Origin of the sequence: Isoptericola sp. F-RaC21, from assembly GCF_038593535.1 — a bacterium.
Taxonomy (GTDB): Bacteria; Actinomycetota; Actinomycetes; order Actinomycetales; family Cellulomonadaceae; genus Isoptericola.
Genome location: NZ_JBCFYX010000006.1, coordinates 1 through 52,898 on the forward strand (window position 1 = coordinate 1; position 52,898 = coordinate 52,898).

Consider the following 52,898-nt stretch of genomic DNA (forward strand, 5'->3'; position numbering starts at 1 on the left):
GAAGCGGCAGGCCGCCGGCGAAGGCGACAAGGTGCAACTCACCGCAGACGTCCTCGAGGACGTTCGAGGCCGAGCGCGCGCCGCCTTCCGCGCGGCCGCGTACTTCGAGCAGGTCCCCACGTTCTCCAAGTTCATCGAGAACGCGGTGATCGCCGAAGTACGCCGCGTCGAAGCGGCCTACAACGACGGCGAGCCGTTCCAGCCGATCACCGAGAACCTCCCCAGCGGCCGACCCGCCGGCAGCTGAACGACACGAAGGAGCACCGATGAGCCCTGTTGAGCAACTTCTGAGCGAGCAGGTCCTCGACATCGCGTGGGCCAGCCCGGTCGAGCTGTGCTGGAGCAGCGAGACCGACTGACGCCCCGCCTGACAGATGCCCCCGGAGCCTGGCCGCTTCGGGGGCATCGTCGTGTCTGGACGGGCGGTCCGGCTCGAGCGGTGGCCGCGGTTGGTTCGCCGGCCGGCGGGGGAGTGGAGCGAACCGATGCCGACCTTCGGCCGGCGCCGAACGGCGGCCGCTGCGCGGCCCTGTCGTTCCGCGCTGACGCGCGGAAGAGCGTTGTTGCCCTCTCCTGGCTTTCCATGATCGCCCGCGCGACCCTCCGTGCAAGCCCCGCGGCTGCGCCGCCGTCATTCCCCCGGAACTTCTCGGACGCGCTCGCAAGCTCGCTTGATTCGCCCGAGAACTTCCTCCTCCTGCCGGTCCCGGGGCTTGCACTCCAGGCCGCTATGCGGGCGTTCATTACGGCGCCAGGAGAGGGCGAAAAAACGGTCGGCGGCAGGCTGGCCACCCTCGGCTGGCGGAAGGGTCACCGATGTTCCCCACCTCTGAACTGCGAGCGAAGAACCTCGCGGACGTGCTGGCCGCAATCGCACTCACGATCGGCTTTCGGCCCGTGAACAGCGTCGTCGTCGCGGCACTGCGGCCCACAGGCTCGCTCGGCGTGATCGCGAGCCTCGACCTCGACAACATCACCCCGGAGACTGCCGACCTGATCGCGGTGCACACCGCGAACGACCGCGCGGACCGCGCCCTGGTCATCGTCTACAGCGAGGACCAGGCCCTCGCGGCCGACGTCGTCGGCGCGATGACGTGCGCGCTGCACGGTCAGGCCGTCGACGTCGCGCACGCCGGGCACGTCGACCAGACCACCTATCGGGACCTGCTGGTCGACGACGCCCCGGCCCGGCCCCTGACCGATATCGAGACGAGCGCGGTCGCGGCCCACGCCGTGATGATGGGCCGCAACCTCAACGCGACCCGGGCCGATCTGCTGCCCCGGCCCGCCGCGCGGGCCGCACGGGACGAGGCCAGCAACGCCTACGCGGACCAGACCGCAGAGGCGGACCAGACGGCCCACGCCGTCGCCACCTGGCGGCTCATCCTCGCGGGGATGCTCGACGGGCCGGAGATCTACGGCGAGATGGCCGCCCGCCTCACCGACATCCGCGTGCGTGACGCGGTGCTGCTGTCGATGATCCCGGAGGTCACGCCCGAGGTCGTGAACGCGACCGTCGAGGGCCGCGAGGACGGTACCGCCGTGGGCCGGGCCATCGCCGCGCTCGTGCACCCGGAGCAGGGCCGAGAGCCGGGCCACGCGGCCCACGACGCCGCCGACGCCCTGGCCCAGATCATCGCGCACGTCCCGGACAGCGCGCCCGCGTGGACTCTGTGGGCGCTGGTCGCCTGGTGGAACGGCAGCGGAACGGCCGCCCGTGACGCGCTGAGCCGCGCGGGCCAGGGCTACCGGCTCGCGGAACTGCTGCGGCAGGTCCTGGCCCAGGGCGTCCCGCCGGGCTGGGTGCTCAAGCACCGCGCCGGTCTCTGACCGGCAGGAGGTGGGCCGGGGCCGAACAGCACCGGCCCACCTCGCCCACCACCTGCGGCTCACGGTCGCGTGGTGGCCTGGTCCGGCCCATCGAGGGCCGGACCAGACCAACCGGGGGCATGCCGCCCCCGGACCCCCGCCACCGCTGCAGCTCGAGCGAACCGGCGACCGAGCCACGGCGTGCATCGGTGGGCAGTGAGGTCCGGCTGCGCCGGATCGGTGGCCCGCACTGGGCCAGGCCGGGTGAGCCGGCGGCGGGGGAGCGGCGCGAACCGATGCCGACCTGCGGCCGGCGCCGAACGGCGGCCGCTGCGCGGCCCTGTCGTTCCGCGCTGACGCGCGGGCCGGCTGTGCCCCCTCCTGGCTTTCCATGATCGCCCGCGCGACCCTCCGCGCAAGCCCCGCGGCTGCGCCGCCGCCCGCCGGCGGGGCTCGTGGGCCTGCGGTCGCTTCGCTCCCTGAGCTCGGCCCACGAGCCCCGCCGCCGGGCGGTGCCGGGGCTTGCACTCCGGGCCGCTTATGCGGGCGGTCATTCCAGCGCCAGGAGGGGGCGAAAAACGGTCCCGGACAGCGGGTGCCACCTACCTCCCGGCAGGAAGGTCGCTCACTCATGACGAGCACCACGAACACCGAGAACACCACCACCCGCGAGGACGCAGGCCAGGTGCTGGCCGAGGGCGTCGAGTTCGCCCACCTCGACCCGAGCACCCTGATCGTCGGCGCGAACGTGCGCGCCGACGCCGACCTGACGCCGGAGTTCATCGGTTCCATTAAGCAGCACGGCGTCATCCAGGCCATCCGCGTCCGCCGCGACAGTGACGGCACCCTGACCGTCCTGGAAGGCCAGCGGCGAACCCTTGCCGCGATCGAGGCCGGGCGCGCCACGATCCCCGCGCAGATCGTCACCAGCGACGACGACGAGAAGGCCCGCGAGGCACGCCGGATCATCGAGCAGTTGGCCGAGAACGACCACCGCACCGACATGCGCGACACCCACCGCACCGAAGCGTTCCGGCAGTTGTCCCTCGAGTTCGGGCTGACTGCCGGGCAGATCGCCAAGCGCACCGGCACCAAGAAGGACCAGGTGGCCGCGACGCTCAAGGTGGCCGAGTCGAAGGTCGCCGCCGCCGTGCAGGCCAAGTACGATCTGACCCTCGACCAGGCCGCCGTCCTGGCCGAGTTCGCCGACGACCCGGAAACGGTCAAGGCACTGACCGCCGTCGCGGTCGAGGAGCCCGGACGGTTCGCCCACCAGGCACAGCGCGCCCGCGACGAGCGCGAACGAGCCGAGCAGGTCGCCGCCGCCCGCGAAGCCCTCGCAGCCGAGGGCGTGACCGAAATCGAGGCCCCGTCCTACGACGACAAGAAGGTCCGCAGCCTGAGCCAGCTGCGCCCTACCACCGAGGCGGACTACGGCACGGACCTCACCCCGGAGGCCCACGCCGAGTGCCCCGGCCACGCCGCCTACGTCCGCTCGTCGTGGAGCAACGTCAGCGTGGCCTACGTCTGCACGAACTGGCGCACCCACGGGCACGCCGACAAGTACGCCACGACGGGCACGCCAAAGTCCGGCCCGATGACCGACGAGCAGAAGGCCGAGCGGCGTGAGGTGATCGAGAACAACAAGGCGTGGAAGTCCGCCGAGGTCGTGCGCCGCGAATGGCTGGCCGAGTTCGCCAAGCGCACGACCGCGCCGAAGGGTGCCGCCGAGTACGTCGCCCGCGCCATCGCCACCGACACGCACACGCTGAACCGTTCCGGCGGAGGCGGCCACCCCCTGGCCTGCCAGTGGCTCGCCATCGAGCGAGAGCCGGGGTACTACGGAGCCGAGAAGGCATTCACCGCGCTTCTTGCGAAGGTCACCCCGGCCCGCGCCCAGCACATCGCCCTCGTGCTGGTCCTTGCGGCCCGCGAGAAGGAGACCGGCACCCACACCTGGCGGAACCCCGGCGTGGAGCGCGACTACCTGACCGCCCTGGAGTCCTGGGGCTACACGCTCTCCGACGTCGAGCAGATCGCCCGAGGCGAGCAGGACAACGCCGAGCGGCCCAGCAAGTAGAACCACGGTGGCCCGGCCCGAACCAGGGCCGGGCCACCCCGGGGCCGCCCGGACCGCTGCTGGTCGGCAAGGTGTCACGGCCGGCCCATCGAGGGCCGACCGCGACAGCCGGGGGCATGCCGCCCCCGGACCCCCGCCGCCGCTGCAGCTCGAGCGAACCGCGACCGAGCCACAGCGTGAGCCACCGGTGGGCAGTGAGGTCCGGCTGCGCCGGATCGATGGCCCGCACGGGCCGGAGCATGTGGGCCGGCGGCGGGGGAACGGTGCGAACCGATGCCGACCTTCGGCCGGCGCCGAACGGCGGCCGCTGCGCGGCCCAGCTGCATCAACAAGCGGCGTCGTTCCTGACGCTCCATCATCCCCCGCCCGGCCCTACGCACAAGCGGCTGCGCCGCCGTCTCCTCCGGAAGTTCTCGGACGCGTCGCTGCGCTCCTTATTTCGCCCGAGAACTTCCTCCCCCGCCGCCCCTTCGGGGTTGCCGCTCCGGGCCGGGCGGGTGCTGCTCCGCTTATCAGGAACGACGCCCCACAGCGACCGTGCGCCAAGCGGTCACCCACGCGAGAGGAACCCACCATGACCGGTCAGACCCCCACCCAGAACCCCACCGATGCGGCCCTGCTGGACGCCCTCGACGCCGCCGTCAACACCGGCGCGTTCCGGGTCTTCGACCCCCAGACCACCACCCCCGACGACCTCGACGCCCCGGCCCGCGACAGCGACGACGCCGAGAAGGCGCTCACCCAGGCACTCGCCCACGTACGCGCCGCGCGGCGAATCCTGCACCGCTCGGGCATGCGCGACGACGACGTGCTCGCCGCCAGCGACAGCCTCCGCACCGCCACGAACCGCCTGTGGGCCGCGCACCCGAGCCTCAACCCCACCCGCTGACCCGCACCCGACCCACACCCACGAAGGAGACACCCACCATGAGCCACGACCTCACCGACCTGTTCGGCCCCGCGATCCACACCCACACCCGCGCCCAGGCCATCGAGGACGGCACGCTGCGCGAGGTCCCCGCCGACCTCGCCCGCGAAGCCGGATTCCGCTACCCGCTCGCGCTGACCGCCGCCGCATGGGCCGACGCGGTCGCCTGGAACGAGGCGAACGCCGGGCTTCAGGACGAGACCGGGCGACTGTGGGACGTGCTCACGATGGCCCGCCACGCGCTCACCAGGACGCCGCCGTGGGAGGACCGCGCGCTCTTCGACGTGCTGCGCGTGCCCAACACGCCCCGCGCCCACAGCCCGCGCCGCACGACGCTGCGTGTCCACCTCGGCCCCGGCGACACCCCCGCGCCCGTCCTGACCATCCTCATGCCCGACGAGGACTAACCCGCCCAGGGGTGGCCCGGCCCAGGCCGGGCCACCCCTGGGCCAGCGGCCCGCGGAGGCGAAGAAGCACGGCACGAAACCCAACGTTTGAGTATACAAATCAAAATTGATGATGTATATTAAAGGTGTTGGCAGGGCAAGCAACGGCCGGAGACCACCGGCCACCCGACGCCAGCAGAAGGAGGGCCATTCATGGCTCGCAACGCTCACATCCACACCGCCGGGCACGGCTACAACGGATCGGTGACGGTGGCCGCCGTGCGGCACGGATTCCAGGCCAGCATCGCGGCCGCGAAGCAGCGCGCGGCCCGCACTGGGGAGAAGCTGGCCGACCTCCTCGACCGCATGGACGCGGCCGACCCCCGCACCGCCACCGCGACCAACCCGGTCCTCAGTGGCGACGACGCGGCCCTCGGGCTGGACCGGGTCCGGGCCGGGCTGCACCTCAACCCGTACTCCGGGCTGCTGTGCACCCACGACGAGCCGGGCCGACCGTCCCCGCTGATCGCCTGACGCGCCCCGGTGGGCCGGAGGGGAGACCCCCGGCCCACCGGCTGGCCCAGGCAGAACCACCAGCGGACCACCGGAAGGACCACCCGACATGCTGACCATCACCCACACCCACGAGGCTGGAACCCTCATCGAGGGCACCGCCCGCGGCGACGGCACCGCGGACGTCCTCAAGGCCCAGCGCTGGCGCTGGAGCCGCAACCTCGGCGCCTGGTACATCCCGCGCTCGCGCGACCAGCACGCCAAGACCCGGCAGATCGACGCCACCGCGGCCGCGCTGCGCGCGGCCGGCCACGACGTCGAAGTGACCATCGACAACACCGCGCGCGCGACTGCCGAGGTCGAGGCCGACAAGATCGCCCGCCAGGCCGACCGGGTCGACGCTCTGGCCGCGAAGGCCGAGCGCCGCCGCGAGGACGAGTCCGCCGCGTGGGCGCGTCACCGCAGCGACGTCGAGCGGCTGCCGCCCGACGGCGAGCCGGTCAAGATCGGCCACCACTCCGAGGGACGCCACCGCCGGGACATCTCCCGCGCGTGGAACTCCCTGGGCCGCAGCGTCGAGGCGGGCCGCGCAGCCGAGGAGGCCGAGCGCCGCGCGACCGAGGCCGCGGCGACCACCGCCGCCCGGTACAACCCGGTCACCGTCGCTAACCGCATTGACAAGCTCGAGGCCGACCGTCGCAAGTTCGTCCGCCGCCGCGACGGGTACACCAGCGGCAGCGGCGTCTACGCCATGGAGCACCCGCCCGCGACCGGCGCGGGGCGCGAACGGCTCGAGCAGCTGATCGCGGAGACGGACGACGCGCTGACCTACTGGCGCGGCGTGCGCGCCGACCAGCAGGCCAACGGCACCGCCACCAACTACGGACCCCACAACGTCGCCAAGGGCGACGCCGTCCAGGTCCGCGGCACCTGGTACCGCGTGCTGCGCGCCAACCCCAAGAGCGTCACCGTCGAGGGCTACTTCGGCCCCGACCGCACGCCCTGGCAGGAGGTCGCCGACCACAGGCCCGCCAAGGCTGCCTGACCGCAGCAGCAGTACGGCCGCGGCCGCCCACGGGGGCGGCCGCGGCGCACCCACCCCGCGACACGACAGGAGCAGCCATGACCGCCACCACGCACAGCCGGACACGTAGGCTCGGGCCACGAAACGCCGTGGGGGGCATGCCGCCCCCCACACCCCCCGCCTCTGGCGGGGCGTGCCGCCGCCTGCACCCTCGAGGTACCCAGCCCATGACGACCCGCCGGCTCGACGAGCTCCCCGCAGAGCACGCCGCACCCATCCTCGAGCTGCTCGAACAGGTACGCGCGGCCGCTGCTGCGCCCGAAGGGGCCGAAGACGCCTGGGCCGCCGCAGAGGCCGGCCAGGTCCGCATTCGCACCGGGCACAAGGCCGCCCGCCGCACCCTGTCCGCCGGCCAGTGCGCCGCGCACGCGTTGCGGCTCACCGCGGCCCGCGACCTGGCCCGCACGGTGGACCAGGCCGGCCGTCCGGACCGCGGGGCAGAGACTGAGCCGTGGACCGTGGCACTGGCCCAGGCCGCCGGGCCGATCGGCTCGTGGGACTGGGACGAGCGCATGCAGGGCGCGCTCGACCTGCGCCGGACGTTCAAGGATCTGCCCGAGCCGCTGCCCGCTACCGTGCGTCCCGTGCGCGCCGTTGCTGCGTGGCTCACCCACGCCGGCGGCATCGGCATCATTGCGCCCACTGCACGACTGGCTGCGCTCGTGCTCGACCAGGACCCGCCGGCGGAGATCCTGGCCGCGAGCTGGTACGCCACCCACGGCGCACGGCTGCTCGCCGAGCTCGTCCGCGGCGGCGGGCTCACCCGCGGGGCCGCCGACGCCGGCGAGGTCCGCCGCCGTGACGTCCTACGGACCGCGGTCCGCGGCGTTCACGCCGCGCGCATCATGAGCAAGACCGACCTTGCCGCGGCTGCCGGCATCACCCGCCGCACGCTGGACGCCTGGCTTACCTCCAGCACTCCGACCCCCGCACTGAACGAGCAGGAGGATCCGAGATGATGAGCGGCCTCATTTTCGCCTTGGTCGGTGTCGTGCTCACCGGGCTTGCCGTCGTGGACAGGCGTGCCAGCCGGCGCGAGGGTGCGCGGCCAGGATGGACCGCTGACGGGTGGGGCAGCATTGCCGTCCCCGTAGGTATCGCGATGGTCGTCCTCGGCGCCTGGGCTGCCGCAGGATGGCCGGGCCTCGACTAACGCTTCCGGGCAAACGCCCGGTCCGGACGCTGTCTAACGCCTGTCGCTCATGCGCGGGCGGCCTGGACCTCGGCGCCGGTCCTCGATCCCTTCCAGGCTCGCTGCCGTCCACACCGGCCCGCCGTTGAGCTCCCCCACGGGATCCGGGAGCCAGTCCGCGCCCCGGAGGCGCGCGTTGCGCAACGACGTGCGGGCCAGTCCGAGCCGCTGAGCCAGGCGGGCCGCGTCGTACAGGCCGCCCGGACCCGGGCCAGGGTCCACACCCGCAGAGCTGGGCGAAGCGACGTCGTCTGACCTGGTCATCCACCCACAATAACAGTGCGCATGCGCCCTCATTCTGTTAAACTAGGCGCAGGCGCCCTAATTTTGGAGGTTCTCTCGTGAGCCAGACCGAATCCCCGGCCGGGAACCGTCGACTCCCGCTCGCCGCTGTCGTGACAGCTGCCGCCATCGCGACCGCGCTGGCCTACCGCGGCATGGTCCTGTTCGGGCTCGAGGTCGCCGGCATGGTGCCCGCCGAGGCGTACATGCTCGCCGGGTTCCTCGAGATCGCCCTGATCGCCGTCGCGATCATGGCTCGCAGCGCGGCCCTCGACGGCCGCCCCTACGGCGTCCTCCTGACGCTCACGTGGATCCTGTCGGGCACGTCAGGCACATTCGCCGCGCTGCACGAGGTCGCCATCATGAACGGCTCCACGCCCTACATGGTGGTGTTCCGGTTCGTGCCGCCCCTGGTCGCCGCGCTGATGTGGCACCTCGCCCTGGTGGGGGAGCGGCATCTGGTCACCGGGAACACCCTCGACGAGCGGCGTCGAGAGCGCCGCGTGCACCGCTTCATCGTCAGCGCCGAACGGTGGCGCGACGCCCGCCGCGACGACGCCGGCGGCCGCACGGACGCCCGTCGCGTGCGCGCCGCGCACCGGCGCCAGCAGACCGCGCGCGATCGCGCGCTGAAGCTGCTCACCGTCGAGGAGTTCGACGCCCGCACGCGCGCCTGGGTCGACCGGTTCGAGGCAGCCGCTCGGCACGGTGAACGACTCGACGCCCTCGGCGCATCGGCGGCCGCGCGCCGCGGCGTGCGCCGCGGCGGACACGACGTCGACGACGCGCCGGCGACGTCCCCGGCGCCAGTACAGACGGACCAGCCTGTGCGCGGGGCCGCGGAAGAACTGCGACGCGCGACCGCGTCGCCGGGTCCGCGACCGGATGAGGTCGTCCAGAGCGCCGTTCCGGCGCCCGACGTCGCCGCCCGGCAGATCGCACGCGCCGAGCGGGCGGCCATCATCCTCGAGCTCCATGCTGCGGGCCTGTCCGGACCCGGCATCGCCGCGCGCACCCCGTGGTCGAAGTCGACCGTCAATCGTGTCCTGAAAGAGCACGGTGCCCGGCGGCCCGACGTCCAGGCGCCGAGCTTGCTCGAGGCCGTGCAGGCATGAACCCCGGGCGGGCGCCCCTGCGGGGCGGCATGGATCCCGCGGGCTGCGCCCGCACCAGCGGGGCTCGTTCCTGCCGCTCCATCATGGCCGCCGCGCCCGGCGTGCAAGCGGGCCACCAACACCCCGTGGCCCACCGACTCCGCCAGAACTTCACGGCCGCGTCGCTGCGCTCCTTATCTCGACCGAGAACTTCTTCCCCCGCCGCCCTGCGGGTTGACACGCCGGCCGCTCACGGCGGCCCTGGCTCCGCTATCAGGAACGATCCCACCGAGTGAGCGAGGAGGGCGTCATGCTCAGCGTCACCGTCTACAGCACCGGGCCGGCATGCATCCGCTGCAAGATGACCAAGGAACAGTTCGAGGCCAAGGGCGTGCACGTCGACGTCGTCGAATTGGCCGAGAATCCTGCCGCGCGCGAGTACGTCACCGAAGAGCTCGGGTACTCCGAGGCCCCCGTGGTCGTCGTCGAGGACGGCACCGGGCAGGACCACTGGAGCGGCTTCCGCCCCGACCAGATCAACCGCGTCGCGGCCGCGGCCGCGTGCCCGATTCAGCAGGGGAGGAGGAGACCATGACCACCACCGCACAGCGCATCATCGCCGCGAACGCCGCCGCCTGGGACTACTGGCGCTGGCACGCCACCCAGCCGGGGGAGTGGGTCACCGGATACCTCGCCTCCCGCGGACTGCGCGGCACCGTCGCCAGCCTGGCGCCCGCCGGCTGGGCACGCCTCGTGCCCACGCTGCGCCGCCGCGGGTTCACCGACACCGAGCTCCTGGACGCCGGCCTCGCCCTCGAGGCCAAGAACGGGGGACTGGGCGACGCGTTCCGTGACCGACTGGTCCTGCCCATCCGCAACACCGCGGACGAGATCGTGGGCTTCACCGCACGCCGCAACCCGGCCTCCGACCACGACACCGATGCACCGCCGAAGTACCTCAACACCATCAGCACCGCCGCCTACGACAAGTCGCGTGCCCTGTACGGGCTCGACGCCGACGCCGCGGCCCGGATCGCACGAGGCGCAACGCCCGTGCTCGTCGAGGGCGCCCTCGACGCCGAAGCCGTGCGCCGCGCCGGGCACGACCTCGTGCCGCTTGCCGCGTGCGGAACGGCCATCACCGATCACCACCTCCAGCTGCTTCGCGACATTGACGCCGGCGCCGTGCGCCGGCTCGTCGGCGCCACCGACGCCGACGCCGGCGGACAGAGCGCCATCTGCCGTCTGTGGGCGCTCGTGACGCCGGACGAGGCCGCCACCGTGCGGATCGCGCAGCTCGAACCCGGCACCGACCCCGCCGACCTCGTTCGCACAGGACAGCGAACTCAGCTCCGCGTAGCCCTGGTCCAGGACTCTCGGCCGATCGTCCACGCCGCCATTGACGTCACGCTCGAGCGCTACGACCTCGAGCACATCGAAGGTTCCCTCGCCGGCCTCCGACACGTCGCCACCGCCATCAAGGGCCACGACCCCGCAGTCCTCGCCCAGGCCACCGGACACCTCACGAAGCGCCTCGAGAACACCACCGAGCACGACATCGTCGTTACCGAGATCATCAACGCGGCCGCGACCACCACGGAGGATGCGTGACCACCGCCGGACAGCCCGAACCGATCGCGCGCAACCGAAGGAAGCATCTCGGCGCCCGCCTGAGCACCTTCGGCCACGCAGCGACCCTCGAGTTCCTATTCCTGCTCGCCCTCGCCGCGGCCATGGCCGGAGTCGCGGGCACCCTGGCCGAACTGCTCACGGACGTGCGGTTCGACATCATGGGTCGTGCGTACCTGCTCCAGTGGACGTTGGGCGTCTTCACCGCGTTGTCTCTTGCGATCCTCCTCGAGGGCACGCTCTTCCCCTGGTCCGGCCGCCGCAGCCTCCGCGCTACTTTGCGCCGGGTGCGCCAGTGGGGCAGCGTCTTCGTGTCCCATCTCGGGCTGCTGCCGAGCCGGCGGCAATCGAGAAAGATCCTCGCAATAGGAGCGGTCGCCGCGACCGTCGCGTTCGTGGTCGCCTGCATGATCTCGCTGGTCCCAGGAATCGAGCAGATCGACCACGACCAGGACGCCCGCTACGTCGCGGTCGCGAACGCCCCCGGGCTGGCGGGCGCGCTCTACTTCGCGATCGCGGCACCGCCGCCGGAAGAGGCCATGTACCGCGGCCTCCTGCTACTCATCGCCGCGGCGGCCACATGGTGGTGCCGTACCCCGGCCGCGCGCCGACTCATCATCGGCGTGGCCCTCGTACTCACCTCCGCGCACTTCGGGTACATCCACCTGGAGTGGTCGCAGTCGAACGCGATCATGGCGGCCACCTCCGGCCTCGCCTACGGTGCCGCAGCCTTGTGGAGTCGGTCGCTCTGGGCCGCAGTGCTCGCACACGCCCTGTACAACTTCGCGGTCGGCGCCGTCACCATCTGACGGACCGCATGATGACTCCACGAGCAGCCCGGCCTCGTAGATGTGTCGCGCAAGGGTTGCCCGAGGCCACGAGCTCCCTACCGTGCCGAGCCGCCAGGACGAGGGCGGCGGGGGATAGTCCGGTACACATCCTCCTGTCGGAGCCAGCAGAGCAGTTCCGTGACGTTCGACGGGGCGTTGGGCGGCTTCACCGTCACCAGGACACGGCCGTCCGCCCAGCGATTCGCGGTGCCCGGGACCAGTTCCTCCCACGAGTCCCACAGCAGGCGGACGATCACCGCGTACGAGCCCTGCGGTCGAACGGGCGCGTGGCGCGGGGTCTCGGCGGCGTTGAGCGGCTTGCGTGCGGGCCAGTACTTGTCGCCGTGCTCGGGCCGCTGCCACACCTGGTGATCGTCTCGCCGTCCCTCGCCTGTCACCCCCTCATGGTAGGGCGTACTCGAACGCGTGTTCGATACTGGACGGGTGACCATGACCGCGCCGAACCGCCTCGACGCCGCTCGCGCCGCTCTCGCGGCGGCCGAGCTGCGCACTGGCGTGCGCGGGCCAGACCAGCGTGCGCCGCGCTGGGAAACACCAGCCCCGCACGCTAGGGGAGCGGGCCCTCAGCGGGCCCCCGAGGACGTGCCTGTCGAGCCGTTCGCCGCGGTCCTCGACGGCGGCCGGCTGCCTGTCGGCGCGGCGTCGGTCGTCGCGGGGTCGTCGAGTCTCCTTCTCGCGCTGCTCGCCGTGTCCCAACGGGACGGTGACTGGATCGCGCTCGTGGGCATGCCCGGTCTCGGGCTCCTGGCCGCCGTCGACGCCGGCGTCGCGCTCGACCGCCTGGTCGTCGTGCCCGACGTCGCCGGTCGCGGCGCCGAGACGATCGCCGCGCTGCTCGACGGCATGGCTTACGTCGTCGCCGGCCCGGCCACCGGACTCACGCCGGCCGACCGCCGGCGGCTCACCGCACGGGCTCGAGAACGAGGGGGCGGCATCGTCTCCACGAACGAGTGGGAGCACACCGCCCTGCGCCTGCACGCGACCGCGCGATGGTCCGGCGTCGACGCCGGTGCCGGCTACCTTCGACACTGCGAGCTCGACGTCGACCGTCAGGCTCGTGGCCGCACGGAGCGGTGGACGCTCACGCTGCCCATGCCTGAGCTGGACTGGTCGACCCCCGCCCAGCCAGGCGCCGCTCGCCGGGCGGACGCGGGGCACCAGCGGCGCCTGCTGCGCGCGGTGAGCTGACGCCGGGCCCCCGAGTGCGTGCACGCGCGGGGCGTCCCTACCGTGGCCACGGACGACGACGAGAGGAGCAGCCGTGGCCGTGACGATCGAGGTCTATCACCAGGATGACCAGTGGCATGTGCGCCGCGAGGGCGAGAGCGAGCCGCTGTCGAACCACGCAACGAAGGACGCCGCCACCGTGGCCGGGCGTGAGGCTGCCCGGCGCGAGGGCGCTGAGCTGGTCATCAAGAACGCTGACGGCACGATCGCGCAGAAGGACTCCCACGGGCACGACCCCCGCAACGTGCCCGGCTGACCGTGAGCCTGCCGCCGGGGCTACGGGTGCCGGTCGACGTCGTACTCGCCCGCGCCGTCGAGCAGATCCCTGCGCCGACGGCGCTGCCGGGTGGATGCCTATACGAGCCGAAGTGGGACGGATTCCGGTGCGTGATCGCGCGCGACGGCGCCCGGGTGAGCCTGTGGTCGCGCCGCGGCACCGACCTCACGCCCATGTTCCCCGAGGTCGCCGCCGCTGCCGCCAACCAGCTCGCCTCCGGGACCGTGCTCGACGCCGAGCTGGTCGTCTGGACGTCCAGCCGGCTCGACTTCGGCGCCCTACAGGAGCGGATGGGCCGCGGCCCGCGCGCGGCCGCGCAGCGCGCCCGCACGCACCCGGCGTCCGCGGCGGTGTTCGACGTCCTGGCGACCGGTGGTGACGACGTGCGCGGCATGCCGCTGTCGCTGCGGCGGACGCTGCTCGAAGACCTGGCCGCCCTGTGGCGGCCGCCGCTGAACCTCTCGCCCGTCACGTCCGACGTCGAAGAGGCGCGAGAGTGGTTCGAGACCTACGTCGTGGCCGGCGTCGAGGGCCTGGTCGTCAAGGGCGCCGGGCAGACCTACCGCGGCGGGCAGCGCGACTGGCTCAAGGTCAAGCACCGATCCAGCCTCGACGTCATCTGCGCCGCCGTGATCGGTCCTCGCAGCGCGCCGCAGCGGGTCGTCGCCGGCCTGCCCATCGACGGCGAGTTGCGCATCGTCGGACGCTCCACGCCGCTGAACCCGCACGTTCGCCGGACCCTCGCGGAGCACCTGCGGGTCCCGGCCGGGTCGCACCCGTGGCCGGCTCAGGTTGGCCCCGGCGCGTTCGGCCGGTTCGGGAACGACCGCGGCCCGGTGGACCTGACGCTCGTCGAACCGGTCGTCGTCGAGGTCAGCGCCGACGCCGCATGGTCCGGTCGATCCTTCCGCCACCCTCTCCGCGTGACGCGCGTTCGCCCGGACGCCGAGGTCGCCGGCGTCACAATCCCCGAGGCCCTGGAACGCCCGTAGCTGTCGGCGGGGCGGTCTACGCTCCGGTCGTGATCCTGCGCGCGCACGTCGAGACCATCCCGCCCGACAACTCGGGCACGCACGAGACCAGCGTGCGCGAGGTCAGCGCGGACGCGCCCACCTACGAAGGGGCATGACGGCCCTGCGGGCCCAGTGCGATGAAGGGGAGCGGCTCATCGCCGTCCGCGTCGCGGAGCACTGAACGTCCTACCCTCGGAGCGTGAACTCGGCCGCCTGGACGTCTCCGCCCGTGCTGGCGGACGATCTGGGCATCACGCGTCAAGGCGTGCGGGCCTGGCTCAAGCGGCACGGGTACCCGAAGGACGATGACGGGTTCTACCGGATCGACGCCGCCACCGAGGCGCGGATGCGCGCCCACTTCGCCGCGCGCAAGACCCCGCCGCCGCTCGGGCCGTGCAGCGTGGACGAGTGCGACCGTCCGCGAAGGAGCCGAGGCGCCGAGCTGTGCGCCCTGCACCACCAACGGATGTCCAGGCACGGGACCCTGGAGCGTTCCCTTCCGGGGCAGAATCAGCGCGCCAAAACGCACTGCCCGAAGGGCCACCCCTACACGCCCGAGAACACCTACCGGTTTGCTGACGGTCGCCGCCGGTGCCGGCGCTGCCGGCTCGACCGGGCCGCGGCCGCGAAACGCACCCGCGCGACTCCCGCCTGACCTACTCCTCGCCGCTTTCGAGTGTGACCTGCCCCTTGGCGATGGCGTCCCACGCGGCCGCGTACTGCCGCTCGATGTACTCCTCGAGCTTCACCCGCTCGATCCGCCACACCCGCTTGGGCCCAACCTGGATCGCGGGTAGCTCGCCGGTCTTGAGCAGCGTGTAGACCTGCGTCTCGGTGATAGCCAACTCCTCGGCAACATCCTTCACGGACAGGAAGCGGGCTGAGGTTCTCATGAAGGAATCCTGCCATCCACATCGCCCGGCGAAGGATTCGCAGACTCGACAGCGGGGAACCTGCACGTCTCGGGCGTGTTGAACGTCTGGACGCTGGGGCGCAGAGGGCACGAGCGGATCGCGCAATATCCCCCACCAGTGATCCCCGCTAGGATGAGCGCCATGCCAAGGCGCAGGACTGCCACAGACTCTAGACGTACAATAGTTCGATTGGGGCTTTGTGTTGCGTTGGCAGCCGCCTGCCTCACTGGATGCGGCCCGGCGGCGTACAACTCCTGCCCGCCCAAGAATCCGATCGTGACACCTACTGAAGCAGTGCAAGGCCGGGAGATTAGCGTCACAGTCGAGAGTCTGATATCCGACGAAGGGTGTTCGGAGAAACTGCCTGACGCGGCCACGTACGAGCTCCAGTTGTGGACTCTCGGCGGAGACGTTCACAAGCCGGTCGGCGTCATCGATGCCGATACTTCAGGATCGGCCAATGGAAAAGTGAAGGTCCCGGACGACTTCCCCGAAGGGGACGCCACTCTGCGGGTTGTCGTCCTCGGTGCCGAACTCCAATGCGAACAAGACGAGACGATGGTTTGCGCAAATTCGTGGACAACTGTGAGTGTTGCCCGTAGCGGATAGGCGCACGGGCAACACTCACGGTGTTACGGTGTGACGGACCTAATCGGCCGACGCCACCCTAAGCTGACCTCTCTGATGGGATAGGTTCACGTCCGAGGGGAGCTGCGTGTCGCCCGAGGCGATTACCCCCCTGCCCTCCTCTTCGGTCGAGAGCTTCCAAGCCGCCTGTCCACCCACGATGATGTGCTGCTCCGCTCCGGTCCCTCCCGGTCCATCCCAAGGCTTCAGGTATACGAGATACTCCGAGCCTTCCTCTAGCAGTTCTGCTGCATTCACGGCGTACTCTTCTCTATTTCCGTCCTGGCGAATGTTTACGATATCGCCAGACTCGAAGTCGCCCGAGCCTGCACTGACTACCTTTGCCTCGGTAACTGTAAACGGAACCGGGTTGCTGTACTGATCGGGTCCTCCTGAAATGTATTCGACACGCGATGTGCCCGTGGGTTTGACAACTAGTTCTGCGGTGGCATCTGCTGATACCTCTTCGATGGAGTCGTAGCCCTTAACGTAGTCAAGATAGACGCCGACAGCGCCGTCCGACGGCGCCTCGGTGAGGTCCGTGCTCCCCATCTCGGTATGCTTAGAGGTTGACCGGCTCTCACCGATGTTGTCGTCGTAAAGCATTGATACCCCGGTGATGTCGTCGGGGCGCGGCCGGTAGACGTCGCAAGTTTCTCTTGGTATCCAGTAGTGATTCATGAGAACCACTTCATCGCATTGTGAACCCATGTCCTCGACCTGGTCGGACGGATGCTTTAGGCCGAGGACGTGACCGAATTCATGAGCCGCAGTGCTCTGTTTCATTCTGTCGGAAGCAATGGTGAACTGGCGCGTGTTTATCTGAATGAACTGCATCTGGTTATGCTTACTTGTCAGCGGATCGCAGGCTGTAAAGAGGGGTGCGCGACCAGACCACTCGGTGACTCCGTAATCGGTAACATCGATGCCGATCGCCGGCGGGCCAAAATTGATCGCCTCTTCCATCTCAAGAACACTCATGTTCCATGAAGCGGCCGCCGCCTGGAATATTGGATTCCATTCGGCTTTATTCTCCTTGCTCATCCCCCAAGTGACCCGCTGTCCCGAGAATTCGCATCCGGACCATAGATAGGAAGCTTGAGCGCTGGGAGCGCTGGCGACGAATGCTGTCGCTGTTGACCCTGCTATTGTGGCCGTAGCAAGGATTCCGCCAACAATGGTGCGCTTGAATTTCACCTGAGAACTCCCCTGGTTAGGTATGGGCGAGTGTGAATGCGGTCACACCGTAGCGGCTGCTGCCGGTAAGCGCATGCCGAGCCTGAATGGGGCTTTTGTTGGTAAAAGTGCCGCTCTGATTGTTCAGGGTCAGTTAGTGCGCTACGCGGGATGTGTCGGTATTCCGTTCGAGCCTGCGGCGCGGCGGCCGTCGTGTACGGGGCCGTCCCGGCAGCGCGCGCTGCGCGTCCGTCAGGCGGGGGCGGTGGGACGCTGAGCGCGGTCGGTTGACGTCGGGGACGTCGGTAGGGCGGTCTAGGCTCCGGTCGTGATCCTGCACGCGCACGTCGAGACCATCCCGCCCGACAACTGGGGCACGCGCGAGACTCAGGTGCGCGAGGTCACCGCTGAGGCTCCGACCTACGACGAGGGCATGGCAGCGCTGCGTGCACAGTTCGACCAGGGGGAGCGGCTCATCACGGTGCGCGTCGCGGAAGGCATGGCATGACGGCCGGCGACCCGACACCGTGGGTCGACGTCGTCGCGGCGTTCGGCACGCCGGTCGCCGCCGTCGGTATCGGACTGTCGTTCTGGCTCACGCTCAGGGGGCAGCGCACGGAGAACGACCGGGCCGAGAGTGCAGAAAGGTCGTCGGAGGCGAGCGCGGAGCGCTCTGAACGGGCGGCCGCCCTGACGATCGACACGCTGACGCGGATCGCCGACGCCCTCGACACTCTCGCCGCCCAGGGGCTCGCTGGCCCTTCGGCCGTCCGCCCGGCTCGCGTTGAGTGGTCGCTCGCGCATCACGGGGGCGACACCTACATCCTCACCAATACCGGCGAGGCAACCGCGCACCACATGACACTGACTGCCGATGAGTCACTCATCCGCGCCGACGACTGGCCGACCGACGTCACGCTCGGCCCGGGCGAAGCCCTCACCTTCATGGCGTTGGTGACGATGGGGACGCGCGACAAGACCATCACCGTGAAGTGGGCCGACGCCGAGGATGCCGACGAGTTGCGCGAGTGGCGGTACCCGTTGCCGCCCCGCCCGCCGCGCTCGAAGCGCAGCTAGCGGGGCGGGCAAGGTACAGCCAACGACCCGAGATTTCTAGACCTTGCTCGGGGGTAAGTCTCCTGGCGAGCCTGATCTACATGAACTTGCACCCGATCGTGGTTCTCGTGTTCGCCCTCACCATCCTCGGCGCCGGGGCTTACCTCGCCCGGGAGTTCATCGGGCCGATGTGCCTCTCGACGTTCGCAGACGTGCGACGTCGAGCCGTTGCGTGGCCGACGGTCAGCCTCGTCGCCGTCGCGGCACTGGTCTGGCTGGGGGTCATGGTCGCGGTCGCGGGTGGCGCGATCCGAGCCGTGAACGCTCTCGTCTAGGCATCAACGAGATGCCGGCGCACGGTGGAGACCGAGACGCCGAGCGCGCGGGCCACTGCCGCGGCGGACTGGCCGCCGGCAATCGATGCCCGCGCTGCCGCGAGCCGTTCCGGTGACATCACCGTCGGTCGGCCGCCGACCCTCCCGCGCGAGCGGGCCGCCGCCAGGCCATCGAGGGTTCGTTCGCGGATCAGATCGGCCTCCATCTGTGCGAGCGCAGCCAGCATGTGCACCATGAACCGTCCTGCCGAGCTGCTCGTGTCGATCTGCTCGGACAGCGACCGCAGGGCGACGCCGCGGCGCTCAAGCTCGTCGACGACACGTACCAGGTGGGACACGCTTCGCCCGAGTCGGTCGAGCTTCGTCACGACGACGGCGTCGCCGTCGTCGAGCTCGGCCATGAGCTGCGCCAGGACGGGCCGGTCGTCGCGTCGACCGGACGCGGTCTCGACCCGCAGGTGTCGCGCGTCGACGCCGGCGGCGAGTAGCGCGTCGCGCTGCGCGTCGAGGTTCTGTGTCGACGTCGAGACTCGCGCGTAGCCGAAGGTGATCGCCATGCCGTGACCGTAGCGAAAACCCCCGCCGGAGGTTCTGAACCGGCGGGGGTTTTGAAGGGGGTTTTTGAGCGGCGTGTCGCCGGCGCGTCGAGCTTCGAGCGACGGGGCGTCAAAAACGGTCAGTTCTGACGCGCTGCGAGGGGTTGTCGGTAGCCGACAAGCGCGGGAGTGGAGGCCCGTAGTTCAAGGGCTGACCGTCTGGTTGGCGTCGGCTCGCTCTGGTTGACCGGAGAGTGCCGCCGCGGCCTGTTGCGCCCGTCGTAGCAGGACGGTGAGTCCCGCCATCACGAGCATGATGCCGATGTTGACCCAGAGGACCGTCTCGGTGGCGTGGGCGTAGGACGTGGCGGTGGAGCTGGTCAGGTGGGCAAAGAAGACCGCGCCGATCACGGCGAGCCCGGCGGTGCCCGCGAACTGCTGGACGGTGTTCAGGAGTCCCGATGCTGAGCCGGCTTGCGTGGGCGAGACGGTGGCGACCGTGACGGCGATGGCGGCCGGCATGATCAGCATGTTTCCCAGGCCGAGTAGGCCGAGGCCGGCGATGAGCCAGGTCAGGCCGACCTGGCCGCCGAGCTGGTGCAGCGCTCCGGCGAGGATGAGGAAGGCGACGAGATTGACTCCGGATCCGAGCAGGATCGTGACTGCTGGTCCGCGTTCGGCGATGAGTCGTTTGCCGAGCTGTGGTGCGAGGACACCGAGCAGCGCCATGGGGCCGAAGGCGAGCCCTGCTTGGAGCGGGGTCAGGCCCAGGCCTTGCTGGAGCAGCAGGGACATGGTGAACACGCTGCCGGTGAACGAGGCCATGAATGCCACGTTGACCAGCAGTCCGAGGTTGGTTGTCCGGGCGTGCAGCAACGTCAGGTCCAGCACGGGATCGCGGTCGCGAGCAGCGAGGCGACGTTCGTACAGCACGGCGCCAGCGAGGACGGGGACAGCGGCCGTCATGCTGGCCCACGTCCAGGCGGGCCATCCCTGCTCGCGGCCGAGCGCGAGCGGGGCGAGCAGCATGGCCAGGGCTGCGGAGAGCCCGATCATCCCCACGACGTCGAGCCGGGGACGGCGACCGAGCGTGACGCGCGGCAGCACGCGGGCCGCGAGCACGAGCACCACTGCGCCGATCGGGAGGTTGAGGAAGAAGATCACGCGCCAGTCCCAGCCGGCGATGTTCGCCGAGATCAGCAGCCCACCCAGCACTTGGCCGAGCACCCCGCTGATACCGGCGGTCATCCCGAACCAGGCGAGGGCCTTCGCGCGTTCGGTGATGTCGAACGCGGCCATGATCAGCGCGAGCACCTGCGGCACCATCGCGGCTGCGGTAAGCCCTTGCAGCAGTCGCGCGGCCACCAGCTGGCCCGGCGACTGCGCCAGCCCGCAGAGCACTGAGGCGGCGGTGAAGCCGGCCATCCCGAGCAGGAACATCCGGCGATAGGTGAACAAGTCACCGAGGCGTCCGCCGGTGATCAGGCCTGCGGCGTAGGTGAACGCGTAGCCGCCGACGATCAGCTCCAGCGCTGCTCCCGTGGCGTGCAGGTCCCGCTGGATGGACGGCACTGCGACGTTGACCACGTTGAGGTCGAAGCCGTACATGAAGGTCGCGGACAAGATCACGGGCAGCAGCAACCGTGACCGTCGCGCGTCCGGCGGCGGGGTGTCGATCATGGGCGAGCTCCTCTGCCTGACGGTCGTCCTGCGCGCCGGTCGGGCCCGAGAGTCGGTGTCGCCGGAGCGCATTGTTCGATGGTCGTCGAACAGTACGACCGGCATCGACATAGGGTCAAGGACCATCTACGATCGCAGCGACACGAGTTCAGACAGCGAGCACGAAGGAGGGGCGCGTGACCGCAAGCGACGGCCTGCACCCGGCCACAGAGGACATCAGGCTCCCCACCGTGCTAGCGGCACTGGCGGATCCGGCACGCCTCGCCACGGTCCAGACCCTGGCCCAGGTTGGCGAGTCCGCGTGCACCCAACTCCAGGAGGCGGCGGGCCTCAGCATCAGCCGCAGCACCTTCTCCCACCACCAGAAGGTCCTCCGCGAGGCGGGGATCATCAGCGTCAGGATCCACGGGACGCAACGACTCCTCAGCCTGCGCCGAACAGACCTCGACGCCTGCTGCCCGGGGCTGCTCGACGCCGTGACCTCAGCGCGGGCCGACTCGCCCCAGCCGGTCTAGCTGGCACGCTTCGACCGCTGGGCCAGCCATCGATGGCGATGGCTCGAGATGGCGTGTAGGCGTGGTTTCGAAACTTCCAGAACCCGATTCTGGTGCGCCTCAGAATCGGTCGTTACTGGTGCTGCTCAGCGGTCCCGAAGTCGTCCACCGAGTGAGTGACGATCTGGCGGCTCAGCGCCTTGCGCCGCTCCTTGTGGTCTTGACCGCTCGGCGTGCTGCACCGACGGGCCCCGGCTGCGCCGCAGACGGGACAGGCGGTCGACCCTCCGCTGCCGCCGAGCGCCGCGCGCGCTCGCTCGGCGTCGTGCAGGTCGCCGGCGTACCGCTCCTGTTGCTCGATCTTGCGGCGGTAGTAGTCCTGCGCGCCCTGCTTTGAGATGCCTAGAGCGGTGCCGATGGCCTCCCAGGTTTCGCCGGCCTCGCGCGCTGCTCGGATGACGTACCAGCGGCGGCCCACGAGCAGGTTCACCGCGGCCGCGTTCGCGGCGAGGGCGTCGAGCGGACCGACGTCGGGCAGCTCGTCGAGCGCCTGGCGGGCGACCGCGTTCTCCGGGTCCTTTGCGAGGATGCCGTCCCAAGTCGTGCGCTTGGCGTAGGCGCCCCACGTCGCCAGGTACTCCGGCACGTCGGGCGGCAACTTGAATTCATCTCCGACCATGCGTCAAGTCAACTTGACGACGATCAAGATGTCAAGAGGGCTTGACGTTCGGTTCTGGTCGTTACTGCGCGTCGCCCGCTGGCTTCTGATCGCGGCGCGCGGTCACGGTCATGGTCCGACCGTCTCCATGGCGAGGGGCAGGCCGGCCGCGAGGAAGACGGCGAAGCCGGCGCCACCGATAACGAGACCGGGCACTCCGGCCAGTGAATGATCGGGCTCGCGCTTCACCAGGAAGACGTAGGCGGCTGTGCCGCCGAGCATGAGCAGCAGCCCGAAGACCAGCTGCACAACGGCGCCCGTCATGGTGCGCTCACCTCGGCCGCCCGGGAGGCCAGGTTCGTGACGGCCGCGGCCGTCACGAGGTCGTCGGGGGTGGTGTAGTCCATCGTTCGCTCCTTCGGGGGGTCTCGTCGCGGGCCGAGGTGGTCAGTGGTGGTAGGCGTCGGCACGGTGGGCGATGCGCACGACGAGCAGCACACCGTCTTCCGGGTGCAGCTCGAACAGCACGCGGTAGTCGCCGCGGCGAGCCGAGCACAAGCCCTCGAGGTCGCCGCGCAGCGGCTTGCTCATGCGCTCGGGGTTGGTCGGCAACGTCGTGGTGATGAACTCGACGACAGCCGCCGCCACCTTGTGCGGCAGGCGCATCAAGGCGCGCTCGGCGCCGGGCGCGACCTGGACGCGCCACGGGACGTCCATACCCGGCCGCGGGGCCGTGCCGCTCACTGGTTCGGCAGCCCGAACCGAGCGCGCAGGTCGTCACCGCCGGTGGTCTCGCCGGCCGCGTACGCCTCGCGCGCGGCTGCTACGTCCTCGCGCACGCCGGGCTGGTTGGACCAGAACAGCGACTCGCGCAGCGACTCCAGGTCGTCCTCAGAGATCAGCACCGCCGCGGCGCGCCCGTGCTTCGTGATCTTGATGATCTCGTGCTCGCGGTCGGCCTCGTCGACGAGGGCGGAGAGCTTGTCCTTGGCCTCGCTCAGGGCTACGGTCTTCATGGCCTAAGTCTAGCCGGTCTTCTAGCCTGCGGCTAGCCTAATCTTTAGCCGGTAACCCGTGTTATGACATTTTGTCCGATCTGCCCGACGAGAGATGGGGTCGCCGTCGACCCATGTGACTGCATCCCGCCCGCCAGCTCCGCGGCGCGGGCGCACCCCGCGGTGCCATAACTTCGAAGTCGAATCGACGAGCTCGCCTGGAGCATGCCCAAAGTTCACCCGCCAACGACGGAGCCTCGCGGGGCTGCCGCGTCTAGATTTGGCCTCGGCCCTCATCTGTGTCAGATGGGTGGTCACGCCCGAAGTACACGCCACCGTGCCGGGAGTGACCATGTGTGCCCTCGCCTGTTCCCAGGACCCAACTGCGGCCGCATTCTGTTGGCCCGTCCTCACAGCGAACAACCTGACTTAGACCATGGTCGCGCAATGGGTTGCTGCCCGAGGGATGTCACGAACCTCCCCACGCAACGCCGCCCCACTGCTTCGCCTGGCGGAGCGTCTGGCCCGCCAGTCCGTTGCCCAGGGGCTCTCATTCTCCCTATCACTAGCAGTCGGTGTAGAGCAGGAAGAGCCCGACCACCTGACCGTTTGTCATCTAGCCCCTCGCTACGCTGCGCATGTGATCCGAATTCACGTCATCTCGTCGTTGCCAACCGGTCTTTGCGGTGCGCCGCAATGGGTCCGGGCGCTGGCTTCGGCTTCAGAGGCAATCAGCGCACATGATGACGCATCTCGGTGGGAGTTAGCATCCACATTGAAAATGGGTACGACTTCCTCCGTAGACCCGACACCTGACGGAATCCTTGAGATTGCAACATGGCTTGTTGCCTCTTCCGCTTTCGAGACTGATGCCGCAACAAGACTAGTCCGAGAGGCTCTGCGGCTCGGCAGAGACGAATCCTGGGCACAAGGTTGGTGGGCGGTCCACGGGGAATCGGTGGCAGCACAACTCGGGCTTGCCGAATCAGCGGGCATCTCGGGCCGTGCATGGTCGAAAGAGGCCCTTCGGGTACGCGCGATTCAACGAGCAGTGGCGCTCGGTATGCACGACGCGAAGCGTTGGTCCAAGAGTCACGTTGCCCGAGCAGCAGGGATCTCTCGACAGACACTCAACGCGTGGATCACGGACGCGCCACGTGATACCGAAGTGCGAGATAGTCGTTCTAGTTCGTAAGCTCTGATCCGACCTTCGGGGGCCCTTGGGGCGAGCACGAACGAACTCGCCTTCGACTCCGCGAAGACAGCGGCGACCGTCACGCATCCCCGACGATCGATTGACATTACGGAATGTCAAGAGCCTCGACCCATCATGGGGTCGAGGCTCTTGACCTGCCGGAACGACTTCAGCTTGAGCGAATCCGATGAACGCCCCGCAGGGCTAGATCTGCAAGGATTCCGAGCCCGCCGCCCAGCAGTGTTGGGATCACCCAAGACGCGGGGCTGGGCGTGAACGCGTACGCCGCTACCCCCAGGAGGGCGACCCCAGCCACAAGCTGCCATGGCCGCCCGCGGCGGAGCGCCAAGGTTGTGAGCAACGCTGCGCCTACCACGATGAGCACCACGAGGGCTGGGTTCACGCTCCTAGTCTACCTGCACCCCTTGGTTGAACCCGAGTAGTACAGGCCGTAGGCCTTCTTGGCGGTGTAGTAGTACCGCAGTTCCACGCACTTGTTGAGCGCCCGGGCCCCACCGGCCCACACAACCAAGGTCGCGCCGATCGCCTTCAGCACGGTCCCAGCCGCGATTGCGTACGGGTTCGGGACCATGCCAATCAGCGTGCCGATCGCACCTGCAGCGCCACCTCCGGCCGCGATCCGAATCGTCTCGCTGATAGTGAACCTCGCTGCGACGAAGGACCCGCCGAACCAGCCATTGTATCCCTTAATAAACTTAGGATCTGCGACGACGGGATAGGCGGTATCGCTGCTCGGACTAATTTCTTGCACGATGGTGTGCTCGTCGACGATATAGTTTGTCGGAACCGCCACCCCATCGGCGTCATACGCCCACGGTGTCGCGACCTCAGCGACGATATCGCCATTCTGCTCGACGAAGATCTCGCCTGCCTCGCCCTGAAGGATACGCGAGTCTTCGCCGAAGTCGTAGGTATACCTATGCGTTCCACCGTCCCCTTCGGGAATGATGGTCTGGAGGCGAACTGATCCGTCGTCTAGCGATTGGACGGCAACGTCAGTGCTGTCCTCGACCCCGTCGTAGAAAACGGTCCCGTCGTCGGCAACTGTGGGGCTTTCGACGGTTACCTCCTCTGGCAGCGGTACCTCGAGTTGCGTATCGGGATCGGTCCCTTCGCCCTGCGTGAACATCACCAGCGGATCGTCGGCGTCCGCCGGAACGATCGTTCGCGTCGTGCCGGATTCGATTCGCAGGTCGCCATCCGTGGACGCGGGCTGGACGACCTCACCCTCGAAGGGTGCCACCCGATCGATCAGCGAGGCGGCTGCGTCGGCCGGGTCCTCGGCGGTGAGCGCCGCCGCTGCCGGCACGTAGGAGGCGCATAGCGCAAGTGTTGTTGCAATGGCGATGGTGCCGACTAGACCTCGTCGTCTGGTGTCGCTCATGGGTTCTCCATCCCACTTCCCTGCGCGCAGCAGGCTGGGGCGAGTGTGTCGAACCGCATTCGATCTGGCGACCTTTTCGATGACTAGGGTTCCCCTGCTTGGCTGCCACGCCTCCGGGCAGGGCTCGTCAGCTTTGCTGGTCTGGGCCCGTGACTCCCGCGGAGTTGGAGCATTGAACGTGCATAGTCCCAGGTGAGAGGCGGTTCTTGCATGGTCCTTCGCTGGCGGAACCGATGCGCCCGGACCTGATGAGTTGGTTGGAAGGCTGGCTGTCCCTATGGAGTCCCAAACTTCACGCTAGGAAGCTTCGATTGACAAGTTACGGGTCTGGGGCCGCGGGCCTGTGCGATGCGCGGGCCCGCCCGGGGCCCGCGACCCGTTTGTCCGCGGACGTGCCCAGCCCGCACCCGAGGTTTCGGCGATGGGATGCCGGTTGTGCCATGCGTTTTTCGGTGCTGCACCGTGGGGTCCGCCGGCATAGGGAGGTGAGATCGATGACTGCTGGCGAGGCGACCCTGATGTCGGGCCAGATGGCCGCGATGGCACTGGTCCTTGGTGTGCTGCCGCGGCGCCTGCCCCGCGTTCTGCGGTTCATCATCGTGTGCGCGTTCGTCGCGCTGCTGGTGTTCGGTCTCGATTGGTCTGCGGCCGTTGTCCAGGCTGGGCTGATGAGCCCGTGGCTTGCCTGGCCGCTGGGCGTCGTCGTCCTGCTTGCGGCACACGGTCTCGGCCGTTCGTTGCGCGCCTCCTTGGCACGTTTCGCGCAGCGTCGCCGCGCTTCGACTCCCGCTGCGCCGCAGAGCTAACGCCTAGAAGAGGTTGCCGGCGAACGCCGCGAGCAGGATCGGCAGCAGCGCCAGCGGCAAGAGCTGCTCGGCGCGTCGAGCGCGCGGCATCTCCCGGTGAGCGTCGCTCACCCAACGGCAGCCGACCATCCACGCCAGGCCAGCAGCGAGCAGCAACGCCTGCACCGCGGGGCGCGGTTCCAGCGCGCCCATGACTGCCGAAGCGACCACTGCCACCGCGACGATGGCCAGTGCAATCAGCAGCGCTGCTTCCACGTGCGCGAACCATCGCCGGCGTGCCGCCTCCTCCGTGGCATCCAGGTCGAGCACACCGTCGGCGTCCTTGAACTGCTCGAGGTCGATGCCCACCCAGCGGAACCCGGCTCATGCTCGACCCGGCACGACGTTGGCCCGCCGGTCGCGCCAGAGCTGCAGCAGAGAGTCGGCGCAGAACCTGCCCAGCCCGACGCCGAGTGCAATCCAGCCGACGACGAACGGAGTCAGGAGGATCACCATCCAGGCGGCTCGCAGGGCCGATCCGGCTGGCGCCGACGTCACGGGCGCCGTGTTGGAGACGAAGCCGACCACCTGCGCCTGCACCCCAGCGACACCGGCGAACCACCACAGGAACCCCGCCATGGCCATGGCCCCCAGGGCGCGGGCCGCAGGACGCCAGCGCTCGGCCTGGCGAGCGAACTCCGGACGGCCGTCGTCGCCGTACGTCATCCGCGTGCCGTCGACGTCGACGGCCGTATAGGCCCAGCGGTCCCGACCGACCGGAATCGCGACGATGTAGTCGAGGTGTGGTCGGTCGAGTCGTACCAACTGTGCAATCGGGAGGTCGGAGTCGGCCTCGATCACGTGTTCTCTGCGCGCGCCAGCGCTCAGAGCGCCGCGCAGCGCGTCGTTGATCTCCCTCTCTCGCCTCATCACTCCCCCATCTCAGCAGCGGGCGGTGACACCTGCACGGCTCCCCCGTTGAGGCGGAGGTCGCGAACGAGACCGAGGGCGTGCGTGAGAGTCGCCTCGATCTCGGCGAGTCGAGCCCCTGCCTCTGGAGCCGGCTCAGCCTCCTGGCCATGGTCGACCACAGCCCATCGACGCGGTGATTCCAGGCGCTCGACGACACCCTCTTCGATCAAGGGCGCGTAGGCGTCCCTGACGGTCTGCACTCCGCCGACGTCGAACCTCTCGCACACGTCAGCGATCGTTGGCATGAGTGCGCTTGGGCCTCGGCGCCGCGCCTCGGTGCGCAGCCACTCGGAGATCTCGACGTACGCGTAGGTCTTCGTCATGAGGCTCCCCCGGTCTAGCGGAACGTGCACTAATTAGTGCATCACCTCAGTTTAGATGTCAGGGTGAACCGGAGCAATGCTCACCGCTCGTAGTCCTGGGCCGGCACCGAGGTCGACGGGGCGTGCGCGGCGGCAGCGTCAGCGCGCGATCCCGCCGACGGAAGCGCCGCTCCTGGGTACGCGGCCGCGCGGAGCCTGCTGGTCCTCGCCAGCCGCACGGCTTCGAGAGCGGCCGCGTCGAGCTCGCCGTCCTGCGCGCGGATGGTGATGCGCGCGAACATCTCGTAGAGCGCGGTGGGGTGCCCCTCGCTCGCTTCGCGGGAGGCCTGGTCGTTCTCGGACTCGTAGCCGGCGCGGTCGCGGGTGACCCGAGTCCAGTCCAGCCGGTGGCCGGATTCGCGCGCGAGCGCGGTGATGAACTCGCGTTGGGTGCGGCCGTTGCCCTCTCGGAACGGGTGCACATGGTTGACGATGTTGTACACCTGCGCGAGGTCGCGCGGCACCTCGCGCGCGCTGACCGACCGGAGGTTGCTGGTTTCGCGGAGGTGCTCCGCCAGCTGCCGCATGGCGGGCTCGATCTGCTTGCGCCGTGCGAACCAGCCGGCCCCCTTGCGGATCTCGACCGTGCGCAGGTCGCCGGCCCACGCGTAGACGTCTTGGAAGAGGTGCCGGTGAACCTGGCGCAGACCCTCGAGGTCGTAGCTGGTGGGCAGTCCGTGTTCCCGAAGTGTCAGCGCGCGCGCTTCGACGAGGTCGTCTTCGATCCGCCGGAGTTGCTCGGGTGTTCGCGCGCCTACGAGGTTGCGCAGGGTGTGGCGATCATCGAGCAGATAGCCGTTCCAGCGAGCCCCCTCGTCTCCCTGTTCCCACGGGTTGGATGTCATCGGTCTGTGAGCCCGTGGAGTGCTCGCGTGCGGCGCACTAGTTCGTCGCCGTCGATCTCTCCACGGGCGTAGGCGTCCTGCAGTGCGCGTGCGGCGTCAGAGCTGCGTCCGCCCTCAAGCTCGGTGCTGTGCCGGACACGTGCGACGTCCGCGGTTCGCCGAGTGCGCTCGTCGTCGTTGATCGTCATGAGGTACCTCGAGGTGCGGTAGACAACGGATGGGGAATCGGTGCTAGGCGCCGATCAACTCTCGGAAGGATCGCCACCTGCCGAACCGCCGACACATCTGTTGAGTGGTGCCTTGCTGACGCATCTCGGGTGAGGGAAGAAGGTACCCGTCCACGTCGTACAGGGGTGTTCCGTCGGACCACGTCATGTACGGACCGACCGCCTTCGTTCCCTCATCCTCGGTCATCACGACGTGCCGTCGCTCGACCGCGACGACGCGCGCACGGCGCGCGCACGGCGCGCGGTCATGAAGACGTCAGGGAAGCTGTAGAAGTCGGGGTCAACAGCAAGGTCGCCGTCCGGCTCAACCCGGTAGACCCAACCAGGTTGCGGCACTCCCGCGCGGCTGACGTACATCGACGCGAACGCACTGGCGATGTTCCTCTTCGTCGTGAGGTACACGACGGCGGAGTCGTAGTGGTCCAGTGTCGCCAGCAGCCCGGGATCGTTCCCTAGCCGTGCCTTCTGTGCCGCCACCTCTTGAGTCGGAAAACTGTTCGCGACCTGCAGTGGCTGGATGAAGTCACCCGCGCTGAGCCGTGGCACTCCCCCGTGGTAGTAGGCGACTGTCGACTGCTGCGGCGCGGTCACGCGGCACGGCCACCCTCACCCGTGGAGGCCGCCGGCCCGGCCTCGTGCACGGTAGGTCCTGCTCCGTCGCTAGCCGCCGGCTTGCGTGCAGCGCGGCGTCGCGTGCGTGCCTTCTTGTCAGGCTCTGCGAACCCGATCTTGCGCAGCTCGTCGGATGTCCATCCGGCCGACAGTGCGGCGTTGTACGCCTTCACATCGTGGCGCTCGACCTCGCCCACACGCTGCGCTATCGAGGCCTGAAGTTCGCTCAGTTCGCGTGCCGTTTCGTCACGCACTCTCTCGACCTGGGCGCGTGCCTCAGCAAGCCCACGAATTGCGTTGATCCGGTCGTCCTGCACTCGACGTGCACGCTCGACCGCTTCCTCGGGAGTGAGTGTCTTCGCCATACCCCAACTGTACGAGCCAGCGGCGACATCTGCGATGCCCCAATCGCGCCGAAGGCGCGCCCTCCGGCGTGCGCTCGAACGGCACCCCTGCGGGGCCCAACGCCAACAGCCATCGGAGCCTCCGGCGGAGGAGCAAGCTATACACTTAGGTTCCCTAAATGGCTTGCCGGCTCGACACTGTCGTTGGGCCGGGGCACACTGGTCGTGTGGTCCCCGCGCGGGGCGGGGTCGCTGCGCTGGGCCGGAAGGAGGAACCCGATGGACGAGCAGACGCCCGGAGGGCGGCAGCTTTCGCGGCGCCGTCGGGCGAACTTCGACGGAGGCCGGCAGCACTTCCATAAGGTCCGCGTCTCTCCTGAAGAGGAAGGCATGCTCGTTCGCCTCGCGGCGGCGCAGCAGGTCACCGTTCCACGTCTGCTCGTGGAGTCCGCGCTTGCTGGGAAGTCGTCGGAGACGCCGGCGGAACGCCGCAACGCGATGGTCGAGTTGTTCGCCCTGCACCGGCTCCTGGCGAACATCGCGAACAACATCAACCAGATCGCCAAGGTGGCCAACGCGACGGGTGAGGTTCAGGCTGAGCTGAGCGCGGTGCTCGACGCGACGCGACGCACGGCGTCGCGCATCGACGAGGCGATCGACGGCCTGTCGAGCTGAATGAGGGAGGACGTTCCATGAGCCAGTTGGACTACTCGTATCCGTCGGATGGCTTGGGTACCGGAGGGCCGCTCGGGCCGGAGGACTCTTCGTCAGCGCAGCGTGACTACGAGGCGCGCATCGAAGCCGCGGCTGACGCCGCGGGGCGCGCGTTCGATCAGGCAGCTCCAGTACGCTCCGATGAGTTCGAGGTGAAGTTCGACGGGCTTGGCGACGTCGACATTGAGCCATTCGTGGCGCTGCGCGTGGAGGGCTTTACCGAGCCGTACCAGGTCGGCATCGAGTTCCCAGGTGGCGACGCGGCGGCTCCGACCTTCAGGACCGATCTCGCTCCCGCTTTCTCTGCTGGTGCAGGGATGACGGTGGGCGACACGTTCGCGACAGTCGACGCGCAGGAAGCGGCCGAGCTGCTCGCACTGATGGACGCGGGATCGCCTGCGCTCGAGGAGTACGTACGCGCGGCTCACCGCGCGGTCGCCGCTGGGCAGGCTGCGTACGCTGAGGACCCGAAGAGCGCGCGTGTCGAGGAGCTCCGCACCACGGGGGCTGCCCGCGATGCGGGGGAGCATGAGCGTCGCGTCACCCGCGCGGATAGCGCGGTGGCCCAGCGGCTCGGGGCCGCGTTCCCGTCTCCCGCGCCGCCGGCTCCGAGCACTCGGAGGGCCACCCCGGCTCTGCCTGCCACGCGCTCCCCTAGGTCTGCCGGGATGGTGCACGAGCGGTGATGCCGAACGTCGTGCGCGGCCAGCGCATGGCCGGGCTCATGACCTACCTGGTCGGGCCCGGGCGTGCGAACGAGCACACCGAGCCGCACCTGGTCGCGGGTGACCCAGCGCTCATGGCGTGGCACGACGACGCCGAGCTCGGGCGTGACGCCGCGTTCGCGATCGCACGTCATCTCGACCGTCCTCGGACCGCCTTCGATGTGGACGTGAATGGCGGCCACGTGTGGCACTGCTCGCTGTCCCTGCGCGCCGACGAGGGCGCCCTGACGGACGAGCAGTGGAGCGCCATCGCGACCGACTTTGTCCGCGCGATGGGCTTCGACGACAACGAAGGAACCAAGGCGCCGTGCCGCTGGGTGGGTGTGCGTCACGGTGTATCGAAGAACGGCAACGACCACATCCACCTCGTGGTGAACCTCGTGCGAGAAGACGGCACGAAGGCGTCTGTTCACAACGACTTCCGCCGGGCCCAGGCCGCGACACGTGCGCTCGAGGTGAAGCACGGCCTTGAGGAACTCGAGTCCACGCGTGCTGAGCGCGCCACACGTGGCTACGACCCGGCTGAGCGCGAGGCGCAGGCACGGGCCCGCGCGCGCGCCAAGTTCGAGCGCGCGCGCACGACGGCCGGCACGAAGGGGCCGGTGTGGCAGCAGCTCGACGGCGAGGACCGTCGGGCCCGCATCGCGGCCGAGCTGCGCACCGATCAGCCGCGCTACCTGCTGTCGCTCAAGGTCCGAGGTGCTGCCGCGGCGAGCGGTAGCGAGGCGGAGTTTGTGCGCCGTCTGCGTCGCAACGGGCTCATCGTTCGACCCCGCTTCGCTGACGGGCGTACCGACGTCGTCACGGGCTACTCGGTGGCCGAGCGGCCCACGGCCGGGGAGCGGCCGATCTGGTACGGCGGCGGCAACCTCGGGCGCGACCTGACCCTCCCGCGGCTGCGCGACAGCTGGCCCGACACACCCACCGGTGCCAGCGAAGCGGCCGCCGAATGGACCGCCGCCAAGCGCGGCCGGCGCGTCGTAGCCCCGGGTGCGGAGGCGCGCGAGCCCGATCCGGAGATGTGGGCGAAGCAGAGCGCGGAGCTGAGTGAGCTCGTGCAGCGCCTGCGCTCCGTCGACGTGAACGACCGCGACACCTGGGCGACGGTCGCGCGCCAGTCGGCCGGCGCGCTAGCGGCCTGGTCGAACGCGGTCGAGGAGACACCCGGCGACCTCGCCGCGGCAGCTGACGCGCTGTCCCGGTCAGCGCAGACCTACACGCGCACCGTGCGCCCGGACAAGGCACGAACAGTCGCGATCTCCGGCGCGGCAATGCTGCTCGCCAGCGCGTCGCGCGGCGGCCAGGGCGCGGTCGCGCAGGCCGCGATGATCCGACAGATGCTGCGCCTCGCGCAGGCTGTGCACGACGCCTCGGTGGCGGCCGGCCAGGCTCGCCACGCACGGCTCCTCGCGACCGAGACGAGGGCGCGCCTGGCCCGTGTGCGCGACGGCCTGCCCACGCCGACGCCCCCGACAGTGGGAGCGGGTACGACGGCTACAGCGCCGGCGAGCACCGCTGTGCTTGACCGTGAAGCACAGGCAGTTCTCGACCGTCTCCGCGCCGCGCAGCCGGCGGACGCACGGCGCGCGACGTCGCCCGTGCCCGACCCGCTCAACCCAGCGCGACCAGCCCGCACCACAGGCGTCAGTACGGACCGCACACCGGAACGGTAGGGAGAGGAATCATGACGGACGAGAGCGACGGCATCACCGAAGCGTTCGAGGGACAGCTGCGAGTGCTCGTCACCGCTGCCGGTCAGGTGGGACAGCAGATCGCCCGACGTCGTGAGGAGGAGCTCAGGCGCGCCCAGGCGGCCGACGAGCGGACCGCACGGGAGATGCAGTCGCGCTTCGAGGCTGAGCGCCGCGCGGCGATCGCTGAGCTCGGGAACGTCCACCGCGCGCAGTGGTGGGATGGCGCGACGCCGGCCCAGATGGCGCACGCCTACGAGCTCGCGACGAGTTGGGCGCAGTACGAGCCCGAGGCCGTCCGGGCGCAGCAGCGCATCGTCGACGAACTGAAGACTCGGCATGGCCTGAGCCCCGACGAGCTGCGCGCGCAGGTCCAGCACGAGCGCGGGGCGGCGGAGCGGGAGCCCACGTTCCAGGTGTGGGAGTTCCGCAACGAGGCAGACACCCATCGGCAGATTTCGAAGACGGAAGCGCTGGCCGAGATCGACAGGCTCCCGGCAGACACGCGCATGGACGTCGGGGACCGCGGCGGCATCCACGACGTGAAGGGCTGGGTCGGACAAGACCCCGACGTCGACCGTGCGATCGCCGCCAAGTTCCCGCAGCTGCTCAGCGAGGAACAGCGCGCCACGATCGAGAACGAGCGCGCCCGCGACGAGAAGGCGGCGGCGCGCAGAGACGAGACCGATGCCGCGCAACTAATGCACCAGGCCACCCTGGATGAGGCCCGCGCGGACGAGGCCCGCGCCGCGGCCGAGCATGAGCCGGATCCCGAGGACCGGGTGCAGGCGGCGGCCGAGGCCGAACGCCACGAGGCTGCGGCCGCCCAGGGGCGCGGCGACGGCGCGATGGCGTATGACAGCGCAGAGCGGCGGGCCGCCACGGCCCGTGACCTGGAGGCCAAGGGGATCGACCACGAGACCGTCGCTACCCGGATGCGAGGCGACGTCAGCCAGGCGAAGCCGGCCACGGCCGCCGTCGGCGAGAGGACCAAGAGCAATGCGCCCAAGGCGCGCCGTGCTCGCGGGCGTGGCCCCCAGGCCCAGGTCGCCGAGCGGGCGCGCTAGAGCGCTAGCCCAGAGCACGTGAGAGGGCCGCACCCCGTCAGGGGTACGGCCCTCTCTTGCATGACGCCGGTCAGGCAGTCGGGGGCTCCGCGCGATCTCCCTGCACGGCTTCCGCATGTCGGACGTCGGAGAACAGTCCGGCCGGCGGCGGGCTGTAGGGCAGCGGCTCGCCACGGCCGCACTTGTTCTCGTCGTCGTACGCCGTCGAGCCGGTGTTGAACGGGCCGGCCGAACTCATCAGTACCGCCATGTGGTGGTCGGCGTGGTCGCGCCACCACACGCTCATCCCCGTTGACGGGTCCTGGCGCAGGTGCTCCCAGGACCGCCACAGCGCCTCGAGGCGCTGCACTGCCTCGTCGTGCTCCCACCACTTGGCCGCCCAGTAGGTGCGGCTGCCGTCGATCTGCCGGCGGTAGACGAAGCGCAGGTGCTCACGCACGAACTCGTCGACCGAGCCGTAGTAAAGCTGGGCCTCGGCATCCTCCTGCACGTCGGCGGCGTCGGCGGCCTGGGCCGCGGCGATCTCCGCGCGCGCTTCCTGTACCGCCAGTCGCAGCTCGAACGCTGCAGAGTGCGCTGCCGCCGCCGCGTCCGCGACGGCGCCTTCCTGAGCGGTCACGGCGGCCAGTCGGCGCGCGAGCGCGCGGCCGGCCTTCGTGACCGCCTCGGTGGCTCCGAGCCGCTGCCACTCCGCCTTGTCCGGATCGGCGGCGTAGTCCTCGGCCTTCGCGACCGCGACACGCTCGGCACCTTCGGCGTCGGCGACGGCGTCACGGGCTGCCTCGAGGGCCAGGATCGCCTTCCTGTGCGCGGCGCGGGCCGACTTCAGCTCCGCGTCCGCCGCCAGCACCGCGGGCGTCTGGACGCCCGCGAGGTCGATCTCCTCGATGCGCAGCGCGGCCGCCGTCGCCCCGCCCGGCTCACTCTCTGTGATGTCCGGTTCGGCAGCGCTGGGCTCGCGCGGGCCTGCTGGCACAGTGTCAGCCGCGTCCGGGAGAGGCGCGTCGTCGGCCGAAGCGTCAGCCCAGTCGTCTTGCTCGGGCGCACTCACGAGGCGGCCTCCATCGCCTGGTCACCGTCGGACGACTCGACCTGGACGACCTCGCGCTCCAGGTCGTCGATCGTCCTCGAGCCGTGCGGGTCGTGGGCCAGGATTGATGCTTCGACGGCGTTGGCGTGCTTGCCACGCATCCACGGCACGGTGCGCATCAGCGTCGGGCGGCTGCCGGAGGAGAGCACCACCGCGCGGCCCTTGGGCAGCGCAGCCAGCTCGTCGACGCCCAGGATCCGTTCGCGGTGCAGCTGCTGGGAGACCGAGCGCTGCCCGCGGCCGGTCGAGACGGACGAGGTCAGCTTGTCGTAGTCGCCGATGATGGCCGCCAGGTCCTCCAGGAACGACCGCTCGGTGACACCGCCGAGGTACATCTTGACGTTCGCGGTCCCCCACAGCAGAGCCATGCCGGCCTTGCCCCAGATGCCCTCGCCCTGGGCGTACGACTGCAGCACGGGGTTCAGGATGATCCCCTTAGAGCCGTAGTGGGAGAACAGGCTCGGCAGGTTGCGCCACCGGCACACGTTCGCGACCTCGTCGAGCACACCGACGAACGGGACTGGCATCCGACCACGTGGGGAGCGCTCGGCCAGGGCCTCCGCCTCCTCGCACACGGCAGCGGTGAGGGCAGCCACGATCGCACCGCAGTTGCCGGAGTCTTCCTTCGACATCAGGTAGAGGGTGCCCTTGGACGCGACGAACTCCGAGATGTCGAAGTGCGGGCGCGGGCGGGCCGGATCACGCGTGATCCAGGGCGCGAGCTTTCGGCTCGTCAGGCACGACAGCATCCGGCGGGCCGTGGAGTAGATCGAGCCGCGCTCCTTGTCGGGGGTCGTGTTGATCCCCATGAACTGGTCGGCCTGCATCGGGAAGCCGTGAGCTCGCAGGATGTGGCCGGGCTCGTCATCGCCGGGCCGGGTCGCCCACGTGTACACCTGGGTGATGGGCCGCTTGTCGAGTGCGGCGGCGAGCAGGCAGCACGCGACCAGGTCTTCGGCGTTGGACTCGAAGTGGACGTCCTTCTTCGCGTCGGCAGTCATCCTCGCGGCTGCGAAGTGTGCGGCCAGGTCGGCGGCCTTCTCCTCGTCGACGACCCGTGAGAGCGGGTCCCACCACCAGGTGGGTTCCTCCCCCACGATCTGTTGAGGATCGAACACACGAACGGCGCCGCTGGCCGCCCGGACGTCGCGGGTCGCGTCGACGACGTCGCGCTTGTTCGACGTCGCTAGCAGCGCCCCGGGGGCGGCGAGGATCTGCGGGATGACGACCGAGACCGTCTTGCCCATGCGAGTTCCGGCGATCGTGACCAGCATGTCCTCCCACGTGGAGTACAGCCACACGGCCACTGCGACCAGCGTCCCCAGCGGCAGGCCGAAGGCACCCTCGATCTCGTGCCTGCCGGCGAACTCCCGAGCGTTCGCCTCCGACACCCCGTGGATATCCCGGCCGACGCCCATGTACGCCGCCGCGCGGTCGACCCGAGTCGAGTCCCTGCGGTCGCGCAGCCGTAGCTTGATGACCAGCCCGACGAGCACGGCGACGACGGCCAGCAGGCCGCCGAGCACGAGCCACCCTGCGGCACCGGGCCACGGAACCTCGCCGGCGAGCATCCCGAAAGCAGCGTCGAACGGGTTGGCCGGCACGGACACGCCAGTGCCGGCCAACCGGTGTCCGACGACCAGCGCCAGGTACGTGACACCGAGCCACGTGAACGCCGCGATGACGGCGAAGATGATGGCCCAGCGGTCCCACGTCATCGCGCCGGGCTGGGCCCGGCGGTTGTTCTGCGTCGTCATGCTGCCTCCTGCCACCGGTACCCGGACGTCCTCAGTCGCTGCTCGGCGGAGGTCAGCGTGAGCTCGATCGGCACCCCCGGGACGTTCGATGCGCCGCCGATCTTGATCAGGAACTTCCCTCGCCCTGGCGGGGTGCCCTCCGAGCCGTCCTCGCGTCGAGGCGGCGGCGCCGACCAGCGGGTGATGAGATCTCGCTCGGAGGCGGAGAACGGCACCTTCTCCTGCAGCGCCGACAGCTCGGCGCCGGTGGCGCCTCCGCACACGAACATCCCCACGCGGTCAACGAAGCCCTCGGCCTTCGCGCGGTCGTCCGGGTCGGGTAGCGCCAGCAGATCCTTCACGGAGTGCGTGATGAGGAACAGGGCGGTGCCGTCGGTCCGGTTGAGGCGGGTGGACTGGTCGACGACCTCGACCATGCCCTTGGCAGCACGGAGCACTCGGTGCAGCTCGTCGAACACAAGCGCGTACAGCCGGCGCGGGATCACGCCGACGTCCGCAGCGACCTGCGCCGCGGCGATGTTCCCCGTGCCGTACGACCAGCACACCGCCAGTCCCGCGGCCTCGCGAGCCTCGCCGGTCTGGCGCAGCTGGGACACGTCGAAGCACACTGCGCGGTCCAGTCGCATCGGCTCCGTAGTCGGCTTGGCGAACAGGTCCCCGAACCGGGTGCCCTTGACCAGGCCGACCAGGGTCGTCACGAGCGAGCGGACCGCCACGCGGTAGTCCTGGGGGTTGTCGACGTCGACGATCTCCATCAGCGCCTCGTGGCCAGAGCGCACCACCTCGAGCAGGTCGCCCAGCACGTGCGACGGGCTGTATCCGTTCGCGTCGAGCAGGTCCAGGCTGGCCGAGACGACGTTGTACTCGGTGTCCTCCGGGGCGCGGCCGCGGGAGGTACGGACCAGCGTCATCACGCGCTCGATCCGGCGCTGTCGCGCGTCCTGCTCGATCTCTGTCGCCGCGTCCTCGAGTTCGCGAATCCGTTCCCAGGGTCCACCGGCCGCGCGCACGCGCGCGGCCTCCGCGAGCACCTTCTCCACCAGCTCCGGGGCGACGCCCTTGTCCAGCGGGTTGACGTGCCCGGTGCCGCCACCGATGCGGATGACCTGGCCGTCGAGCGCACGGGTCGTGTGCGCGTAGTCCGGGCGGATGTCGCCGAAGACCATCGGCGTCAGGCCGTACCCGGCCAGCCCCAGGAGCATCCGCTGGACCAGCGTCGTCTTGCCAATCCCAGGGATCGCCTCGAGGAACATCGACGGGTTGGAGATCATCCCCGCGCGGAACCACGACGCGGGGTCAGCGCAGACCTGCTCGCCCGTGTAGATGTTCCGGCCCACCGGAACCCCCGCGGTCGGAGATCCCGCACCCACAGCGAACGGCCACAGCCCACAGACCTGCACCGTGGTTCCCCGCCACATCGGCGCCGGCTGCAGGTACGAGGCCTTCCCGCCACCTGGCCCGGCAAGACCGCGCGCGCCACCACGTGCACGCCCGGTCATCGCCAGGACGTCGAGCGCCGGCGCCGTCCGGCGGGCCGTCGCGCGGGAGTGCTTCTTCGTTCTCTTCGCCGAGTACTTCGACATCACGCACCCACCTCTCGCAGAGCCTTCGGAACAGACACGTGATGGCCCAGCACGAGGCCCAGGGGCAGGGTGGCGGCGAACGCCGAGTCCTGGGAGCCGTACACCGGTCGCAGCTGGACCCTCGCCGGGGCCGCCGCCTGCTCCACCTGGGCCTTCGCCCACGCGAGCTCCTGGTCGTCGGTCACCGTTGCCGTTACCAGGAGCCCAAAGTCGGTCAGACCGGCTCCACGGGCCTCTTCATCAGCAGCCTGGGTCGCCGCCCGGTACTCCAGGCGCGACCGCGACGACGGGCGCGCCGAACTGGCCCGCACCTCAGCGTGAGCCTTGTCCGACTCGACGGTGGTCGCGGCCGCTGCGGGCGACAGCGGCTCGTACAGCAGGGTCACTCGCTTGCGTGCGACGCCTGCTGTCGGCGCCAGCAGGTGCGACAGCACGTGCTCACGTACCTGGCCGCGGGGGGCACCCGTCATCGCCCACGTCACCGAGGTACCCGAGTCGTGCCGGTACGCGCCCCACTCCGCCTGGGCCGCGCTCGGGCCGACGTCGTCCCACGAGACCTCGAGCTCCTGGCCCGCGGCCCGCGCCTGGTCGAACATCGTCGCGGCCGCGGGGTCGTACGACACGCGCACGTTCTCGCACAGCTCAGCTGCCCGTGCTCCTCGCACGTCGCCGGCGCCGGTCAGGCTCGCCGCGTCGAGGTACGCCGGCACCCGCCGGGCCAGGTCGCGACCCATCGCGTCGTCACTGCGGCGCTTGCCGTCGACCGCCGAGCGTGCGGAGAACGTCACCGTGATCCAGGCAGACAGCGCGTTGGATCCTGTCGCCTGGGTGTCACGGATCTCGGTCAGCACCTCGGCGGCGAACGGCGCCGCGTCGGGCCGCAGCCGGGCATTGATCCGCTCCTGAAACTTCGTACCCGGGTCCGGGGCCGACTCGATCACGACCTGGGCCGCGACGACGTCGCCCTCCTCGCCCAACGACGCGAGGAAACCGCCGTAGTCCTCCACCAGCTGGTCGATCACGGGCTGGTCCTTACCCTGGGTGCCATCGGGGAACGACCGCATCACGAGCGTGTAGTGCGCCGTCGCCGGCACGTACAGCAGCGCGAAGGGACGGCCCTTCGCGTCCAGGTGCTCCGAAAGCCTCGAGCGGGCCATGATGCCCGGCGCGCGGAACCGGCCATGCTCGACCCTCGACAGCGGGCCCGAGCGGTACAGATTCTCACCACGCCGCGCCGCCGAGGCTGACCCGGCGCGCGCGCCCAAGTTCTGACCGATCGAGCGATCGTGCCGGTCCTTCACCACCGCGACGAGAAGCGCGGCCGCGAACACCAACGCCACGACCAGCGCCGGCAGAATCGAGAAGACCCAGAGGGTGATCATCGTTGCGAACGCCCCCGCGAACATGACCCACACCGCGGACAGGTTGAGCTTGCCCAGCCCGCCGGTGCGCGGCTTGCGCCAGTTCCCGTAGTCGCGTCGCTCGACCGCGTGTGCCGCCTGCGTCATCGTCATGCCCCCTTCGCGCCGGACGGGCCCGAAGCCTCGCCCTCGTTGGTCTGTCCCTCAACCGCGCTCTGCGCAGCGCCATGCACCTTCTGTGCAGCTCCGGCGGCGGCTGCCGCTGCGGCGCCGACGGGCCCTGCCGCTGCTGCTGCACCGGCGCCGGCCCCTGCTGCCCCAGTGCCGGCGGCCCCAGCCCCAGTGCCGGCGGCCCCGGCCGCACCAGTGCTCGCGCCGGTCTTGCCGGCTGCGCTGGCGGCACCGCTGGCCTCGTTCCCCTTCGTGGGAGCCTTCGTCCCCGTGGAGCTGCTGGCGCCCGATGGTGCCGGGGACTTGTTGTCGGTGTGGCTCGTGCTGCTCGTCGACGAGGAGGAAGTCGACGCGCCGCTCGGCCCCGAGTGCGACGAGAACTTGCTCCCCGCGGAGATCGCGCCGCTGGCCAGGACGCCAGCCGCAACCCCGCCGCCGCCGCCGGCACCAGCGGCTACAGCTGACGTCATCGGCGCCATGAGGCGCATCAAGGCGGGCAGCGCTACCAGGGCCGCGATCATGAGCATGGTCCCGGTGATCACCGAGATCAGGCCTGTGTCGTCGGTGTACATGTCGGCAGCCATCATGCGGATCGCGAGACCGTAGATGATCGCGGCCGCGAGCTTGTACAGCGTGAACGCCGTGATCCAGTTCAAGAGCCGTGACATCCACTGCTCGCCTGAACGGGATACCGACGCGATGGCCGCCGTGGGCCACATTCCGACCAGCAGCGGCAGCATCCCCGACCGCAGTGCCATCAGAGCAATCTGGACGCACGACACGAAGATCACGACCAGGCCGAGAACGATGAGTAGAACCTGGCTCCCTCCCGACAACGGGGTGAAGACCAGGATTCCGCCGATCGCCTGCGAGACGTCCGATCCGTCGAGCGTTGCCGCCTCGAGGATCTTCACCGACAGACTGTCGACGATCATCACCGCTGCGCCCATCAGGACGACCAACGCCGCGGCACCCAGCTGGTTGTACAGGAGCGCCTTCAGCAGGCTCTTCGACGCCTCGCCGCGACGCTCCCACAGCATGCGGCACGCCGCGAAGATGAACGCGCCCAGGAGAAGCAGCCCGTTCAGCCACGCGAGCGCGGACCACACGAACTGCACCCCATCGGACGGGTTGGTGCCGTCGGTCGCCGTGATCGCCAGCGTCGGGAACTTCACCCACATGGTTCCCAGCGCCGTCAGCGCCGTCGTGACCCCATCGCCGGTCGACTGCGCGACCTGCGCAAGAGCGCCCTGCGAGGCTGCGCCAGCGACTCCCTCCACCGCGCCAGAGGCGATGTTGCCGAAAGCGTCGGTGCCGCACTGAGAAATCCAGATGCTGTCGCAGTCCGCCATCAGGACACCCCCGACCACTCGACGTAGCCATCGAGCGTGCGCACCGTGTCTGCCGCGAGTCGGCCCGACGCCGGCGGCTGGTACCGCCAGTCGCCGTCCTGCCAGGTCATCTCGCTAGGAATGGCCACCATGCCGTCCGGGTACTCAACGACGAGGTCGACAACCGCCGACGTCTGGTCGTAGGAGATAAACCGGAAGGCGCGCAGCTGCGGGACCCCGCGCGCCGTGCCCGCCGCGACGAAGTCCTTCACGCGGGCGGGGTCGGTCATCGCCTGCAGCTCCTCGTCGCGTTCCGGGGAGTCAGCGACGGACTTGTCCATCCACTGCTTTGCCGTGGACTCGTTCGCGCTCATCGGCAGCTGTGTGGCCGCAGCTACGAGCGCACCCGTCGGTGAGTGGGCGAAGCAGTAGCGGAAGCCGTCATCGTCTACCACTCCGGGTCCAGAGCCTTCGACGCTGGGGGCCGCGACCTTGCCGACGAGGTCCCACGATGTCGCCGGCGCCGACTCGGGCACCGTCTGGTCTCCGGCCTCGAGCCCGCAGACACTGTCCCCCTCGGCGGGGGACGACGACACCTTCGGCACCGCCGGGCTCGGGGACGATGCGGTCACCGCCCCGCCCGGCTGGGCGTCCTGCGTGACCACCAGGTACACGCCGGCCGCGGCCAGGGCGCCGATGAACACCGCGGACGCGGTGAGCCACCCCTTGGCCATGTACCAAGGCTTGCGGTCGACCATCTCCTGGTCCTGCATGATGACCTCTCAATCCGGGACGGTAGGTAGTGGGCCGGGGCCGGCGCCGAGAACGGTGCCGGCCCCCGGAGCGTCAGAGAATCCAGCCGACGATCGAGAACACCGCGCCCAGCATGAAGGCGCCGGCCGCCCACCAGCCCAGGTTTCCCGCCTTCTCCCCCGCATCCCGGCGACGGCTCGGGATGAGGAACTCGCAGGCGATGAGGATCAGGCCAACGAGAGCGAGCGCGCCGCCGATCCAGCGCAGCGCGCCGATCAGGGTGCCGGCCTTGTCCTTCGCGTCGGCGCCCGGCGCGATCGATCCCTTGTCCGGGATGTCCAGGTCCATCGGCAGGACCGCGGCGAGGTGCTGCACCGTGTCGTGAGCTGCACCGAGGGTGTGCATCACATCCATGTCGATCTTCTTTCTGGTCAGGCCGGGGAGGTCCCGGTCGCTTCGGCATCAGCCGCGGGCGCGGTTGCCGGGTTCAGTGCGCCGAGGGCCTTCATGACCGACTTCGGCGTGTTCGAGGGGGTAGCGGGAGCAAGGCGCCAGGCCTCGACCCAGGGCACCCAAAGCACGGGCGCGGCGCCGGTGAGTACCTCGAGGAGGTGCGCGAGCGGCTTGGGCAGGCGCCCGGGCGCGTCGGCCACGACCACGAGGTGGGTCACGACGATCCCCAGATCGTCGAGGCCGCGGATCAGGTTCTGTGCCTCGTGCAGGCCGGTGAGGTGGGAGCGGGCCACGACGGCCACCCGGTCATCCGGGGCCGCGTCACGCTTGAGCTCGGGCAGCCTGGTCAGCGTCGACAGCGCCGTGACGCCGCAGCCACCGTGTGCGGCCATCAGCGCGTCCGGCGTCGTGGACGACTCTGCCGCGGCCGGCGGCGCCGGCGCGGCAGTCTCTTCCGCCGCTTCTGCAGGCGTCCCGGCAGCGATCCAGCCGGCGGACAGAGCGCCCGCGGCCGTCGTGTCCTTCTTCGACCACTTGTCTCGCAGGCTCACAGCTCGATACCTCGCTCATCCATGTACGTCACCGGGTCCTGAGGTTCCCCGTCCTGGCGGACCTCGTAGTGCAGGTGGCAGCCGGTCGACGGGCCGGCGGAACCGACCTCGCCGATCAGGTCGCCGGCGGCGACCTCGTCGCCGACGTGGGCGAAGATCCCGTCCGGGTAGGAGTGCAGGTAGCGGGTCATGAGCCCGCCGCCGTGGTCGATCTCGATCACGTACGACGTGCTCGAGGCTCCCGCCCCCGCGGCCGAGACGACGACGCCGGGGGCCGCGGCGTAGTACGGGGTGCCGCAGGGTGCAGGGATGTCGGTACCGGCGTGCAGCCGCATCTCGTGGAAGACGGGGTGGAACCGCATCCCGTACCCCGACGACGGTCCGGAGGCGTCCGGGAGCGGGTCGGTCCAACCATCGATGCTCACGCTCGCGGCCGACGTGGAGCCGCACCCCACCGTGGTACTCGTCGCCGCAGCACCGGCCGCCGGTGCAGTATCGCCGGCGGGCGTCGCCCCGCCCTGCGAGCCGCTGGCCAGCGCGCCGACGAGCTGCACCGCGAGTGGGTAGAACCGCTCGTAGTGCCACGGGTCGGCGTTGCGCTGCACCGCGTGCGCCGCCAGGGACGGCTCCATGCCCTGCCACCCTGAGACGCCGGCCAGCGCCCGGAAGAAGTTCATAGCCGAGCGGTACGGGTCCATACGGTCCTCGTAGGACCCCCAGGCGCCGTTGTCGCGCTGCTGGAACAACCCCCGCGAGTCCGGGCCCACGGCATCGCCACGGTCCAGGACCTGCAGCGTCGACTCGCCCCAGGCCGTCATCACGCCGATGACCTGCGCCTGCTGGTCCAAGCCGCTGTCCGCGGCCGCCTGCATGATCGCCGCAGCGTTCGACAGCTGCTCCGCACGAATCTCGGGGTCCGCGCTCAGGCCCTCCGACGACACGCCCGACACGCTCGCGGGGTCGACCACGGCCGCGGCCCCCGCCACGGCACAGCCGACCGACGCTGCCGGGTCGTCGTCGCCGAGTACGACGATGCCCAGCACGCCGCACGACGCGACGCCCAGCAGCACGGGTGCCGCCAGGAGAGCGATGCCGCCAGCCCTGTTCATGCGCGCTCACCGCCCACGCCGGCGGTCGCCGCCTGAAGCCGCTCGACCGCGAACACCTCCTCGCCTGCAGGGCCGACCGTTCGGGAGACCGTGACGAGCCACTCGCCGTCGTTCGTCCCGTACGACACGCGGGCGAGGTACACCGACGGCGTCGCAGCGACGCGCCCGGTCTTGTCCGCGGACCGCACCGGCACGTTGGCCGGATCCGTGCCCTCGTACGCCGAGCGGGCACCGACCGACAGCGTCGGCGCCAACGCAGCCCACCAGTCCTGCTCGGACAGCTCGTGCGAGTCGGCCCAGGCCGACATCGCAGCATCCGCGGCCGCAACCGCCGAGGCCCGGGCTGTGGAGCCCCACTCCCCCGGCGCCTCGCGTACCTCGGTGCGCTCGTTGGAGTCCTCGTGCATCGGCTCGCCCGACGCCGAGGGCGTCGGGCGGGCCCCGGACGACACGGTGGGCGACGGCACCGGCACCTGGGCGTCCGAGGGCGCGCAGCCCGACACGGCTGCACTCACCAGCACTGGCACGACCAGCGACGCGACGACGCGCCGACTCATCGGACCCACACCTTTCCGGAGACGCGCACACCTGGCGCCGAAACCGCCCACGAGTGCGAGCCCTTCTTCACCTTCGTGAAGTCGTGCACGACGTTCTTGCTGTCGGCATCGCGGAGGTCGACCTTCATCGACCAGGACTTGCGCCCGACCGCCACCTTGACGGGCACGACCCCCTCACCTCGCACGATGAACTGCACACGGGCCGTCCCCTTCTTCTTGCCACCACCCGCGAGAGCCCTCAACTCGCTCACCACGACGGCAGGCTTCGTGGGCGTGGGCGTGGGCGTGGGCGTCGGCGACGGACTCGGAGACGCGGAGGGAGACGGCGCGGCTGAGACCGACGGACTCGGAGACGCGCCGGCCGACGGCGACGACGAGCCGACTACGTCCGACGGCACGGCCGGGGCAGCGTCCCCCGGGGTGAGGCCGACCCAGGCCAGCAGACCGGAGGCGACGAGGACCACCCCTGCCGCGGACAGCACCACACGTGGCCGTGAGATCGCGCGATGAGCCCTAGGAGCTGTCCGCGGCGTTGCCGGCGTCTCGGCCATCACGGTGACCTCACCGGCCCCCGACACCGACATGCGCACCGAGCCCTCGGGCGTCGTGGCTGTCGCCACGACCGGGCGGCCAAGGTCCGCGGCCCTATCCGCAACGATGGCGACGGCGGCGGCGCGAGCCGCCTTGAGGTCCTGCTCGTCGACGGCAGTCGCGACGCCGGCGACGGTCACCGAGCCGTTGCCGTCGGCGGCCAGGTCGATGAAGACCGGTGGCCACGACGCGCCAGACCCTGACGCCTGCCGCTCCTGTGCGCTCATCTTCCCTGCATCCCAACTACTCGACTCAAGTCCCGGCGGACGCTCAGCCGCACCGGCTACACGGACGATTGTACGTTATTAACGTACAGTAGTCCTCATGAGACGAGCGACGACACCCCGAGCCAATGACGTACGAGCGCTTCGCTACGGTAAGAATGGGGGCGTGCCTCGACGTATCGATCCGCCCGCTGACCGGCCGGAGCTCGTGCAGCTCGCCGTGACGGTCTTCGGCAACGAGGCCAAGCACGAAATCGTGCGCTACCTCGCCGACGGCCAGGCTTCCTACCTCGGCGCGATCGTCGAGGGAACCAGGCTCCCGCGCAGCACGGTCACGCCACACCTCTCAGAGCTCGAGGATCTCGGGGTTGTCATCGGCGACATACCCCACGGGCAGCGCAAGGGTCGCAGCGTGCTCTACACGGTGAACCGTGAGCGCATGGCGGAGCTTCTTGAAGCCTGGGTGACCTACGTTTTTGGCGCGGAGTCGGTGAACTACTTCCTAGATGGCGGGTACATCGCGGAAGCTGGGCACCGGCACAACTCTGCAAAGGACCTGCCGTAGGGCGATGAACCCAGAGAGCGTGCCGGCGGTCACCTGCGTCCACATATAGGCCCCGTTCGCCTTCGCCATGCGGACGTACTCGGTCGCCGTCGCGCCGTCGCGACCGGCAAGCTCGACGAACTCACCGAGGCGGTGGTGGTCCTCCGGGTGAACCAGCTCGGTGAGCATTCCGCTGGAGACGTCCAGGAGCTTGTGCCGTCGCCAGCCCGCGGGGTCCCAACGCTCGAAAGTTCCGTAGTCCAGGTTGATGGCCATGTACAGGGCCCCGGGGTCGAGCTTGAAGAAGTCCGCGATCTGCACTTCAGGCATGGGCTCGAACAGAGTCGGCTGAACCTCCTCTAGCGGCGAGCGCGAGACGTGGCTGATGCCCCGTATGAGGACGCGCCCGGCGTCGTCGGTGAACGCGCGGGCCGCGAGCCTCATCGGTATCGGCAGACCGTCATCGTCCTTGATGGTGTAGCTCAGGATGTGCAGCTCGTCCGAGGGGCGGCGCGCCCCCTGCTCGATCAGGTCCGCCATGCGCCCGCGACTCTCCACGGTGAGCCGATCGGCGTACCACGCCGAGACGTCACGCGGGCGGCTGGGATCGGGACTCTCGTCGCCGTAGATGTCGGACATCGTCTCGTCCCAGTAGGCAGATCTCGACCCGAGCCTGCCGGCCCCGGCAGGCTCGATGACCCACTCCCACACGCCCACCTGTGGGGGCTCTGGGGTCGGCTCACCGAGGTTGGTCACGATCCCCATTGCGCCGACCGGCTCGCCGGAGTACGGCGCGATTAAGGGGCGCGTGCGAACTACGAACTTCTCGTCGCGGAAGGTGAGCGGCTCGTCTATCCCGGCAAGGCTGTCGACCGTCTCGACGAGCGCAGGGAACAGCAGGCGCGCTCCGACGCTTCCCAGCTGGGAGCGGTGGCTGAGTCCTTTGACGTTCTCGTCGTCGATCAGAAGGACTGGGCCGCGGGCGTCGATCACGACCCAGCGGCCGGTGTCCTTCGCCTGACCCATCAGGGGTACTCCACGCTGTCGGGGTCCTCGGGACATGCCTGGAGATCGAACAAGGCGTCAGCGAGCTGCACGCGCTGCTGTGACGCCGACAGCGCATCCCACGCGTCACGGCCTCCCGCGCGACGGTGCGCGAGTTCCAGCCCGAGACGGCGCCGGCGGTCGGCCACGTTCTCTCGGACAGACGGGGCCAGGGCTTCGTCCATGGCCCGCATCGTACGACGGGGCAACCGAGATGTCCGAGGAGCGAGCACGGCGCGCCTGGGGCGCGACCTCCGGCCAAGCGCTAACCTTTCCCTGGCCCTCGCTCTGCGTCAGAGCAGTGGTCACGCCTCGAAAGTAGAACGACCCTACGAGGGAGTGACCATGCCTGACGCTCTCCGGGCGGCTGTAGCCGCCACGGACCTGCTTGCTGCTATCGCTAGGACCCCCGGCCCAACGCCGCTCACGGCGCTCCGGTCCGGCGACCGAGTCGTCAGCCACCGGCGAGCGCGGGAACTCGATCTACTTCTCGCCGCCGGCATCGTCGAGCGGGACGAAGAAGCCGTCTGGATCAACCGCGCGACGGTACGCGACGCCCTCCGCGCCGCTCACTGCCGTGCCGGAGCGCCAGCGTGGGCGTGAGCCTCGACGAGGTCGCCGACGACGTCTTCGTTGCCCGCACAGGACTCGTGAACTGGCTCCTGGTCCGCGAGGGACGGCACGTCCTCGCGATCGACTCCGGCTATCCCGCAGCCGCCGAAGAGTTCATGCGCAGCGTCACCCGAGTAGGCGGCATGGGTTCGCAGCTGACAGCAGCGATCATCACCCACGGCCATGCCGACCACCAGGGCGGACTAGCAGAGGCGCGCCCCAGGGTCCCGATCTACGCCCATCGCGACGAGCTCGGAAACGCCCGGCGGGACGTCCTCCACCAAGTCAACGCGCGCGCTCTCGGCGCCAGGCTCCTGGCGCCCCGTGTCGCCGTGTGGGCCGTGCGGGCGATCCGGCACGGAGGGCTCAGGCACTGCCCAGTGCCAGCTGTCGCACCACACGGCGGGCTCGCGAACCTCCCCGGTGCGCCTCGTATCATCCACTCCCCCGGGCACACCCCAGGCCACGTCGCCGTGGCCATCGACGACCGGCGTGTGCTCGCCACAGGCGATGCGCTCATCAGCGAGCACCCCTGCCTTCCGCGGCGTGATCACGTGCGCGGGGGTGAACTGCCCGCGCACTTCCACAGCGACCCCTGTCAGGCCAGCGTGTCCGCTTCTCGGCTGCGTGGCGCAGCGAGCGACTACCTCCATGTGCCCGGTCACGGCGCACCGTACGTTTTAACCGTATGATTGAACGCGTGCTCGTGAACCTCGGCCAAGGTGGTGGCCGCCCCGTCAGGTGCGTCGCCCCTGGACAGCGCGCACATTTGGTGCAAGCGACACGCCGCAGAACATCTTCTGCTTCCGCTTGCGCTAGCGCTACGGTCGACGGCATGGCCACGACCAAGAGCAAGCGGGCACGGAGGGCGTGGGGGTCTATCGATCCCAAGACCACGTCCGTCCTGTACGCGCGCGTCCCCGACGACGCGAAGGCGGTCTATGACTCCATCGCCGATGCGGCGGGCGTCTCGCTCGCCGTGGTCCTGACGGAGATCGCCAAGCACCTCGAGCTCGACGAGCATGGCCGTCCGGTCTGGTGGAAGAGCGCCGACCAGGGCGACGCCGCGCAGGGTGTCTTCGAGATCCCCCACACCCAGGGACAGGAGGGGTTCGCCCGCAAGAGCGCCTAACCCCATAACGCAGAGCGGCCCGGCCCCCGAGGGGGCCGGGCCGGAGTCCGAAGCCCTTCACCCTCAAGCTTGGCGGCGCGGGAGGTGATGGGTCCGGTTCGACGCACTCTCGTGCGTCCTTCGTCTGGAGACCACCATACCTGCATCAGCCGACAGGCACCTACAAGAACTTGGCGACACGCCGAGCGGGGCGCACCCCGAGGCGGGGTCGCCGGCGGAGCAGTGGGCCGCTACCGCGCGGCTCCTGGCCGGCCGTGAGCGCGTCCGGGTCGGTGTCCGCGGCCGCCGCAACGGCCAGTACACCGTGGAGTACCCCACACGCGGTGAGCGGCCCCTGACGAAGCTTCTCCCCCGTTCTGGGCCTGCCGCGGTGTTGGTGTATGGGCTGGACGGCACCTGCCGCACGCTGTGCCTGGACCTGGACGTCACCGACGGCGACATGGCCGCGACGGCGGCCGAGGCCGCCAGCCTCGAGCGGTGGCTCGTCGAGTGTGGCGCCCGGGTCGTCACCGACGTGGGCCCCACGGGCGGCCGCCACGTGTACGTGCCGCTGGCCGACCGTATTCCCTTCGATGTCGCGCGCGAGCTCGTCGAGGCACTGGCGCTGCTCTTCCCGTCCTTGGACCCGTCCCCGCACCGCTCGGTGCGGTCCGGCTGCATCCGCACCCCTGGCGCCCTGCATAAGAACTGGGGGCACCAGCAGCTCACGATGTCCCTGAGCGCGGCGTACGACGTCCTCCGGCGCCCGAACGGCGCCGACGTCGTGGAGTCCATGCGCGTGCGGCTGCGCCCGCAGATCGCGGCATGGCGCGCCCGCGCCACTCCTCCCCGCGGCCGCCTGGAGCTCGCCGGGGGCGTCGACATCGACGAGCACTCCCCCGCCCAGCCGGCCGGCCAAGCAGGCGATGTCCGCGGGCCGGTGCTGCGCATCGCCCGCGAGGGGATCTACGACGTCGCCCGCTACCCCACCCCGTCCGAGGCCCGCGCCGCGGTGATGGCCGCGGCCGCCCGCGCTGGCTGGCGGCTGGCCGACGTCGCCGCCCGCATCGAGGACGGCCGGTGGGCCGGCCTGGCGGCGCTCTACGCCCACCACTCCCCTGGCTCCCAGCGCCACCGGATCACCCGCGACTGGGCCGCCGCCGCGGCCCTCGTCGCCCGCACCGAGAAGACGAACCCCCAGGTCAGACGCCATATCCAGTCCGAGAATGACACTGTCCGTAGATCGAACACAAGCGCCCGAGAGTCACAGGGGGGGGCCACCCCGCCCCCCGCCAGCGATCCCACGCTCGGTGACGAGCACGGCTTCATCCGAACCTGGCGCGCTGCCCTACGGACCACCGAGCAGCACCGGTTCCCTGGCAGGGCCGGATACGCGGTGCGGTTCGTGCTGAGAGCGCTCGGGGGTTTCGCGCACTCCACGGGGTCCCGGTACGTCGCGGTCGGCACGCGCTCCCTGGCGATCGCGACCGGTGTGGAGCACTCCACGGTCTCGCTCGCACTGAGGGCCGCTGCGGCCGCCGGCTGGTGCGACCGCCTCGAAGCAGCTCACGGCGAGCACGCCGACCTGTATGCCCTGACCATCCCCACGGACCTCGCCGATCGCGCCGACGAGCTGCGTTGGGACACTGGGAAGCTTCACGGCCTGCGGCCCGCGTTCCGCGCGCTCGGGCACGTTGCCGCTCTGGTGTTCGAAGCGCTCGAGACCGGCCGCGCCGGCTCGGTCCTCGAGGCCGCACGGACCACGGGGATCAGCCGCTCGGCCGTGCACGAGGCCGTCGACGCGCTGGCCGCCTGGGGCCTCGTCTCCCGTGACGCAGCAGGGGACCTTGTCGCGCACTCCGACCGGCTCCTCGCGGCCGCCGAGCAGCTCGGCGCCCTCGACGTCGTCGCCGCGCAGATCCGTACCTACGCCCGGCATCGCATCGCGTGGCGCGCCTACCTGCAGCGCCACGACCCCGAGGCTCAGCCCGGCGACGTCGACCACTCCCCTGACCCCGACGACCTCGCATGGCTCGACACCGCCGGCTGGTGGCTACCACCCGACGCCGCGGCGGGCCCGCACTGGACCGTCGCCGACGTCATCGGACGCACGGGCTGAAAGGCCCCTCCTCACCTGCCGGGACCTTCTGTCGTTGGAGTGCGAGCCAGGTGGTGACCAGTCGATCAGTCGGGTAACATCGGCAACAGGAAACAGCATTCCCCGCGTTACCCGATCGCGAAGGAGGCAAGGATGGTCGACCAGACCCCCGAGCAGCGCGCCGCCGAGGCCGCCGAGGCGCTGGCCGCCGCCGGCCACGCGGTCACCGCCCGCGCCGTGCGCGAGCGGACCGCCGTCAACGGCCCCGGCGTCCGCACAGCCGTAGCCGCAGCGGCGGCCAGAGAGTGGAAGGAGCGCGAGGACGCCGCCCGCACGATCCCCGACCGCCCCGAGGAGCTCGAACGCCCCTTCGACGTCATCTGGCGGACCGCTCACACCCTTGCCGAGGCCGCCTACGTCGACGAGCGAACCGGCCTGCAGGCCAAGGTGCAGCAGGCCCAGGACGAGCGCGACGCGCTTGCCCGCGACCTCGAGAATGTCGAGGCAGAGCTCGACGAGGCCCGTCACGCCCTGGACGAGGTTCGCGCAGGGGCCCAGGCCGCGGCCGAGCAGGCCCGCGAGCGAGCCGATGAGGCTGCTGCGGCGGCCGCCGCAGCATTGGCGGCCGAACGCAGCCGCGCGGACCGCGCAGAGGCATCCCTCGCAGCGGTCGAGGCTGAGCGTGACCGGACCATGGCCGAGCGCGACCGCCTCGTGGCCGCACTGGCCTCCGCCGCGGCCGGCAGCTCCCCCGCCGCCGACGACTAGGCCGCCCCCCGGCGACCTTCGCTCCAGCGAGGCGTCGCAAGTTCAACTTGGGATCCAAGCGTCGCTTGGACTGCCAACAGTGCAAGGAAAGTAAGCAAACCGAGAAATGCTAGGAAGCCAAGAGAATCCCGCAGTGCAAGGACTGTGAGGATAGGCAGCGATCCCAGGAGTGCTCGCGTGTCGTGCACGGCTAGGGATCCTCGTAACTCTATGATTCCGAGGATTTCTAGGATTCAAACCCTTCGAAGGAGGACGGACACGTGGCTAGAGCTGCGACCGCATCACGCACGATCCCGCTGGTGGCACGCGATCTCCTGACCCGCGTCGTCACCGTCATCAACGGCAAGGGGGGAGTCGGCAAGACGACGATCGCGACGAACACCGCGGCGTTCCTGGGGCTCTCTGGCTTCCGCGTGCTCCTGGTGGACGGCGACCCTCAGGGCAACGTCGGCTTCGATCTCGGCTACGCCGACACCGAGCGTGACGACTTCGGAAAGAGCTTCGCGGCCGCGCTCCTGTTCGGGAACGAGGTGAACGTCCTGAAGGACGCACGTCCGGGAGTGGATGTGATCGTCGGGGGCAAGGAGCTCCACCACGCCAACGCCGCCCTCGCCGCCGCCAGGCGGGGCGAGGAACCACGTGACGCGCTGGCACGGGTGCTGGCACCCCTGGCGGAGCAGTACGACCTCATCGTCATCGACTGCCCTCCGGGCGACGAGGCGCTGCAGACGGCGGCGATCGCTGCAGCTCGCTGGGCCATCGTGCCGGCCGGCGTCGATCGAGGGACGCAGCGGGGCCTTGTCGAGGTCGCGGAGCGCATGGAGGGTGTGCTGGACCTCAACCCTGACGTCGAGCTCCTCGGCGTGGTCGTCTACGGCGTCGAGAAGCAGGCGACGGTCGTGGAAGAGAACACCCGCCAGATGATCGCGGAGGCCGTTGGCACGCGAGAGGTGCTCTTCCAGACCACGATCCGCCACTCGAACACGGTGGCGCAGCAGACCCGGAGCAGGGGCCTGCTCGTTCACGAGCTCGACGACTACGCCCGGTCCCAGCCAGAGTGGTGGAAGATCCGCCGCGGCGAGGCCGAAGCAGGCCAGGCCGTATCCCGGACCGCAGGGAACGTCGCCGACGACCTCCACGCACTCACGCAGGAGATCGTCGAACGCCTCACGGCCCGCGAGAACGAGGAGGCCGCACGATGAGCACCCCCGTGCCTGACCGAGCCATCACCGGCCTCGCGCCGCGCCCCAAGCCCGCAGCCGGGGCCCTCCTGAAGCAGAACCGCCCAGCAGCTCCGCAGAGCACGCAGGAGGATGAGCCGGACACCGCCGCAGCGCCGACACCCGCGGACCCTCCGCCGCCGTCGCGCGCGCGCACGACGAAGAAGTCGCCCAAGCCCCGGGCGACTTC

62 protein-coding genes are annotated in these 52,898 nt (G+C 70.0%); 32 read left to right on the plus strand and 30 right to left on the minus strand.

Annotated features, from left to right (window positions below; all coding sequences use genetic code 11):
- The 12 genes from AAG589_RS20895 to AAG589_RS20950 form a co-directional block, all read left to right on the plus strand.
- Positions 1-247, plus strand: a 247-nt coding sequence (locus tag AAG589_RS20895; protein WP_430569232.1) for a ParB family protein, incomplete at its 5' end; no start/stop codon positions are given.
- A 611-nt stretch (positions 248-858) separates the two neighbouring features.
- Entirely contained in the window at positions 859-1,830 is a 972-nt protein-coding gene (locus tag AAG589_RS20900) for a DUF4192 family protein (protein ID WP_430569233.1), read from the plus strand.
- Positions 1,831-2,494: 664 nt separating this feature from the next.
- Complete coding sequence (locus AAG589_RS20905; protein WP_430569234.1) at positions 2,495-3,889, plus strand: ParB/RepB/Spo0J family partition protein; 1,395 nt, start codon at positions 2,495-2,497, stop codon at positions 3,887-3,889.
- A 574-nt stretch (positions 3,890-4,463) separates the two neighbouring features.
- Positions 4,464-4,778, plus strand: a complete 315-nt coding sequence (locus AAG589_RS20910; protein WP_430569235.1) for a hypothetical protein — start codon at positions 4,464-4,466, stop codon at positions 4,776-4,778.
- Positions 4,779-4,816: 38 nt separating this feature from the next.
- Positions 4,817-5,224, plus strand: coding sequence for a DUF6573 family protein (locus tag AAG589_RS20915; protein ID WP_430569236.1), 408 nt, complete (start codon positions 4,817-4,819; stop codon positions 5,222-5,224).
- Between the two features lie 192 nt (positions 5,225-5,416).
- Entirely contained in the window at positions 5,417-5,737 is a 321-nt protein-coding gene (locus AAG589_RS20920) for a hypothetical protein (protein WP_430569237.1), read from the plus strand.
- Between the two features lie 88 nt (positions 5,738-5,825).
- The gene (locus tag AAG589_RS20925; RefSeq protein WP_430569238.1) at positions 5,826-6,761 is read left to right on the plus strand and encodes a DUF3560 domain-containing protein; all 936 of its coding nucleotides are present in this window, start codon (positions 5,826-5,828) and stop codon (positions 6,759-6,761) included.
- A 206-nt stretch (positions 6,762-6,967) separates the two neighbouring features.
- Entirely contained in the window at positions 6,968-7,759 is a 792-nt protein-coding gene (locus AAG589_RS20930; RefSeq protein WP_430569239.1) for a hypothetical protein, read from the plus strand.
- A gap of 700 nt (positions 7,760-8,459) precedes the next feature.
- Positions 8,460-9,389 (plus strand): hypothetical protein, encoded by a 930-nt coding sequence (locus tag AAG589_RS20935; RefSeq protein ID WP_430569240.1) that lies wholly within the window; start codon positions 8,460-8,462, stop codon positions 9,387-9,389.
- Between the two features lie 289 nt (positions 9,390-9,678).
- Positions 9,679-9,963: a glutaredoxin domain-containing protein gene (locus tag AAG589_RS20940; protein ID WP_430569241.1), complete on the plus strand. Its 285-nt coding sequence runs from the start codon at positions 9,679-9,681 to the stop codon at positions 9,961-9,963.
- On the plus strand, positions 9,960-10,979 hold the full coding sequence (locus AAG589_RS20945) for a toprim domain-containing protein (RefSeq protein ID WP_430569242.1): 1,020 nt from the start codon (positions 9,960-9,962) through the stop codon (positions 10,977-10,979). The genes AAG589_RS20940 and AAG589_RS20945 overlap by 4 nt, the downstream gene beginning before the upstream one ends.
- Positions 10,976-11,806: a CPBP family intramembrane glutamic endopeptidase gene (locus AAG589_RS20950; RefSeq protein WP_430569243.1), complete on the plus strand. Its 831-nt coding sequence runs from the start codon at positions 10,976-10,978 to the stop codon at positions 11,804-11,806. The genes AAG589_RS20945 and AAG589_RS20950 overlap by 4 nt, the downstream gene beginning before the upstream one ends.
- A gap of 77 nt (positions 11,807-11,883) precedes the next feature.
- Here AAG589_RS20950 and AAG589_RS20955 read toward each other — a convergent pair whose 3' ends face one another.
- Positions 11,884-12,225, minus strand: a complete 342-nt coding sequence (locus tag AAG589_RS20955; RefSeq protein ID WP_430569244.1) for a hypothetical protein — start codon at positions 12,223-12,225, stop codon at positions 11,884-11,886.
- Positions 12,226-12,430: 205 nt separating this feature from the next.
- Here AAG589_RS20955 and AAG589_RS20960 point away from each other — a divergent pair, with 205 nt between their 5' ends.
- The 4 genes from AAG589_RS20960 to AAG589_RS20975 all read left to right on the plus strand — a co-directional run bounded on the left by AAG589_RS20960 (position 12,431) and on the right by AAG589_RS20975 (position 15,020).
- A complete protein-coding gene (locus AAG589_RS20960) occupies positions 12,431-13,036 on the plus strand; it encodes a hypothetical protein (protein ID WP_430569245.1) in 606 nt (201 codons plus the stop codon).
- A 73-nt stretch (positions 13,037-13,109) separates the two neighbouring features.
- On the plus strand, positions 13,110-13,331 hold the full coding sequence (locus tag AAG589_RS20965; RefSeq protein ID WP_430569246.1) for a DUF2188 domain-containing protein: 222 nt from the start codon (positions 13,110-13,112) through the stop codon (positions 13,329-13,331).
- Between the two features lie 26 nt (positions 13,332-13,357).
- Positions 13,358-14,344 carry an ATP-dependent DNA ligase gene (locus tag AAG589_RS20970; RefSeq protein ID WP_430569291.1) on the plus strand — a complete coding sequence of 329 codons (987 nt, stop codon included), beginning with the start codon at positions 13,358-13,360 and terminating at the stop codon, positions 14,342-14,344.
- Positions 14,345-14,564: 220 nt separating this feature from the next.
- Positions 14,565-15,020, plus strand: coding sequence for a hypothetical protein (locus AAG589_RS20975; protein WP_430569247.1), 456 nt, complete (start codon positions 14,565-14,567; stop codon positions 15,018-15,020).
- Between the two features lies 1 nt (position 15,021).
- On the opposite strand, the gene AAG589_RS20980 is transcribed toward AAG589_RS20975, so the two are convergent.
- Both AAG589_RS20980 and AAG589_RS20985 read right to left on the minus strand, forming a co-directional pair.
- Positions 15,022-15,258 (minus strand): helix-turn-helix domain-containing protein, encoded by a 237-nt coding sequence (locus AAG589_RS20980; protein WP_430569248.1) that lies wholly within the window; start codon positions 15,256-15,258, stop codon positions 15,022-15,024.
- A gap of 669 nt (positions 15,259-15,927) precedes the next feature.
- Positions 15,928-16,950, minus strand: a complete 1,023-nt coding sequence (locus tag AAG589_RS20985) for a hypothetical protein (RefSeq protein WP_430569249.1) — start codon at positions 16,948-16,950, stop codon at positions 15,928-15,930.
- 460 nt (positions 16,951-17,410) lie between these two features.
- On the opposite strand from AAG589_RS20985, the gene AAG589_RS20990 reads away from it, so the two are divergent.
- The 3 genes from AAG589_RS20990 (at position 17,411) to AAG589_RS21000 (ending at position 18,473) form a co-directional block, all read left to right on the plus strand.
- Positions 17,411-17,590, plus strand: a complete 180-nt coding sequence (locus AAG589_RS20990) for a hypothetical protein (RefSeq protein ID WP_430569250.1) — start codon at positions 17,411-17,413, stop codon at positions 17,588-17,590.
- Positions 17,587-18,159 (plus strand): hypothetical protein, encoded by a 573-nt coding sequence (locus AAG589_RS20995; protein ID WP_430569251.1) that lies wholly within the window; start codon positions 17,587-17,589, stop codon positions 18,157-18,159. Before AAG589_RS20990 ends, AAG589_RS20995 begins: the two co-directional genes overlap by 4 nt.
- Positions 18,160-18,266: 107 nt before the next feature.
- A complete protein-coding gene (locus tag AAG589_RS21000; RefSeq protein WP_430569252.1) occupies positions 18,267-18,473 on the plus strand; it encodes a hypothetical protein in 207 nt (68 codons plus the stop codon).
- On the opposite strand, the gene AAG589_RS21005 is transcribed toward AAG589_RS21000, so the two are convergent.
- Both AAG589_RS21005 and AAG589_RS21010 read right to left on the minus strand, forming a co-directional pair.
- Entirely contained in the window at positions 18,470-19,030 is a 561-nt protein-coding gene (locus AAG589_RS21005; RefSeq protein ID WP_430569253.1) for a recombinase family protein, read from the minus strand. The genes AAG589_RS21000 and AAG589_RS21005 overlap by 4 nt on opposite strands.
- Positions 19,031-19,213: 183 nt before the next feature.
- Complete coding sequence (locus AAG589_RS21010) at positions 19,214-20,689, minus strand: MFS transporter (RefSeq protein ID WP_430569254.1); 1,476 nt, start codon at positions 20,687-20,689, stop codon at positions 19,214-19,216.
- Between the two features lie 176 nt (positions 20,690-20,865).
- Here AAG589_RS21010 and AAG589_RS21015 point away from each other — a divergent pair, with 176 nt between their 5' ends.
- Complete coding sequence (locus AAG589_RS21015) at positions 20,866-21,204, plus strand: ArsR/SmtB family transcription factor (RefSeq protein WP_430569255.1); 339 nt, start codon at positions 20,866-20,868, stop codon at positions 21,202-21,204.
- A gap of 112 nt (positions 21,205-21,316) precedes the next feature.
- Here AAG589_RS21015 and AAG589_RS21020 read toward each other — a convergent pair whose 3' ends face one another.
- The 5 genes from AAG589_RS21020 to AAG589_RS21040 all read right to left on the minus strand — a co-directional run bounded on the left by AAG589_RS21020 (position 21,317) and on the right by AAG589_RS21040 (position 25,436).
- Complete coding sequence (locus AAG589_RS21020) at positions 21,317-21,862, minus strand: hypothetical protein (RefSeq protein WP_430569256.1); 546 nt, start codon at positions 21,860-21,862, stop codon at positions 21,317-21,319.
- Between the two features lie 108 nt (positions 21,863-21,970).
- A complete protein-coding gene (locus tag AAG589_RS21025; RefSeq protein WP_430569257.1) occupies positions 21,971-22,165 on the minus strand; it encodes a hypothetical protein in 195 nt (64 codons plus the stop codon).
- A gap of 123 nt (positions 22,166-22,288) precedes the next feature.
- Positions 22,289-22,558 (minus strand): type II toxin-antitoxin system RelE family toxin, encoded by a 270-nt coding sequence (locus tag AAG589_RS21030; protein ID WP_430569258.1) that lies wholly within the window; start codon positions 22,556-22,558, stop codon positions 22,289-22,291.
- 23 nt (positions 22,559-22,581) lie between these two features.
- The gene (locus AAG589_RS21035) at positions 22,582-22,857 is read right to left on the minus strand and encodes a type II toxin-antitoxin system Phd/YefM family antitoxin (protein ID WP_430569259.1); all 276 of its coding nucleotides are present in this window, start codon (positions 22,855-22,857) and stop codon (positions 22,582-22,584) included.
- 1,586 nt (positions 22,858-24,443) lie between these two features.
- Entirely contained in the window at positions 24,444-25,436 is a 993-nt protein-coding gene (locus AAG589_RS21040) for a hypothetical protein (RefSeq protein ID WP_430569260.1), read from the minus strand.
- A gap of 494 nt (positions 25,437-25,930) precedes the next feature.
- Between AAG589_RS21040 and AAG589_RS21045 the strand changes: the two genes are divergently transcribed.
- Entirely contained in the window at positions 25,931-26,242 is a 312-nt protein-coding gene (locus tag AAG589_RS21045) for a hypothetical protein (RefSeq protein ID WP_430569261.1), read from the plus strand.
- 3 nt (positions 26,243-26,245) lie between these two features.
- Here AAG589_RS21045 and AAG589_RS21050 read toward each other — a convergent pair whose 3' ends face one another.
- From AAG589_RS21050 to AAG589_RS21075, 7 genes are all read right to left on the minus strand, one after another.
- On the minus strand, positions 26,246-26,590 hold the full coding sequence (locus AAG589_RS21050) for a hypothetical protein (protein WP_430569262.1): 345 nt from the start codon (positions 26,588-26,590) through the stop codon (positions 26,246-26,248).
- Between the two features lie 15 nt (positions 26,591-26,605).
- The gene (locus tag AAG589_RS21055; RefSeq protein WP_430569263.1) at positions 26,606-27,151 is read right to left on the minus strand and encodes a hypothetical protein; all 546 of its coding nucleotides are present in this window, start codon (positions 27,149-27,151) and stop codon (positions 26,606-26,608) included.
- Complete coding sequence (locus tag AAG589_RS21060; protein WP_430569264.1) at positions 27,151-27,516, minus strand: hypothetical protein; 366 nt, start codon at positions 27,514-27,516, stop codon at positions 27,151-27,153. The genes AAG589_RS21055 and AAG589_RS21060 overlap by 1 nt, the downstream gene beginning before the upstream one ends.
- Before the next feature lie 80 nt (positions 27,517-27,596).
- Positions 27,597-28,400 carry a Fic/DOC family protein gene (locus AAG589_RS21065; RefSeq protein ID WP_430569265.1) on the minus strand — a complete coding sequence of 268 codons (804 nt, stop codon included), beginning with the start codon at positions 28,398-28,400 and terminating at the stop codon, positions 27,597-27,599.
- A complete protein-coding gene (locus AAG589_RS21265; RefSeq protein ID WP_446719776.1) occupies positions 28,397-28,588 on the minus strand; it encodes an antitoxin VbhA family protein in 192 nt (63 codons plus the stop codon). The genes AAG589_RS21065 and AAG589_RS21265 overlap by 4 nt, the downstream gene beginning before the upstream one ends.
- A gap of 225 nt (positions 28,589-28,813) precedes the next feature.
- The gene (locus AAG589_RS21070; protein ID WP_430569266.1) at positions 28,814-29,218 is read right to left on the minus strand and encodes a hypothetical protein; all 405 of its coding nucleotides are present in this window, start codon (positions 29,216-29,218) and stop codon (positions 28,814-28,816) included.
- The gene (locus tag AAG589_RS21075; protein WP_430569267.1) at positions 29,215-29,604 is read right to left on the minus strand and encodes a hypothetical protein; all 390 of its coding nucleotides are present in this window, start codon (positions 29,602-29,604) and stop codon (positions 29,215-29,217) included. The genes AAG589_RS21070 and AAG589_RS21075 overlap by 4 nt, the downstream gene beginning before the upstream one ends.
- A 258-nt stretch (positions 29,605-29,862) precedes the next feature.
- Between AAG589_RS21075 and AAG589_RS21080 the strand changes: the two genes are divergently transcribed.
- Genes AAG589_RS21080 through AAG589_RS21095 form a run of 4 tightly spaced genes read left to right on the plus strand, consistent with a single transcriptional unit; the run spans position 29,863 to position 33,780 of the window.
- Positions 29,863-30,258: a MobC family plasmid mobilization relaxosome protein gene (locus AAG589_RS21080; RefSeq protein ID WP_430569268.1), complete on the plus strand. Its 396-nt coding sequence runs from the start codon at positions 29,863-29,865 to the stop codon at positions 30,256-30,258.
- 17 nt (positions 30,259-30,275) lie between these two features.
- Positions 30,276-30,983 carry a hypothetical protein gene (locus AAG589_RS21085; protein WP_430569269.1) on the plus strand — a complete coding sequence of 236 codons (708 nt, stop codon included), beginning with the start codon at positions 30,276-30,278 and terminating at the stop codon, positions 30,981-30,983.
- On the plus strand, positions 30,983-32,695 hold the full coding sequence (locus AAG589_RS21090; protein ID WP_430569270.1) for a relaxase/mobilization nuclease domain-containing protein: 1,713 nt from the start codon (positions 30,983-30,985) through the stop codon (positions 32,693-32,695). Before AAG589_RS21085 ends, AAG589_RS21090 begins: the two co-directional genes overlap by 1 nt.
- An 11-nt stretch (positions 32,696-32,706) precedes the next feature.
- Positions 32,707-33,780 carry a hypothetical protein gene (locus AAG589_RS21095; RefSeq protein WP_430569271.1) on the plus strand — a complete coding sequence of 358 codons (1,074 nt, stop codon included), beginning with the start codon at positions 32,707-32,709 and terminating at the stop codon, positions 33,778-33,780.
- Between the two features lie 70 nt (positions 33,781-33,850).
- Here AAG589_RS21095 and AAG589_RS21100 read toward each other — a convergent pair whose 3' ends face one another.
- The 11 genes from AAG589_RS21100 to AAG589_RS21150 form a co-directional block, all read right to left on the minus strand.
- Positions 33,851-34,831, minus strand: a complete 981-nt coding sequence (locus tag AAG589_RS21100; RefSeq protein WP_430569272.1) for a DUF4913 domain-containing protein — start codon at positions 34,829-34,831, stop codon at positions 33,851-33,853.
- Positions 34,828-36,627, minus strand: coding sequence for a type IV secretory system conjugative DNA transfer family protein (locus tag AAG589_RS21105; RefSeq protein WP_430569273.1), 1,800 nt, complete (start codon positions 36,625-36,627; stop codon positions 34,828-34,830). Before AAG589_RS21105 ends, AAG589_RS21100 begins: the two co-directional genes overlap by 4 nt.
- Positions 36,624-37,964, minus strand: coding sequence for an ATP/GTP-binding protein (locus tag AAG589_RS21110; RefSeq protein WP_430569274.1), 1,341 nt, complete (start codon positions 37,962-37,964; stop codon positions 36,624-36,626). The genes AAG589_RS21105 and AAG589_RS21110 overlap by 4 nt, the downstream gene beginning before the upstream one ends.
- Before the next feature lie 245 nt (positions 37,965-38,209).
- Complete coding sequence (locus AAG589_RS21115; RefSeq protein ID WP_430569275.1) at positions 38,210-39,724, minus strand: SCO6880 family protein; 1,515 nt, start codon at positions 39,722-39,724, stop codon at positions 38,210-38,212.
- On the minus strand, positions 39,721-41,094 hold the full coding sequence (locus AAG589_RS21120) for a hypothetical protein (protein ID WP_430569276.1): 1,374 nt from the start codon (positions 41,092-41,094) through the stop codon (positions 39,721-39,723). Before AAG589_RS21120 ends, AAG589_RS21115 begins: the two co-directional genes overlap by 4 nt.
- The gene (locus AAG589_RS21125) at positions 41,094-41,846 is read right to left on the minus strand and encodes a hypothetical protein (protein WP_430569277.1); all 753 of its coding nucleotides are present in this window, start codon (positions 41,844-41,846) and stop codon (positions 41,094-41,096) included. Before AAG589_RS21125 ends, AAG589_RS21120 begins: the two co-directional genes overlap by 1 nt.
- Before the next feature lie 73 nt (positions 41,847-41,919).
- Entirely contained in the window at positions 41,920-42,240 is a 321-nt protein-coding gene (locus tag AAG589_RS21130) for a hypothetical protein (RefSeq protein WP_430569278.1), read from the minus strand.
- A 17-nt stretch (positions 42,241-42,257) separates the two neighbouring features.
- Positions 42,258-42,830 (minus strand): DUF6668 family protein, encoded by a 573-nt coding sequence (locus AAG589_RS21135; protein ID WP_430569279.1) that lies wholly within the window; start codon positions 42,828-42,830, stop codon positions 42,258-42,260.
- Positions 42,827-43,939, minus strand: a complete 1,113-nt coding sequence (locus AAG589_RS21140) for a M23 family metallopeptidase (RefSeq protein WP_430569280.1) — start codon at positions 43,937-43,939, stop codon at positions 42,827-42,829. Before AAG589_RS21140 ends, AAG589_RS21135 begins: the two co-directional genes overlap by 4 nt.
- Positions 43,936-44,496, minus strand: a complete 561-nt coding sequence (locus tag AAG589_RS21145; protein ID WP_430569281.1) for a hypothetical protein — start codon at positions 44,494-44,496, stop codon at positions 43,936-43,938. The genes AAG589_RS21140 and AAG589_RS21145 overlap by 4 nt, the downstream gene beginning before the upstream one ends.
- Complete coding sequence (locus AAG589_RS21150) at positions 44,493-45,314, minus strand: hypothetical protein (protein WP_430569282.1); 822 nt, start codon at positions 45,312-45,314, stop codon at positions 44,493-44,495. Before AAG589_RS21150 ends, AAG589_RS21145 begins: the two co-directional genes overlap by 4 nt.
- Before the next feature lie 163 nt (positions 45,315-45,477).
- Here AAG589_RS21150 and AAG589_RS21155 point away from each other — a divergent pair, with 163 nt between their 5' ends.
- Entirely contained in the window at positions 45,478-45,876 is a 399-nt protein-coding gene (locus tag AAG589_RS21155) for an ArsR/SmtB family transcription factor (protein WP_430569283.1), read from the plus strand.
- Here AAG589_RS21155 and AAG589_RS21160 read toward each other — a convergent pair.
- Both AAG589_RS21160 and AAG589_RS21165 read right to left on the minus strand, forming a co-directional pair.
- Entirely contained in the window at positions 45,814-46,881 is a 1,068-nt protein-coding gene (locus AAG589_RS21160) for a PAS domain-containing protein (protein WP_430569284.1), read from the minus strand. The genes AAG589_RS21155 and AAG589_RS21160 overlap by 63 nt on opposite strands.
- Positions 46,881-47,084, minus strand: a complete 204-nt coding sequence (locus tag AAG589_RS21165) for a hypothetical protein (protein ID WP_430569285.1) — start codon at positions 47,082-47,084, stop codon at positions 46,881-46,883. The genes AAG589_RS21160 and AAG589_RS21165 overlap by 1 nt, the downstream gene beginning before the upstream one ends.
- Positions 47,085-47,498: 414 nt before the next feature.
- Between AAG589_RS21165 and AAG589_RS21170 the strand changes: the two genes are divergently transcribed.
- From AAG589_RS21170 to AAG589_RS21195, 6 genes are all read left to right on the plus strand, one after another.
- Positions 47,499-48,203: an MBL fold metallo-hydrolase gene (locus AAG589_RS21170; protein ID WP_430569286.1), complete on the plus strand. Its 705-nt coding sequence runs from the start codon at positions 47,499-47,501 to the stop codon at positions 48,201-48,203.
- 143 nt (positions 48,204-48,346) lie between these two features.
- On the plus strand, positions 48,347-48,643 hold the full coding sequence (locus AAG589_RS21175) for a hypothetical protein (protein WP_430569287.1): 297 nt from the start codon (positions 48,347-48,349) through the stop codon (positions 48,641-48,643).
- A 376-nt stretch (positions 48,644-49,019) separates the two neighbouring features.
- Entirely contained in the window at positions 49,020-50,741 is a 1,722-nt protein-coding gene (locus tag AAG589_RS21180) for a helix-turn-helix domain-containing protein (protein WP_430569288.1), read from the plus strand.
- Positions 50,742-50,873: 132 nt separating this feature from the next.
- A complete protein-coding gene (locus AAG589_RS21185) occupies positions 50,874-51,488 on the plus strand; it encodes a DNA-binding protein (protein WP_430569289.1) in 615 nt (204 codons plus the stop codon).
- A gap of 299 nt (positions 51,489-51,787) precedes the next feature.
- A complete protein-coding gene (locus tag AAG589_RS21190) occupies positions 51,788-52,690 on the plus strand; it encodes a ParA family protein (RefSeq protein ID WP_430569290.1) in 903 nt (300 codons plus the stop codon).
- Positions 52,691-52,698: 8 nt separating this feature from the next.
- A partial coding sequence (locus AAG589_RS21195; RefSeq protein WP_446719777.1) for a hypothetical protein occupies positions 52,699-52,898 on the plus strand: 200 nt, incomplete at its 3' end.

Excerpts from the sequence above, each read along its gene's own strand:
- AAG589_RS20910 (WP_430569235.1), top strand. The coding sequence starts at position 4,464 with ATGACCGGTCAGACCCCCACCCAGAACCCCACCGATGCGGCCCTGCTG.
- AAG589_RS21045 (WP_430569261.1), top strand. The coding sequence starts at position 25,931 with ATGACTGCTGGCGAGGCGACCCTGATGTCGGGCCAGATGGCCGCGATG.
- AAG589_RS21160 (WP_430569284.1), bottom strand. The coding sequence starts at position 46,881 with ATGGGTCAGGCGAAGGACACCGGCCGCTGGGTCGTGATCGACGCCCGC.
- AAG589_RS21055 (WP_430569263.1), bottom strand. The coding sequence starts at position 27,151 with ATGAGGCGAGAGAGGGAGATCAACGACGCGCTGCGCGGCGCTCTGAGC.
- AAG589_RS21125 (WP_430569277.1), bottom strand. The coding sequence starts at position 41,846 with ATGCAGGACCAGGAGATGGTCGACCGCAAGCCTTGGTACATGGCCAAG.
- AAG589_RS21060 (WP_430569264.1), bottom strand. The coding sequence starts at position 27,516 with ATGACGAAGACCTACGCGTACGTCGAGATCTCCGAGTGGCTGCGCACC.
- AAG589_RS20915 (WP_430569236.1), top strand. The coding sequence starts at position 4,817 with ATGAGCCACGACCTCACCGACCTGTTCGGCCCCGCGATCCACACCCAC.
- AAG589_RS20985 (WP_430569249.1), bottom strand. The coding sequence starts at position 16,950 with ATGAGCAAGGAGAATAAAGCCGAATGGAATCCAATATTCCAGGCGGCG.
- AAG589_RS20935 (WP_430569240.1), top strand. The coding sequence starts at position 8,460 with ATGGTGCCCGCCGAGGCGTACATGCTCGCCGGGTTCCTCGAGATCGCC.
- AAG589_RS20980 (WP_430569248.1), bottom strand. The coding sequence starts at position 15,258 with ATGAGAACCTCAGCCCGCTTCCTGTCCGTGAAGGATGTTGCCGAGGAG.
- AAG589_RS21080 (WP_430569268.1), top strand. The coding sequence starts at position 29,863 with ATGGACGAGCAGACGCCCGGAGGGCGGCAGCTTTCGCGGCGCCGTCGG.
- AAG589_RS21265 (WP_446719776.1), bottom strand. The coding sequence starts at position 28,588 with ATGACGATCAACGACGACGAGCGCACTCGGCGAACCGCGGACGTCGCA.
- AAG589_RS21185 (WP_430569289.1), top strand. The coding sequence starts at position 50,874 with ATGGTCGACCAGACCCCCGAGCAGCGCGCCGCCGAGGCCGCCGAGGCG.
- AAG589_RS21105 (WP_430569273.1), bottom strand. The coding sequence starts at position 36,627 with ATGACGACGCAGAACAACCGCCGGGCCCAGCCCGGCGCGATGACGTGG.
- AAG589_RS21140 (WP_430569280.1), bottom strand. The coding sequence starts at position 43,939 with ATGAACAGGGCTGGCGGCATCGCTCTCCTGGCGGCACCCGTGCTGCTG.
- AAG589_RS20925 (WP_430569238.1), top strand. The coding sequence starts at position 5,826 with ATGCTGACCATCACCCACACCCACGAGGCTGGAACCCTCATCGAGGGC.
- AAG589_RS20940 (WP_430569241.1), top strand. The coding sequence starts at position 9,679 with ATGCTCAGCGTCACCGTCTACAGCACCGGGCCGGCATGCATCCGCTGC.
- AAG589_RS21085 (WP_430569269.1), top strand. The coding sequence starts at position 30,276 with ATGAGCCAGTTGGACTACTCGTATCCGTCGGATGGCTTGGGTACCGGA.
- AAG589_RS21025 (WP_430569257.1), bottom strand. The coding sequence starts at position 22,165 with ATGACGGGCGCCGTTGTGCAGCTGGTCTTCGGGCTGCTGCTCATGCTC.
- AAG589_RS21115 (WP_430569275.1), bottom strand. The coding sequence starts at position 39,724 with ATGACGATGACGCAGGCGGCACACGCGGTCGAGCGACGCGACTACGGG.
- AAG589_RS21030 (WP_430569258.1), bottom strand. The coding sequence starts at position 22,558 with ATGGACGTCCCGTGGCGCGTCCAGGTCGCGCCCGGCGCCGAGCGCGCC.
- AAG589_RS21020 (WP_430569256.1), bottom strand. The coding sequence starts at position 21,862 with ATGGTCGGAGATGAATTCAAGTTGCCGCCCGACGTGCCGGAGTACCTG.
- AAG589_RS21095 (WP_430569271.1), top strand. The coding sequence starts at position 32,707 with ATGACGGACGAGAGCGACGGCATCACCGAAGCGTTCGAGGGACAGCTG.
- AAG589_RS20930 (WP_430569239.1), top strand. The coding sequence starts at position 6,968 with ATGACGACCCGCCGGCTCGACGAGCTCCCCGCAGAGCACGCCGCACCC.
- AAG589_RS20945 (WP_430569242.1), top strand. The coding sequence starts at position 9,960 with ATGACCACCACCGCACAGCGCATCATCGCCGCGAACGCCGCCGCCTGG.
- AAG589_RS21040 (WP_430569260.1), bottom strand. The coding sequence starts at position 25,436 with ATGAGCGACACCAGACGACGAGGTCTAGTCGGCACCATCGCCATTGCA.
- AAG589_RS21005 (WP_430569253.1), bottom strand. The coding sequence starts at position 19,030 with ATGGCGATCACCTTCGGCTACGCGCGAGTCTCGACGTCGACACAGAAC.
- AAG589_RS21035 (WP_430569259.1), bottom strand. The coding sequence starts at position 22,857 with ATGAAGACCGTAGCCCTGAGCGAGGCCAAGGACAAGCTCTCCGCCCTC.
- AAG589_RS21130 (WP_430569278.1), bottom strand. The coding sequence starts at position 42,240 with ATGGATGTGATGCACACCCTCGGTGCAGCTCACGACACGGTGCAGCAC.
- AAG589_RS20995 (WP_430569251.1), top strand. The coding sequence starts at position 17,587 with ATGACGGCCGGCGACCCGACACCGTGGGTCGACGTCGTCGCGGCGTTC.
- AAG589_RS21175 (WP_430569287.1), top strand. The coding sequence starts at position 48,347 with ATGGCCACGACCAAGAGCAAGCGGGCACGGAGGGCGTGGGGGTCTATC.
- AAG589_RS21120 (WP_430569276.1), bottom strand. The coding sequence starts at position 41,094 with ATGGCGGACTGCGACAGCATCTGGATTTCTCAGTGCGGCACCGACGCT.
- AAG589_RS21165 (WP_430569285.1), bottom strand. The coding sequence starts at position 47,084 with ATGGACGAAGCCCTGGCCCCGTCTGTCCGAGAGAACGTGGCCGACCGC.
- AAG589_RS21145 (WP_430569281.1), bottom strand. The coding sequence starts at position 44,496 with ATGAGTCGGCGCGTCGTCGCGTCGCTGGTCGTGCCAGTGCTGGTGAGT.
- AAG589_RS21150 (WP_430569282.1), bottom strand. The coding sequence starts at position 45,314 with ATGAGCGCACAGGAGCGGCAGGCGTCAGGGTCTGGCGCGTCGTGGCCA.
- AAG589_RS21010 (WP_430569254.1), bottom strand. The coding sequence starts at position 20,689 with ATGATCGACACCCCGCCGCCGGACGCGCGACGGTCACGGTTGCTGCTG.
- AAG589_RS21065 (WP_430569265.1), bottom strand. The coding sequence starts at position 28,400 with ATGACATCCAACCCGTGGGAACAGGGAGACGAGGGGGCTCGCTGGAAC.
- AAG589_RS20920 (WP_430569237.1), top strand. The coding sequence starts at position 5,417 with ATGGCTCGCAACGCTCACATCCACACCGCCGGGCACGGCTACAACGGA.
- AAG589_RS21090 (WP_430569270.1), top strand. The coding sequence starts at position 30,983 with ATGCCGAACGTCGTGCGCGGCCAGCGCATGGCCGGGCTCATGACCTAC.
- AAG589_RS21075 (WP_430569267.1), bottom strand. The coding sequence starts at position 29,604 with ATGGCGAAGACACTCACTCCCGAGGAAGCGGTCGAGCGTGCACGTCGA.